37 protein-coding genes and 1 pseudogene are annotated in these 45,430 nt (G+C 74.9%); 13 read left to right on the top strand and 25 right to left on the bottom strand.

The features are described from left to right. Window positions 1-184: 184 nt before the first annotated feature. The 8 genes from AB0B76_RS47870 to AB0B76_RS47835 all read right to left on the bottom strand — a co-directional run bounded on the left by AB0B76_RS47870 (window position 185) and on the right by AB0B76_RS47835 (window position 8,391). Window positions 185-1,084 (bottom strand): ABC transporter permease, encoded by a 900-nt coding sequence (locus AB0B76_RS47870; RefSeq protein WP_360389379.1) that lies wholly within the window; start codon window positions 1,082-1,084, stop codon window positions 185-187. After that, window positions 1,068-1,883 (bottom strand): ATP-binding cassette domain-containing protein, encoded by an 816-nt coding sequence (locus AB0B76_RS47865; protein WP_360389377.1) that lies wholly within the window; start codon window positions 1,881-1,883, stop codon window positions 1,068-1,070. Before AB0B76_RS47865 ends, AB0B76_RS47870 begins: the two co-directional genes overlap by 17 nt. Then, window positions 1,876-2,853, bottom strand: a complete 978-nt coding sequence (locus AB0B76_RS47860) for an ABC transporter ATP-binding protein (protein ID WP_360389374.1) — start codon at window positions 2,851-2,853, stop codon at window positions 1,876-1,878. The genes AB0B76_RS47865 and AB0B76_RS47860 overlap by 8 nt, the downstream gene beginning before the upstream one ends. A 106-nt stretch (window positions 2,854-2,959) precedes the next feature. Beyond that, the gene (locus tag AB0B76_RS47855; protein WP_360389371.1) at window positions 2,960-4,585 is read right to left on the bottom strand and encodes an ABC transporter substrate-binding protein; all 1,626 of its coding nucleotides are present in this window, start codon (window positions 4,583-4,585) and stop codon (window positions 2,960-2,962) included. 19 nt (window positions 4,586-4,604) lie between these two features. Beyond that, a complete protein-coding gene (locus AB0B76_RS47850) occupies window positions 4,605-5,729 on the bottom strand; it encodes an aminotransferase class I/II-fold pyridoxal phosphate-dependent enzyme (protein ID WP_360389369.1) in 1,125 nt (374 codons plus the stop codon). Further along, window positions 5,726-6,496 (bottom strand): SDR family oxidoreductase, encoded by a 771-nt coding sequence (locus tag AB0B76_RS47845; RefSeq protein WP_360389367.1) that lies wholly within the window; start codon window positions 6,494-6,496, stop codon window positions 5,726-5,728. Before AB0B76_RS47845 ends, AB0B76_RS47850 begins: the two co-directional genes overlap by 4 nt. Continuing rightward, entirely contained in the window at window positions 6,493-7,392 is a 900-nt protein-coding gene (locus tag AB0B76_RS47840) for a dihydrodipicolinate synthase family protein (RefSeq protein ID WP_360389364.1), read from the bottom strand. Before AB0B76_RS47840 ends, AB0B76_RS47845 begins: the two co-directional genes overlap by 4 nt. A 9-nt stretch (window positions 7,393-7,401) precedes the next feature. Continuing rightward, window positions 7,402-8,391, bottom strand: a complete 990-nt coding sequence (locus AB0B76_RS47835) for a D-2-hydroxyacid dehydrogenase (RefSeq protein WP_360389361.1) — start codon at window positions 8,389-8,391, stop codon at window positions 7,402-7,404. A gap of 193 nt (window positions 8,392-8,584) precedes the next feature. On the opposite strand from AB0B76_RS47835, the gene AB0B76_RS47830 reads away from it, so the two are divergent. Then, a complete protein-coding gene (locus tag AB0B76_RS47830; RefSeq protein WP_360389358.1) occupies window positions 8,585-9,808 on the top strand; it encodes a cytochrome P450 in 1,224 nt (407 codons plus the stop codon). Then, complete coding sequence (locus AB0B76_RS47825) at window positions 9,808-10,038, top strand: ferredoxin (RefSeq protein ID WP_360389356.1); 231 nt, start codon at window positions 9,808-9,810, stop codon at window positions 10,036-10,038. Before AB0B76_RS47830 ends, AB0B76_RS47825 begins: the two co-directional genes overlap by 1 nt. A gap of 21 nt (window positions 10,039-10,059) precedes the next feature. Here AB0B76_RS47825 and AB0B76_RS47820 read toward each other — a convergent pair. Beyond that, window positions 10,060-10,194 (bottom strand): annotated as a pseudogene (locus AB0B76_RS47820) (chitinase); the annotation flags it as partial. 31 nt (window positions 10,195-10,225) lie between these two features. After that, the gene (locus tag AB0B76_RS47815; RefSeq protein WP_360389353.1) at window positions 10,226-11,341 is read right to left on the bottom strand and encodes a helix-turn-helix domain-containing protein; all 1,116 of its coding nucleotides are present in this window, start codon (window positions 11,339-11,341) and stop codon (window positions 10,226-10,228) included. Window positions 11,342-11,469: 128 nt separating this feature from the next. On the opposite strand from AB0B76_RS47815, the gene AB0B76_RS47810 reads away from it, so the two are divergent. Both AB0B76_RS47810 and AB0B76_RS47805 read left to right on the top strand, forming a co-directional pair. Beyond that, window positions 11,470-12,720, top strand: a complete 1,251-nt coding sequence (locus AB0B76_RS47810; protein WP_360389351.1) for a YncE family protein — start codon at window positions 11,470-11,472, stop codon at window positions 12,718-12,720. A 160-nt stretch (window positions 12,721-12,880) separates the two neighbouring features. Next, window positions 12,881-13,972 carry a glutamate--cysteine ligase gene (locus AB0B76_RS47805; RefSeq protein ID WP_360389348.1) on the top strand — a complete coding sequence of 364 codons (1,092 nt, stop codon included), beginning with the start codon at window positions 12,881-12,883 and terminating at the stop codon, window positions 13,970-13,972. Window positions 13,973-14,018: 46 nt separating this feature from the next. On the opposite strand, the gene AB0B76_RS47800 is transcribed toward AB0B76_RS47805, so the two are convergent. The 3 genes from AB0B76_RS47800 to AB0B76_RS47790 all read right to left on the bottom strand — a co-directional run bounded on the left by AB0B76_RS47800 (window position 14,019) and on the right by AB0B76_RS47790 (window position 16,715). Beyond that, window positions 14,019-14,849 (bottom strand): histidine kinase, encoded by an 831-nt coding sequence (locus tag AB0B76_RS47800; RefSeq protein ID WP_360389345.1) that lies wholly within the window; start codon window positions 14,847-14,849, stop codon window positions 14,019-14,021. 8 nt (window positions 14,850-14,857) lie between these two features. Next, on the bottom strand, window positions 14,858-15,994 hold the full coding sequence (locus AB0B76_RS47795) for a DUF418 domain-containing protein (protein ID WP_360389343.1): 1,137 nt from the start codon (window positions 15,992-15,994) through the stop codon (window positions 14,858-14,860). Between the two features lie 67 nt (window positions 15,995-16,061). Further along, entirely contained in the window at window positions 16,062-16,715 is a 654-nt protein-coding gene (locus AB0B76_RS47790) for a response regulator transcription factor (protein WP_360389339.1), read from the bottom strand. A gap of 191 nt (window positions 16,716-16,906) precedes the next feature. Here AB0B76_RS47790 and AB0B76_RS47785 point away from each other — a divergent pair, with 191 nt between their 5' ends. Continuing rightward, window positions 16,907-18,817 carry an Hsp70 family protein gene (locus tag AB0B76_RS47785; RefSeq protein WP_360389337.1) on the top strand — a complete coding sequence of 637 codons (1,911 nt, stop codon included), beginning with the start codon at window positions 16,907-16,909 and terminating at the stop codon, window positions 18,815-18,817. Beyond that, entirely contained in the window at window positions 18,814-19,383 is a 570-nt protein-coding gene (locus AB0B76_RS47780; RefSeq protein ID WP_360389335.1) for an HD domain-containing protein, read from the top strand. Before AB0B76_RS47785 ends, AB0B76_RS47780 begins: the two co-directional genes overlap by 4 nt. Here the strand turns inward: AB0B76_RS47780 and AB0B76_RS47775 are convergent. Further along, a complete protein-coding gene (locus tag AB0B76_RS47775) occupies window positions 19,380-19,934 on the bottom strand; it encodes a dienelactone hydrolase family protein (RefSeq protein ID WP_360389332.1) in 555 nt (184 codons plus the stop codon). The two genes, AB0B76_RS47780 and AB0B76_RS47775, sit on opposite strands and share 4 nt — an antisense overlap. Before the next feature lie 64 nt (window positions 19,935-19,998). On the opposite strand from AB0B76_RS47775, the gene AB0B76_RS47770 reads away from it, so the two are divergent. The 3 genes from AB0B76_RS47770 (at window position 19,999) to AB0B76_RS47760 (ending at window position 25,549) form a co-directional block, all read left to right on the top strand. Next, window positions 19,999-20,571, top strand: coding sequence for a helix-turn-helix domain-containing protein (locus tag AB0B76_RS47770; RefSeq protein WP_360389329.1), 573 nt, complete (start codon window positions 19,999-20,001; stop codon window positions 20,569-20,571). 44 nt (window positions 20,572-20,615) lie between these two features. Further along, complete coding sequence (locus AB0B76_RS47765) at window positions 20,616-24,719, top strand: hypothetical protein (RefSeq protein WP_360389327.1); 4,104 nt, start codon at window positions 20,616-20,618, stop codon at window positions 24,717-24,719. Between the two features lie 86 nt (window positions 24,720-24,805). Beyond that, window positions 24,806-25,549 (top strand): winged helix-turn-helix domain-containing protein, encoded by a 744-nt coding sequence (locus AB0B76_RS47760; RefSeq protein WP_360389324.1) that lies wholly within the window; start codon window positions 24,806-24,808, stop codon window positions 25,547-25,549. Here the strand turns inward: AB0B76_RS47760 and AB0B76_RS47755 are convergent. The 3 genes from AB0B76_RS47755 to AB0B76_RS47745 all read right to left on the bottom strand — a co-directional run bounded on the left by AB0B76_RS47755 (window position 25,546) and on the right by AB0B76_RS47745 (window position 30,422). Further along, window positions 25,546-29,175, bottom strand: a complete 3,630-nt coding sequence (locus AB0B76_RS47755) for a CARDB domain-containing protein (RefSeq protein WP_360389321.1) — start codon at window positions 29,173-29,175, stop codon at window positions 25,546-25,548. The two genes, AB0B76_RS47760 and AB0B76_RS47755, sit on opposite strands and share 4 nt — an antisense overlap. A gap of 209 nt (window positions 29,176-29,384) precedes the next feature. Beyond that, window positions 29,385-29,606, bottom strand: a complete 222-nt coding sequence (locus AB0B76_RS47750) for a BatC protein (protein WP_360389319.1) — start codon at window positions 29,604-29,606, stop codon at window positions 29,385-29,387. Window positions 29,607-29,690: 84 nt separating this feature from the next. After that, window positions 29,691-30,422, bottom strand: a complete 732-nt coding sequence (locus AB0B76_RS47745) for a dienelactone hydrolase family protein (RefSeq protein WP_360389316.1) — start codon at window positions 30,420-30,422, stop codon at window positions 29,691-29,693. A 61-nt stretch (window positions 30,423-30,483) separates the two neighbouring features. Here AB0B76_RS47745 and AB0B76_RS47740 point away from each other — a divergent pair, with 61 nt between their 5' ends. Continuing rightward, the gene (locus AB0B76_RS47740; RefSeq protein ID WP_360389313.1) at window positions 30,484-31,077 is read left to right on the top strand and encodes a hypothetical protein; all 594 of its coding nucleotides are present in this window, start codon (window positions 30,484-30,486) and stop codon (window positions 31,075-31,077) included. Here the strand turns inward: AB0B76_RS47740 and AB0B76_RS47735 are convergent. Further along, window positions 31,074-32,165: a hypothetical protein gene (locus AB0B76_RS47735; protein ID WP_360389311.1), complete on the bottom strand. Its 1,092-nt coding sequence runs from the start codon at window positions 32,163-32,165 to the stop codon at window positions 31,074-31,076. The genes AB0B76_RS47740 and AB0B76_RS47735 overlap by 4 nt on opposite strands. Window positions 32,166-32,266: 101 nt before the next feature. Here AB0B76_RS47735 and AB0B76_RS47730 point away from each other — a divergent pair, with 101 nt between their 5' ends. Further along, window positions 32,267-33,082, top strand: a complete 816-nt coding sequence (locus tag AB0B76_RS47730) for a universal stress protein (RefSeq protein ID WP_360389308.1) — start codon at window positions 32,267-32,269, stop codon at window positions 33,080-33,082. Between the two features lie 439 nt (window positions 33,083-33,521). On the opposite strand, the gene AB0B76_RS47725 is transcribed toward AB0B76_RS47730, so the two are convergent. The 4 genes from AB0B76_RS47725 to AB0B76_RS47710 form a co-directional block, all read right to left on the bottom strand. After that, window positions 33,522-34,307 carry an ABC transporter permease subunit gene (locus AB0B76_RS47725; RefSeq protein WP_360389305.1) on the bottom strand — a complete coding sequence of 262 codons (786 nt, stop codon included), beginning with the start codon at window positions 34,305-34,307 and terminating at the stop codon, window positions 33,522-33,524. Then, a complete protein-coding gene (locus tag AB0B76_RS47720; protein ID WP_360389302.1) occupies window positions 34,288-35,214 on the bottom strand; it encodes an ABC transporter ATP-binding protein in 927 nt (308 codons plus the stop codon). The genes AB0B76_RS47725 and AB0B76_RS47720 overlap by 20 nt, the downstream gene beginning before the upstream one ends. An 84-nt stretch (window positions 35,215-35,298) precedes the next feature. Beyond that, window positions 35,299-36,261, bottom strand: coding sequence for a nitroreductase (locus tag AB0B76_RS47715; protein WP_360389300.1), 963 nt, complete (start codon window positions 36,259-36,261; stop codon window positions 35,299-35,301). Continuing rightward, a complete protein-coding gene (locus AB0B76_RS47710; RefSeq protein ID WP_360389297.1) occupies window positions 36,258-38,627 on the bottom strand; it encodes a phosphoketolase family protein in 2,370 nt (789 codons plus the stop codon). The genes AB0B76_RS47715 and AB0B76_RS47710 overlap by 4 nt, the downstream gene beginning before the upstream one ends. Before the next feature lie 118 nt (window positions 38,628-38,745). On the opposite strand from AB0B76_RS47710, the gene AB0B76_RS47705 reads away from it, so the two are divergent. Continuing rightward, entirely contained in the window at window positions 38,746-39,264 is a 519-nt protein-coding gene (locus AB0B76_RS47705) for a hypothetical protein (protein WP_360389295.1), read from the top strand. After that, window positions 39,257-40,681 (top strand): alpha/beta fold hydrolase, encoded by a 1,425-nt coding sequence (locus AB0B76_RS47700; protein ID WP_360389292.1) that lies wholly within the window; start codon window positions 39,257-39,259, stop codon window positions 40,679-40,681. Before AB0B76_RS47705 ends, AB0B76_RS47700 begins: the two co-directional genes overlap by 8 nt. A 7-nt stretch (window positions 40,682-40,688) precedes the next feature. Here the strand turns inward: AB0B76_RS47700 and AB0B76_RS47695 are convergent, their stop codons facing one another. From AB0B76_RS47695 to AB0B76_RS47685, 3 genes are all read right to left on the bottom strand, one after another. After that, window positions 40,689-43,520, bottom strand: a complete 2,832-nt coding sequence (locus tag AB0B76_RS47695; protein WP_360389289.1) for a BTAD domain-containing putative transcriptional regulator — start codon at window positions 43,518-43,520, stop codon at window positions 40,689-40,691. A 111-nt stretch (window positions 43,521-43,631) separates the two neighbouring features. Next, complete coding sequence (locus AB0B76_RS47690) at window positions 43,632-44,150, bottom strand: MauE/DoxX family redox-associated membrane protein (RefSeq protein WP_360389286.1); 519 nt, start codon at window positions 44,148-44,150, stop codon at window positions 43,632-43,634. A gap of 102 nt (window positions 44,151-44,252) precedes the next feature. Beyond that, window positions 44,253-45,272, bottom strand: coding sequence for a medium chain dehydrogenase/reductase family protein (locus AB0B76_RS47685; RefSeq protein ID WP_360389283.1), 1,020 nt, complete (start codon window positions 45,270-45,272; stop codon window positions 44,253-44,255). Window positions 45,273-45,430: the final 158 nt, after the last annotated feature.

Here is a 45,430-nt window from a genome sequence, read left to right as displayed (position 1 = left end):
CTCATGCCGACACCTCCGCAAGCTCCGGCGCCGGCCTGAGCCAAAACTGTGCTAGCAAAATCGCGGCCTCTCCGCTTCGCTGCGAACCGCTCATGCCGACACCTCCGCAAGCTCCGGCGCCGGCCTGAGCCAAAACTGTGCTAGCAAAATCGCGGCCTCTCCGCTTCGCTGCGAACCGCTCATGTCAGCGACGCTCCGGGGCGGTCGGGTCGAGCAGGTCGCGCAGCCAGTCGCCGGCGAGGTTGAACGACAGGACGGTCAGCAGCAGGCAGACGCCGGGCGCGAAGAGCAGCCAGGGCGCGATCTGGAAGTACTCCTTGCCCTGCTCGATCATCTGGCCCCAGGAGGGGTCGGGCACCGGCACGCCGACACCGAGGAACGACAGCGACGCCTCGATGAGGATCGACGAGGCCACGCCGAGGGTGGCGTACACGATGATCGTCGGCACGAGGTGCGGGAAGAGGTGCTTGCGCATGATCCTCCAGTGCGACAGGCCCAGGGTCCGCGCGGCCACGACGAACTCGCGCTCCTTGAGCGACAGCACGAGGCTGCGGATGATGCGCGCGAGGGCGGTCCAGTAGATGAGCGCGATGACCACGACGACGTTGCGGGCGCTGGGGCCGGTGACCGAGATCAGCGCGATGCAGAACAGCAGGATCGGGAACGACATCACCACGTCGGTGATCCGCATGAGCACCGTCTCGACCCAGCCGCCGAGGTAGCCGGCGACCAGCCCGACGAGCACGCCGAGGACGGTGGCCAGGCCGTTGGCGAGGATGCCGATGACGAGCGAGACCCGGGCGCCGTAGAGCAGCCGGGACAGCACGTCGCGGCCGTTGGGGTCGGCGCCGAGCGGGAAGTCGCCGCCGGGGCCGACGGGTGCGCCGGTGGCCTGGAGCCCCTCCGGGTAGGTGGTCAGCGGCGGGTGCGGGGCCAGCAGCGGCGCCAGGATCGCGGCCAGGGCAAGCAGGACCAGCAGCGCGATGGAGACCAGCGCGGGCCAGTCGTGGCGCAGGCTGCGCCGCGCGCGCCGCCAGAACCCGGGCGCGGCGACATCGGTGCCGACCTCAATGGGTACCGTCACGGCGTTGCCTCCTTCCAAAGCCGGGCTCGGGGATCGCGGCGATCAGCTCGCGGGTGTACTCGTGGGACGGCTGGGCGAACACGGCCTCGCCGGCGCCGGTCTCCACGATCCGGCCGCCCTGCATGATGGCGATGTCGTCGGCCATGAACCGCAGCGTCGACATGTCGTGCGAGATGAACAGGTAGGCCAGCCCGTCGGCCTCCTGCAGGTCCTTGAGCAGGTTGAGGATCTGGGCCCGGACCGACACGTCCAGCGCCGAGACCGCCTCGTCGCAGACGAGCACCTGCGGCCCGACCGCCAGGGCCCGGGCGATCGACACCCGCTGGCGCTGGCCGCCGGAGAGCTGGTGCGGGTAGCGGCCGGAGAAGCCGGACGGCAGCCCGACCCGGTCGAACAGCTCGCGGACGCGGACGGTGTGGTCGGGGCGGGGCACGCCGGCGGCGACGAGCGCCTCGGCGACGTTCTCGCCGACGGTGAGCCGCGGGTTGAGCGAGTCGTACGGGTCCTGGAACACCATCTGCATGTGCCGGCGGAACCGGCGCAGCCCGGCGCCGCGCAGGGTCGTCACCTCCTGCCCGCCGATGCGCACCGAGCCCGACGCGGGCTCGACGACCCGCATGAGGGCCCGGGCCACGCTGCTCTTGCCGGAGCCGGACTCGCCGGCCAGGCCCAGGGTGCGCCCGGGCGCAATGGCGAAGCTGATGGCGTCGACCGCGGTCAGCTCCTCGCGGCGCCAGCCGGTGCCGCGCTTGCGATAGGCGACGGTCAGGTCGCGGACGTCGACGGCGGGTTCAGTCACGGCCGCCCTCCAGGGGGAAGTGGCACGCGGCGGCGACGCCGGGCCCGGTCGGGCGCAGGGCGGGATCGGTGGTGCGGCACAGGTCCTGCGCGCGGGGGCAGCGGCCGGCGAACGCGCACATCCCGGACGGCACGTCGCCGAACGGCGGGGCGCCCGGGATCGTGGGCAGCCGCCGGGGCAGCGGGCCGCGCAGCCGCGGGATGCTCTCCAGCAGCGCCCGGGTGTACGGGTGGGTCGGCCTTGCCACGATCTCGTCGGTCGGGCCGGACTCGACGACCTGCCCGGCGTACATGATGAGGATCCGGTCGCAGAAGCTCGACACGACGCCGAGGTCGTGGCTGATGAGGACGGTCGCCGTGCCGTGGCGGTCGGTGAGCTCGTCGAGCAGGTCGAGCACCTGGGCCTGCACGGTGACGTCCAGCGCGGTGGTCGGCTCGTCGGCGACGATGAGCCGCGGCGTGCAGGCGGCCGCGATGGCGATGCACACGCGCTGGCGCATGCCGCCGCTGAACGCGTGCGGGTACTCCTTCAGCCGCCGCTCGGCGTCGCCGATGCCGACGGTGCGCAGCAGCCGGGCCGCCTCCTCCCGCGCGGCCGCCTTGCCCAGCCCGCGGTGGTGGCGCAGCCCCTCGGCGAGCTGGGTGCCGATCCGCAGCAGCGGGTTGAGGCTCGACATCGGGTCCTGGAAGACCATGGCGATGTCGGCGCCGCGCCAGCGGGCCAGCCGCTTGGCGTCGAAGGCGAGCACGTCGGAGCCGTCGAAGCTGATCCGGCCGCCGACGCCCGCGGTCTGGGGCAGCAGCCGCATCACGGCCTGCGCCGTCACGGACTTGCCGGAGCCGGACTCGCCGACGATGCCGACCCGCTCGCCCGCGGCCACGGAGAACGAGACGCCGCGCACGGCGGCGGAGCGTTGCCCGTCGCGGTCGAAGTCGACGGTGAGGTCGTCCACCTCAAGAAGCGTTGTCACATGCGTGTCCTCAATCACAGACCTCGTCGGTGCAGACGCGGGCCGGCCGGCGATGGCTCTGTTGCGTCCCGCCGGAGCTCCTGCGAACTCCGGCGGGAGCGCCGCGTCAGCGACCGGCCGTGCCCGTCGTCTTCCAGTAGTTGGTCATGTCCCAGCCCCAGATGGGCTGCGAGTGGTAGCCGCCGACGGTCTTGCCGAACACCTCGGTCTTGGAGCCGTAGTAGAGCGGCACCACCGGGTTGTCGGCGAGCATCGCCTTGGTGGCCTGGACGTACAGGGCGGTGGCGGCGTCGTTGTCCTTGGCCGCGAGCGCCTGGTTGACCAGGTCGTCGACGTTCTTGTTGCAGTAGAACGGGTAGTTCTGCCCGCCCGGGATGGCCGCCCCGCAGGACAGCAGCGCCTGGTAGAAGTCGCTGGCGTCGGGGTAGTCGGCGACCCAGAAGGTGAGCGTCATCGGCGCCTTGTTCGGCGTGCCGGCGAGGTCGAAGAAGGCGCTCTGCTGCACCGGCTTGGCGTCGACCGTGATGCCGATCTTGCCGAGGTCCTGCTGGAGCTGGGGCAGCAGCGCGGTCCAGGGCGAGGTGTTCCAGGAGTACATCGTGGTCGAGAAGCCGTTGGGGAAGCCGGCCTCGGCCAGCAGCTGCTTGGCCTTGGCGATGTCCTGGTCGTGGACGAGCTTGTCCTTGGTGTAGCCGGTGATGCCCGGCGGCAGGTACTCGTTGGCCACGCTGCCCTGCCCGGCGACGAGCTTGAGCAGGAAGCTGCGGTCGAAGGCGTACGAGACGGCCTCGCGCACCTTCGGGTTGTCGAACGGCGCCATCTGCGTGTTCATGGTCACGTAGTACGTCGACGGCTTCACGATCGTCTTGATCTGCGGCTTGAGCGACGCGTCGCCGGAGACGGTGAGGTAGTCCGCGGCCGGGATCGGGTCGCCCATCAGGTCGATGGAGCCCTTCTGCAGCGACAGCAGCTGCACGTGCGGGTCGACGCCGAGCTTCTCCACGACCTTGTCGACGTACGGCTTGGGCGCGTCCCAGTACTTCTGGTTGCGGTTGACCACGATCTCCTGGCCGGGCGTGAAGTGGTCCATCACGAACGGCCCGGAGCCGACCGGCTTGCTCGCGGTGCCCTGCTCGATGATCGACGCGTGCGGCATCGCCAGGACGTACTTGAACGAGCTGTTCGGCGCGGTGAGCTTGATCTGCACGGTGCCGTCGTCGACGGCGGCGATGCCGGCGAGCGTGCCGGTCGGGCTCTTCGCGTAGTCGGCGGCGCCGGCGACCCCGGTCCAGAAGCTCTGCACCGGCGACTTGGTGGCCGGGTCGAGGATGCGGGTCAGGGACCAGGCGACGTCCTTGGCCGTGACCGCCTTGCCGTCGCTGAAGGTCATGCCGGAGCGGAGCTTGATGGTGTACGTCAGTCCGTCCGCACTCACCTCGGGCAGCGCGGTCGCGGCCTGCGGCTCGATGTTCATGGTGTCGCCGACGTAGTCGTAGAGCCGGTCGTACAGCATGCGCATGTTGTTCCAGCAGGTGGCGTCGTAGCACACCGCCGGGTCGAAGGTCTTGGGGTCGCTCTGGTAGGCCACGGTCATGGTGCCGCCGTAGCGGGCCTGCTCGCTGCCGCCGGCGTTGGGGGTGGAGTCCTTGGCGTCGCCGCCGCCGCAGGCCGCGGTGAGCGCGACCACGCCGGCCGTGAGCGCCGCCAGGACGATTTTCCGTTGGGAAGGCATCCGAGCCTCCTTCGTTGTCTTACTGGGGGGATGGGGGTTGGGCGATGTTCGTCAGGCCGCGGACGATGTCGTCCGGGGCCGCCGCTAGGGAGAGCCGGACATGGCCGGCTCCTTCCGCGCCGAACGCGGGGCCCGGCGCTACCGCGGTCCCGGTTCGGTGCAGCAGGTCCACTGGGGAAACCTCGGTGCGCAGCCACAGGTAGAAGGCGCCCGCCGGGCGGGTGGCGGACAGGCCCAGCTCCAGCGCCGTCCGCAGGGCGATGTCCCGCCGGTCGCGGTAGGCGTCGCGCATGACCCGCACGGGGGTCTGGTCGCCGGTGAGGGCGGCCACCGCCGCGTGCTGGGCCACGGTGTTGACGCAGGACGCGGTGGCCTCCTGCACCCGGGCCAGGCCGGCCGCGAGCTCGGGGGTGGTGACCGCGTACCCGACCCGCCAGCCGGTCATCGCGTAGCTCTTCGACAGCGAGTAGACGGTGACGGCCGGGACGCCGGGCGCGGCGGCGGCGAAGGGGACCGCCGGCCGGTCCAGCCACAGCTGGTCGTAGCACTCGTCGGAGACGACGACGAGGTTCCTCGCGGCCGCCCACTCCCCCACCGCCGCCAGCTGCCCGGCGTCCCACTGGTAGCCGACCGGGTTGGACGGGGAGTTGACGAGGATCGCCCGGGTGCGCGGGCCGCGCAGGCTCTCGAGGTGGTCGTAGTCGGGGCCGTGGTTCGCCGCGGGGTCGAGGCGGTAGCCGCGCGGGACCGCGCCGAGCATGGTCGCCAGGGTCGAGAAGTTGGTCCAGCCCGGGTCCGGCACCAGAATCTCGTCGCCGGTGCCGAGCAGCGTGCGGTAGGCCGCGAACAGCGCCCCGACCCCGCCGGCGCCGACCACGATCCGGTCCGGTGCGGTGTTGCCGAGGCCGTTGTCGCGGGCGAGCTTGGCCGCGATCGCCTCGCGCAGGGCGGGCAGCCCGGTGCTGGGGCCGTACCTGGTGTGCCCGGTCCGCGCGGCCGCGTGCGCGGCCTCGACGATGTGCGCCGGGGTGGCGAAGTCGGGCTCGCCGAACTCGAGGTGGATCGCGCCCGGGACGGCCCAGGCGGCGTTGGCGATGGCCCGGATGCCCGACGCGGCGGTGCCGGCCACCTCGGCCGCGATCACGTGAGGCTCCGCATCAGGCCGCCGTCGCAGGACAGCAGGCTCGCGGTCACGTAGGACGCCTCCGGGGAGGCGAGGAAGCCCACGGCGGCCGCGAACTCCTCCGGCCGCCCGTAGCGCCCGGCCGGGATGCCGGCCATCGCGGCCGCCCGCACCGCGGCGACCTCGGCGCCGGTGCGCGCGGCCCGGGCCGCGTCCAGCGCCGCGACCCGCTCGGTGTCGATGCGGCCGGGGACGACCCCGTTGACGGTGACGCCGTCGGCGGCCACGAGCCGCCCGACGGTCTTGAGCCAGGCCGTCAGCGCGGCGCGGCCGCCGTTGGAGTAGGACAGGTCGGGCAGCGGCTCGCGCACCCCCGAGGAGAGCACGGCGACGATCCGGCCGGACCCGCGCTCGCGCATGCCGGGCAGGAGCCGCGTGGCGAGGTCGATCGGGGTCACCGTCAGCAGCTGCAGCGCGGCCCGCCAGCCGTCGGCGTCGGTGCGGTCGGCCGGCACCGGTGGCGGACCGCCGGCGTTGAGCACGAGCACGTCCACGCGCCCGAGCCGGTCCAGGGCCGCCGTGGCGACGGCGGCCGCGCCGGCCGGGTCGGCGGCGTCGGCGCGCAGCGTGTGGACGGTGACGCCGTGGCGGGCGCGCACCTCGGCGGCGACCAGGTCGAGGCGTTCGGGGTTGCGGGCCCACAGCAGCAGGTCGTGGCCGCGGCGGCCCAGCTCGTGGGCGATGGCGGCGCCGAGGCCGGAGCTGGCCCCGCCGACGACGGCGGTCACGGGGAGACCTGCAGCGGCTCGATCGCCGGGGTCAGGCCGACGCGGGCCAGCACGTCGTCGAGCTCGGCCAGCGTGGCCGCGTCCGGCAGCGGGGTGAGCGCGCGGGTGCGGGCGGTGGCGATGACGCCGCGGCGGCGCAGCACCTCCTTGCGGATGCCGAGGCCGACGCGGACCTGGCCCTCGAAGACGAGGTACGGCAGGAAGCGGTCGTTGATCCGGGCCGCGCCCGCGGTGTCCCCGGCTTCGTAGGCGAGGCGGATGGCGCGCAGGATCTCCGGGTACGCGAAGCCGGTCATCGTGCCGGCGGCGCCGCGGCGCAGCTCGGAGTAGGCGCTGACGCCGCCGAGGCCGCCGAACACGGTGAGCCCGGGCCGCTGGGCGAGGAGCCGGCCGATCTTCGGCGGGGTCGGCGGGTCCTCCAGCTTCACCACCGTGCTGCCGGCGGCGTCCAGGGCCGCGAGGAGGGCGGAGACGGGGAGGGTCACGCCGGTCGCGGCCGGCTCGTCCTGCACGATCACCGGCAGCTCGCTCGCGATGCCCTTGTAGAACGCGCCGATCTGGTCGGTGTCCTTGAGCAGCGGCGGGGCCGAGACCATGACCGCGGCCGCGCCGGCCTCGGCGGCCCGGCGGGCGTTGGCCGCCACGATCGCGGCCGACGGCGCCGAGCACCCGACCGCGAACGGCACCTTCCCCCGCGCGGCCGCGGCCACGGTGCTCAGCACGGTCTCGCGCTCGGCCGCGGTGAGGTCGGCCGCCTCGCCCATGACGCCGAGGATGGTGATGCCGTCGACGCCCCAGCTCGCCGCGGCGGCGACGATCCGCTCCAGGCCCGCGGTGTCGACCTCGCCGCCCTCGGCGAACGGGGTGGGGCTGATGTACCAGGTTCCCCTGAGCATGACGCTCCTTCAGTAGCCGCGGTCGCGGTGGTAGAGGTTGCGCAGCGGCTCCCCGGCCAGGTGGCGGCGCAGGTTGTCGCAGAACAGGCCGGTGATCGCCGCGTTCTCGGTGGCGACGGTGGACGCCGAGTGCGGCGAGACCAGCACGGAGTCGAGGTCCCACAGCGGCGAGGCGGCGGGCAGCGGCTCGGCGGCGAACACGTCGAGCGCGGCGCCCGCGAGCCGCCCGCCGGTCAGCGCCTCCACGAGGGCCGGCTCGTCGACGACCGGGCCGCGCGAGATGTTGACCAGGATGGCCCCCTCCGGCAGCAGCTCCAGCTGCTTGGCCCCGATCAGCCCCTCGGTCTCGGGGGTGAGCGGGCAGCACAGGACGAGGACGTCGGTGGCGGGCAGCAGGTCGTCGAGGGCGGCGACGCGGTCGCGGCCGACGCCGGCGACGGTGCAGCCGAGGGCCTCGAAGGAGCGGGCGACCTGCCGGCCCATGCCGCCGAGGCCGACGACGGTGACGGTCCGGCCGGCCAGCTGGGCGGTGGTGTACCGCTCCCAGCTCCGCGCGGCCTGGCGGCGGCGCAGCTCGGGGATGCCCTTGACGAAGTACAGCGCGCCGGCGACGGCGAACTCGGCGAGCGGGACGGCGTGGATGCCGGCCGCGGTGGTGAACGTGATGTCGCTGCGCTCCAGGCCGGTGCGCTGCACGAAGCCGCCGATACCGGCGCTGGTGGCCTGCACCCAGCGCAGCCGGGGCGCCCGCTGCGCCAGTCGCGCCGGGTCCTGCCAGTCGAAGTCGAAGGAGACGTCGGCCCGGGCGAGCAGTCGTTCCCACCGTTGCCCCTGCGCGGCGCTCAGCGGGCGCGGGGTGCCGGTGTGGTCGCAGCGGTACCGCGGGACCGGCAGCAGCTCCGGCTCGTACAGGACCTCGACACCCGGGGCCGCGTCCGCGATGCGGCCGACGTGCTCGGGCTCCAGGTAGGTGGCGATCAGCACCGCTGTGTGGGCCATGCCAGAACCTTAACGGTCGACCGCCGATTGTCGACAACCGACTTTCACCTGTTACCAGCTCTTTACATGATCCACCGCGGCCGGACCCATTTGTCCGAAACGAGGGGACAAATTTGGCCGGGAGTCCTTGGCGTGTCGCCAATCCATCGACCAATATGAACGCATCGTCGCGATTGGGGTTCGAATGACTGCCGTGCGTGAGCTACCGCTCGCCGGGGAACAACGCTGCCCGTTCGGTCCGCCTCCGGAGTACGCCGAGCTGCGCGCCACGGGCGGGGTGACCCGGGTGGCCTGCCCCACCGGCCTGGACGCCTGGCTGGTGACCCGCTACGCGGACGTGCGGGAGGTGCTGGGCGACCCGCGGCGCTTCAGCAACCGGCCCGGCACCGCCGCGCACATCCTCGCCGGCTACGCCGGCGACGGGCCCGGCGAGGGCGACTTCTCGCGCATGGACGGCGCCGAGCACCTGCGCTTCCGCCGGCACATGGCGCCCGAGGTGTCGAACATGCGGCGGATCGCGCAGCTGCGCCCGCTCGTGCAGCGCATCGTCGACGCGCGCCTCGACGCGCTCGCGCAGACCGCGCCGCCGGTCGACCTCTACGCGTCCTTCGCGCGGCCGGTCACCACCGGCGTCATCGCCGAGCTGCTCAGCGTGCCCGAGCCCGACCGGCCGCTGTTCCAGCACGCGGCCGAGGCCCTGTTCGCGGGCGCGTCCAGCGCCGACGACGTGGCCGCGGCGCTGAAGCCGCTGCTGGAGTACCTCTACGGCATGGTCGTGACCCGCCGCGCCGAGCCCGGCGAGGACGTGCTCAGCCGGATGATCGTGCGCAGCGACCAGACCGACCGGCCGTTCACCGACAACGAGCTGATCGCCATGAGCGCCGGGCTGCTCATCGCCGGCTACGACACCACCGCGAGCATGATCGGCCACGGGGTGCTGGCGCTGCTGCAGCACCCGGACGAGCTGGCCCGGCTCCGCGAGCGGCCCGAGCTGGCGGCGGGGGCGGCCGAGGAGCTCGTGCGCTACCTCGGCGTCGGCGCCGGCCTGCTGCGCGAGGTCGTCGCGGACACCGAGATCGCCGGGCAGCCGGTGCGGGCGGGCGACCTCGTGGTGGTGGCGATCCAGTCCGCGAACCGCGACGAGGCGCTGTACGCCGACGGCGACCGGCTCGACGTCGGCCGCGCGCCCGGCCCGCACGTCGGCTTCGGGCACGGGCCGCACCAGTGCGTCGGGCAGCAGCTGGCCCGGCTCGAGCTGACCGCCGTCCTGGCGACGCTGCCGCGGCGGGTGCCGTCGCTGCGGCTGGCGGTGCCGTTCGACGACATCCGCTTCAAGACCCGGACCGCGGTGCTGGGGCCGGTCGCGGTGCCTGTCGCCTGGGACGAGGTGCTCCCGGCCCTCGAGGACGGGCTCTGATGCGGGTCGAGGTCCACCTGGACAAGTGCATCGGCTCGGGCGTGTGCGCGCTCGTCGCCCCGGACGTGTTCGACCAGCGCGACGACGACGGCGTGGTGATCCTGCTGGCCGAGCACCCGCCGGCGCAGCACCAGGAGGCGGCCTACGAGGCGGCGAACCGCTGCCCGGCGTCGGTCATCGAGATCCACACCAACCGCTGGCCGCGGTACCGCCGGCCCGCCTCACCGTAGGCCCGCGTGCAGCGCGGCGAGCGCGCCCGGCCCGCTGGTGTCGCAGGCGGCGCCGCAGGCGTTCGGGTACTCCCAGTCGACGTCGATCCCGTCGAAGAGCCCGGCCCAGCGCGGGTCGTCGAGCTGGGCCCGGCACGAGGCGGCGAACGCGCCCGGTCCAACGCGTGCAGCGCTCACGAGTTGCGGATCAGCGCCGGCCGGATGTCCCGCGCTGCCAGGCCTCCAGCGCCCACCAGCAGCGCAGGGTCGTGAGCACCGGGGCGCCGTCCTCGTCGACGGGCAGGCCGGTGCGCTCGTGCAGGGCCCGCAGCCGGTACCGGACCGTGTTCGGGTGCACGTGCAGGGCCGCGGCCGTGCGGTCGAGGCGGCGCCCGTGGTCGAGGTAGGCCAGGGCGGTGCCGGCCAGCTCGCGGTGGAAGGCGTCGGCCGGGTCGAGGCGGTCCAGCAGCGCCTCGGCGAGCGCCGCGCCCAGCGAGGGCTGGGCGGCCAGGGCGGTCTCGGCGGCCAGGGCCGCCACGGTGTGCACGCCCGTGCGGGCGAACCGTGCGGCCCCGGCGAGCGCGGCGACGCACAGGCGGTAGCCGTCGCCGGCGCGCTCCAGCGGCAGCGGCGGGCCGACCACGGCCGTGACGCCGGGGCCGAGGCCGGCCGGGGTGCGCGGGGCCAGCCCGGCGAGGCGGCCCTCCACGGTGCCGAAGACCCCGCCGCACGCCGACAGCCGCGGTTCGAGCGCCTCCGCGCGGGCCGGGTCGGTGACGTCGAGGACGACGCAGCGGTACCGCCCGCCGGCCCGCAGCCCCACCGCCGCCGCCTCGTCCGAGCCGCCCGCGAGCAGCAGCGCGCGCAGCACCCCGTCGCGCTGGTCGCGGCGGCCGCGGGCCCGGGCCCGCTCGGCGGCGTGGTAGCCCTCGACCACGTGGCGTTCCAGGGCGCCGACGTACCGGTCGAAGTCCAGGGCCGCGCCCAGCAGTACCTCGTCGGGGATGCCGGCGGCGCGGCCCAGCGGCACGGCAACCTCCAGCACCCGGGTCCGCGCGGCCCGGATCGCGCACAGCAGCCCCGCGCACGGCACCCCCTGCGCGGCCCGGTCGCCCCCGAGCCGGGCCGCCTCGGCGAAGTCCGGGTCGGCGCCCTCGAACGCGGCGATGCCGGCGGACAGCAGCAGCGCCACGTGCCGGCGGCTCTCGGGAGCGGGCAGCCGCGCCACGTCGGGCGAGGCGGCGCGGGCGGCGGCGACGAGCTCGTCGACCAGGCCCTCGTCGCCGGCCAGGGCGGCCAGCAGCGGCGCGAGCGGGGTGGGCACATCTGCCTCGCTTGTGGGTGCGGCACAACCGCCCGGCGCGGCGTTGTGCGCGGGAACCTATCGACCGCCACCGATCGGCGATTTGCTGGAGGTTACCGCAGAGTAACGACAAAGCCCAGGGAGGCCGCGTGACTGCCATTCCCGCCAAGCGCCGGCGCGCCGTACTCGCCGGCCTCGCACTGCTCGCCACCGCCCTCGTGCCCGTCGCCGCCGCGCCCGTGCCCGCCGCCGCGGCGCCCGCGCTGCAGGAGGTGATGTTCGTCGGCAACAACTGGGACGGCACGGTCGACGTGATCCGCTCCGGCGGCACCTACGCGAAGCTCGGCCGGATCAACGTCGTGCCCGACCGCGGCCAGCGGCTGCTGGAGATCTACCTCAACCCGGTCCGCCTCGCCTTCTACCTCGGCGTCCAGCAGGGCCCGGGCGAGGGCCACGACCAGCTCGTCGACGACATGTACACCACCCCGGACGGCAGCGCGCTCGTCGTGTCCAGGCCCAGCTTCGCCGACGTCGCCGCCATCGACCTGCGCACCGGCGCGCTGCGCTGGCGCTTCCCGGTGTCGGGCTACCGGGCCGACCACATGGCCGTCTCCCCCGACGGCACCCAGGTCGCCGTCTCCGCCTCGACCTCGAACACCGTGCACGTGCTGGACATCGCCACCGGCCGCCAGCTGGGCTCGTTCGGCGCCGGCGACAAGCCGCACGAGAACATCTACACCGGCGGCGGCCGGTACCTGTGGAACATGTCCATCGGCGAGGTCAACACGGCGCTGGACGACCCGTGGCTGGACTGGACCAAGGGCGACCGGCACATCACCGTCGCCGACACGCACACGTTCCAGGTGGTCCGCACCATCGACATGCGCCAGCGGCTCGACGCGTTCGGCCGCAGCGACCTCTCCGACGCCGTCCGCCCGGCCGTGTTCACCCCGGACGAGCGCACGCTGTACTTCCAGGTGTCCTTCTTCAACGGCTTCGTGGAGTACGACGTCGCCGCCGACCGCATCACGCGCATCAAGGAACTGCCGAAGAACCCGGCGACCAGCGCGGACCGCACCACGTGGGTCAACGACTCCCGCCACCACGGCCTGTCGATGAGCCCGGACGGCGCGAAGCTCTGCGTGGCCGGCACCATGGACGACTACGCGACAGTCGTGGACCGCGCCACGCTGCAGGAGGGCGCGCTGGTACCGGCCAGCAAGCCCTACTGGGCGACGGTCAGCGGCGACGGCCGCGACTGCGTGATCTCCGAGTCCGGCGCCGACCAGGTGACCGCGATCAGCTTCGCCACCGGGCAGAAGGTCACGAGCGTCCCGGTCGGTGACCATCCCCAGCGCGTGCGCATCGGGCACGTGGCCACGGGCTGGACGGCGCCGTGATCCCCGAACGGTAAGGCGGTTGCCGGGCGGTTGCTTCCGCCCGGCCCGCTCAGGTGCCCCGTGCCGCGGCCGAACCCTTCCCGTGGAGATGCACCGCCCGCAAGACCGCCCGCAAGACCGTCGCGCTCATGGCCTGAGCGCGCTGGGTTAGGTTGGTCCGGTGCCGCTGACCGTCGGGGTGGAAGAGGAGTTCCTGCTACTCGACCCCGAGTCGTGGCACAGCCTCCCGCTCGTCGAACGGGTGCGGGCCGCGCTGCCCGCCGAGCTGCGGCCGGCCAGCCGCCACGAGTTCCGCCTCAGCATCCTGGAGATGGTGACGCCGGTGTGCACGGACCTCGGCGAGCTGCGCGGGCACCTCGCGGCCAACCGCCGCGCCGCCGCCGAGGCCACGCGGCGGACCGGGGTGCGGCTCGTCGCGGTGGGCGCCACGCCGGTCGCCGAGCCGGATCGCACCGTGGCCCATTCGCCGCGGTACCGCGCGATCGCCCGCCACTACGGCCCGATCGCCCGCGACCCGGCCCTGTGCGGCGCCCACGTGCACGTCGGCGTGCCCGACCGCGACCTCGCCGTGCGGGTGTGCACCGCGCTGCGCCCGTGGCTGCCACTGCTGCAGGCGGTGACCGCGAACTCCCCGTTCGCCGGGGGCGAGGACACCGGCCACGACAGCTGGCGCGGGATCGCGGGCGAGCGCTGGCCCGGCATCGGCCCGACGCCGCCGCTGGACTCCTTCGCCGACTACGAGCGCACGGTGGCCGAGCTGGTCGCGTCGGGCTCGATGTTCGAGCCCGAGCTCGTCTGGTGGTACGCGCGCCCGTCGCTGCTCTACCCCACCGTCGAGGTCCGCGTCGCCGACGCGTGCCCGACGAGCGACGACACGGTGCTGCTGGCGGCGCTGGTCCGCGGCCTCGTCGCCACCCTGTCGGCCGAGGTGCGCGCGGAAAAGGCGGCGCCGGCGGTACCGGAACACCTGCTGCGGGCCGCGCACTGGAACGCCTGCCACACCGGCCTCGCCGGCACGCTCACCGATCCGCTCCGGCGCACCGCGCGGCTGGCCGGGGACATGATCGCCGAGCTGTTCACCGCGATCGCCCCCGCCCTCGCCGCCCACGGCGACCTCGAGCTGGTCCAGGCCGGCCTGCTGCGCCTGCGCGACGAGGGCAACGGCGCCACCCGCCTGCGCCGGGCCGCGCGGTCGTCCGGCGGCCTTCCCGGCGCCCTGCACGCCCGGGCGGAGGAGACGGCGGCCGCCTGACCACCATCCGGTGGGCCCCCGGTCGTGTGGCTCGACGCCGGCGACTTCAGTGATCCACCGGAACCGTGATCGTGGCCCGGGTCGGGCCGCCCGCCGGGCTGTGCACGGCCAGGGTGGCGTCGACCGCGTCCAGGCGCTCCGCGATGCCGCGCAGGCCCGTGCCCGCCCCCGGGTCGGCGCCGCCGCGGCCGTCGTCCTCGACCGTGATGCGCAGCGCCGCGGCCGTGCCACTGCTGCTGACCACGTTCGTGAACGTCACCGTCGCCGCCGTCGCGCCGCTGTGCTTGACCACGTTCGCGAGGCACTCGGAGATCGCGAAGTAGGCCGCCGTCTCGGCCGCCGGGGACAGCTCCCCCGGCTCGTCGCCGGCCACGGTGACCGGCACGGCCAGGTTCAGGGCCAGGGCGCGGGCCGCGTCGCGCAGGCCGCGGTCGGCCAGCACCGCCGGATGGATGCTGTGCATCACCGCGCGCAGGTCGTCCAGGGCCGCGACCGCCGTCGTGCGGGCCTCCTCGACGAGCTTCGCGGCGCCGTCGGGGTCGAGGCGGACCAGGTGGCCGGCCAGCCCGAGGGTCAGCGACAGCGACACGAGCCGGGCCTGGGCGCCGTCGTGCAGGTCGCGCTCGACGCGCTTGAGCTCGGCCGCCTGCCGGTCCACGGCGCCGCGGCGGGAGCGGGTCAGCGTGTCGACCCGGGCGGCCAGCGCGGCCTCCCGCCGCCGGATCAGCGCGTAGGCGCCGAGCAGCAGCGAGAGGCCCAGGATGGTCCAGGCCGGCCAGAAGTACCCGCCGCCGGTGGCCACCCAGACCGTGAGGTCGGCGACGGCCATGACGACACAACCGATGGCGGCTTTGCGTACCGTCAGCGTCGTCGTCATGGTCATGCTCATCGGTAGGCGAACTTCCGCAGGACGGTCTCGGCCGGGCCTCGGCTGCCCCGGTCCGCCAGCATCTTCGCGGCGAGCGCCGACGCCGCCCAGACGACGGCCGCGCAGACGGCCGCGGCCCACGTCCCGCCCAGGTGCAGCGCCCACGGGCTGAAGAGCGCGACCCAGCAGAGCGACTGCAGCAGGTACCCGCTGAGCGACCGCTGCCCGAGCGCCACCACGGGCTCGAGGAGCCGCGGCGTGCGGCCGCCGAGCTTCAGCGCGACGAGGCCGAAGAGGGCGACGTAGCCGGGGCCGCCGTACTCGCCGGTGACGCCGTGGACCTGGGCCATGGCCTCGACGGTACCGGAGCCGGCGTGCACGAGCCCGGCGCAGATGAGCGCGTAGGGCAGCGCGCCCAGCGTGGAGATGCCGAGCGAGACGACTGCGGTGCGGCGCAGCAGCGTGCGGTGCGCGGCCGGCTCCTCGAGCACCCGCCGGCGCGCGGCCCAGATGCCGAGCCAGACGATGACGATGAACGGCAGGACGGTCGCGGTGTGCACCGGCCACTCGGCGAGGCGGTCGAGCATCGAGCCGAGGTACGTGGGCGCCGCGAGCGACGGGTTCGGGCTGTTCACGATGCCGGCCGTCCCGCCGTGCGCGTTCGCGAGCGCGATGCCGGCGAAGATGAGCGCGTACACCGTCTGGATGCCCCAGAGCCAGAGGACCACCTTGTGGAAGCGGTCGCCGCGGCGCACCAGGAACAGGGTCGCCACGATGCCGACGATGCCGTAGGCGCCGAGGAAGTCGCCGAAGTACAGCAGGGTGGCGTGCACCGCCCCGAAGGCGACGAGCAGCCCGTTGCGGCGCAGCAGCACCCGGTCGGGGTTGCGCCGGGCCAGCTGGACGAGGCCGTAGCCGAACATGACGGCGAACACGGGGTACGCACGGCTGTCCACGAACGTGGCGAGCCCGAGGTTGACGACCCGGGCGAGGCCGTGCGGGTGGGTTTCGAGCCCGGGCTGCCCCTTGAACGCGAAGTTGGCCGCGTTGGCGAGGGCGATGAACAGCAGCATGGCCCCGCGGGCGAGGTCGGGGGCTAGGGCCCGCTCGGACCGCCGGACGGGCCCGGCGGCGACGGCCTGGTCGATTGTCATGCGTATGAGCTTCTTCGCCGGGCCGCTCGCCATCGAGGACGGTGGAACCCGTCCGGCGGTGGTACTACTACCCCAGTTCGCCTTCCAGGTAGGCCAGCACCGCGAGGACCCGGCGGTTGTCGTCCTCGGAGGCCTGCAGGCCGAGCTTGGCGAAGATGCTGTTGGTGTGCTTGGCGACGGCCTTCTCGGTGATGAACAGCGCGGCGCCGATCGCGGCGTTGGAGCGGCCCTGGGCCATGTGCGCGAGCACCTCGCGCTCCCGGGGCGTCAGGCGGTCCAGCGGCAGCGTCTGCCGGCGGCTGTCGAGCAGCGCCGCGACGACGGTCGGGTCGAGCGCGGTCCCGCCGGCCGCGACCCGCCGCACGGCCGCCACGAACTCGTCGACGTCGGAGACGCGGTCCTTGAGGAGGTAGCCGATGCCGCCCCGCCCGTCGGCGAGCAGCTCGCGGGCGTAGAGGCGCTCGACGTACTGGGAGAGCACGAGGACCGGGAGCCCGGGCACCTCGGCCCGGGCCGCGAGCGCGGCGCGCAGCCCCTCGTCGGTGAGCGTGGGCGGGAGCCGCACATCGACGACGGCCACGTCGGGCCGCCGCTCGACGAGCGCGCGGAGCAGCTCGGGCCCGGTCCCGACGGCGGCGACGACCTCGAACTGATGGGCCTCGAGCAGCCGGATCAGGCCGTCGCGGAGCAGGGCAAGGTCCTCGGCCACCACGACTCGCACGCGGGCCACCCTACCGAAGCCCGCCACGGCTCGCGGCCCACGCCTGTGCCGGCTTCATCGCCCGGGTACCGCGGCCACGGGCGCCGGCCGGTTCGCGGCCACGGCCGGGCCCACCGTCCGGGCATGAATCCGGCCGGTCGCGGGGCGGAGCGCCCGACTTGCCGTCGCCCCCGTCGCGTAGGGTCACCGGCGTGAGCAGGTTCGCGCTGGCGGTCGACTACGGGACGTCCAACACCGTGGCCATCCTGCGCTGGCCCGACGGCAAGACCCGGCCGCTGTTGTTCGACGGGTCGCCGCTGCTGCCCTCCGCGGTGCACGCCATGCCCGACGGGCACCTCGCGACCGGGCGCGACGCGATCAACAGCGCCAAGCTCGACCCCGTGCGGTTCGAGCCCAACCCGAAGCGGCACGTCGACGAGCCCGACCTGCTGCTCGGCGACGCGACGGTGCCGCTCACCGCCGCCGTCGCGGCCACGCTCGCGCGGGTCGCGGCCGAGGCGCGGCAGGTGGCCGGGCGGGGCGTCGACGACCTCGTCATGACCTACCCGGCCGAGTGGGGCTCGGCCCGCCGGGGCGTGCTGACCGAGGCGGCGCGCCGGGCCGGGTTCCCGCCGCCGCGGCTGGTGCCGGAGCCGGTCGCGGCCGGTCTCTACTTCACCGCCGTCCTCGGGCGCGGGGTGCCGCCCGGGGCGAGCGTGGTCGTGTACGACCTCGGCGCCGGCACCTTCGACGCCTCCGTCGTCCGGCGCGGTGCGGGCGGGTTCGAGACGCTGGCGTACCGCGGGCTCGACGACGTCGGCGGCGTCGACCTCGACGAGCTCGTCGTGCAGCAGATCGGGGGTGTCGCCGGCGCGAGCGACCCCGAGGCCTGGGCGCGGCTGTCGGCCCCGCGCACTGCCCCGGACCGGCGGGCCGCCCGGGCCCTGCGCGACGACGCCCGGATGCTCAAGGAGCGGCTCTCCCGCGAGTCGTCGGCCGGGCTGCTGGTGCCGATCCTCGACCGCGACCTGCACGTCACCCGGGACGAGCTGGAGCAGCGGGCCCGGCCGCTCATCGCGCAGACGGTCGCGGTGACCGCGGCCACCGTCGCCGCGTCCGGGGTGCCGCGCGAGCAGGTGGCGGGGCTGTTCCTGGTCGGCGGGTCGACCCGGATGCCGCTGGTCGCGACCGAGCTGCACCGCGCGCTCGGCATCGCCCCGACGGTCCTCGACCAGCCCGAGCTGGTGGTGGCGGAGGGCGCGCTGGTCACGGAGATCCCCGCGCACCAGGTCCCGGCCCCGCCGGCCCCGGCCCGGCACCCCGCGATGCCGGCCCAGCACCCGGTCACCCCGCCGATGCCGATGCCGATACCGGCCCAGCATCCGGTCACCCCGCCGGCGCCGATGCCGGCCCAGCGCCCGCCGTCGATGCCCGTGTCCGCGACGCCGGTTTCCCCGCAGCCCGTGTCCCCGGGGTGGGGCGCGCCGAGCCCGGTCAGCCCCGGCGCCGCGCCGATCGTGCCGCAGCGGCCGATCATCCCCCAGCAGGCCGTCCCGATGATGCCCGCGCCGCCGGCGCCGCTGCCGCCGTTCTTCCCCGCCGGGGGCCGGATGCCGGCCGAGTTCCGCACCGGCACCGGCGCGATCATCGGCAAGGCGGCGGCCCGGATCCTGTGGATCCTGCCGTTCTTCCTCGGCAGCATCCTGGCCTTCGGGGCCGTCTACGAGCCGACCGGCAACGACGACCTGGGGATCATCCCGACCCTGCTGATCTGGGTGTACATCCTGGTGTGGCTCGGCAGCTCGATCGTCCGCATGGTCCGGGCCCCGGGCGAGCCGCACCGCCTGCTCATCGACGAGCACGGGCTCACCGTCACCGTGCGCGGCCGCGCGGTGCACGTGGCCTGGGCGCAGCTGGAGCGGGTCGAGGTCCGGCGGCGCGGCTTCTTCCGCCGCCCCACGCTGCTCATCGTGCCCCGGCCCGGCACCGGCCTCGCCGCGCACCCGGACTGGCGGGGCCGGGTCATCGGCGGCGGGGAGGCGCTCAAGGTGGCCGACCTGCGCACCCTGGGTGCGCATCGCACCGCGGTGAGCTCGGCCGTGCGGCAGTACCTGCCCGCATGAGGATCCCGACCGACGCCGAGATCCGGGCGCTGCACGAGCGCCTCGCGCCCACGCCGCAGGCCTTCGCGCTGGTGTACACGCACTGCGAGATCGTCGCCCGGATCGCCGCCCCGCTCGCCGGGCCCGATCTGGACCCGGCCCTCGTACGCGCCGGTTGCCTGCTGCACGACATCGGGGTGTACCGGCTCGGCGCGGGCGAGGCGTACATCCGCCACGGCCTGCTCGGCCACGAGGTCCTCGCCGGGCTCGGGTTCGCCGAGACGCTGTGCCGGTTCTGCTCCCACCACACGGGCGTCGGCCTGACCCGCGAGGACGTGCACCGGCAGGGGCTGCCGCTGCCGGTGGACGACTACGTGGCGGAGACCGGGGAGGAGCGCCTGGTGATGTACGCGGACAAGTTCCACAGCAAGTCGACGCCGCCCCGGTTCGTCTCCGCCGCGGCGTACGCGGTGGCCGTGAACCGGTTCGGCGACGACAAGGCCGCGGTGTTCAAGGCGATGGTCGCCGACTACGGCGAGCCCGACCTGGCCCCGCTCGCCGCCGAGTACGGCCACGCGATCGTCTAGAGCGCCGCCAGCATTGTCCGTGAGCGCTCCAGCACCAGGGCGGTGGCCTCGGCGTCGTACGACGGCAGGGACGCGTCGGTGAACAGGTGGGCGTCGCCGTCGTACAGGTACAACTGAGCGGAATCGGCCAGCCCGACCAGTTCCCGGGCCGCGTCGGCGTCGCCCTCGCCGCCGAAGAAGGGGTCTGCGGACATGCCGTGGACCTGCACCGGTACGCCGTGCGGCCAGGGCCCGATCGCCCACGGGCCGGTCACCGGCAGGCAGGCCTCGTAGAGCAGCGCGCCCCGCGCCCCCGGCCGCGTCTGGGCCAGGCGCTGGGCGGTCATGACACCCCAGGAGATCCCGGCGTACACCATGCCGTCGTACTCCTCCCAGCCGCGCTCCGGCAGCGTGCCGGCCAGCGCCGAGCCCTCCTGGAGCGAGCCGGGCAGCGCGCCGTCGAACAGGTCCGGCGTGTGCACCGTGTGCCCACCGGCGCGCAGCCCGTCGGCGAACGCGCGCACGCCGTCGGTCAGCCCGCGCAGGTGGTGGAAGAGCACGACCTCGGCCATACCCGGCACCTCCATGATCGTTTGAGATTTTTCGGACGTTCGAACACCTTAGAATGACCGGACTATGCCGGTCAATGACTCCCTCCCCGACTACGAGCTCGGCGACATGCTCGTGGTGACCGCGCCGGAGCAGCTGCGCGCGCTGGCCGATCCGCTGCGCTCCACGCTGCTCGAGCTGGTGCTGGAGCGCGCCGCGACCGTCTCCGAGCTCGCCGTGGCGGTCGGGCGGCCGAAGGGCACGGTGGCGTACCACGTCAACCACCTCGTCGCCATCGGCCTGTTCAAGGTTGTGCGCACGCACAAAGTCCGCGCGATCGAGGAGCGCTACTACGGCCGGGTCGCGCGCACGCTGTACGTCGGCGTCCTGTCCAGCCCCGAGGACCGGCGCCTCGCGGCCGGCATCAACGGCCTGGCGACCGCGGCCGCCGAGTCGGCCGCCGCGCACGCCGCCGACGACCTGCGCTGCACGCTCGTGCACGCCCGCATCCCGCGCGAGGACGTGCGCGCCTTCTGGGCCGAGGTCCAGGCCCTGGCGCGGCGCTTCGCCCAGATCCCGCGCGCCGGCGACCAGGTGTACGGCTTCGCGGCCGGCCTGTACCCGACCGACGCCCCGGCCCTGCCCGACCGCAACGACTGAAACGCGGCCTTTGCGCCCTGGCACGCGGTTGCAACGATGGCGGCGTGGCTGGTGGTCGCATCCCGGGTCGGCACGGCGGTCGGTGGCGGGCCGGCGCGCTGCTGTCCGGCCTGGTCGCCCTGCTGGTCGGCCTGCTCGCGGTGGTGACCAACATCGGAACGGAGCTGGTGCCCGGCTCCTGGACCGTCTTCGACGACCGCCGGGTCGTCTGGTCGGCGCTGGCCCTGCTGGTGCTGACCACGGCCGGGCTGGCCGTGGTGCAGCAGCGCCTGCTGGCCGCCGACGCCGGCGCGCCCGCGGGGCCGGTCGGCCTCACCGCCCCGGCCCTCACCGGCATCGCCCGCGACCTGGCGGCCGAGGCGCTCCGCCGCACCCACGACAGCCCGGTCCGGATGCGGCTGCACCGGCCGATGCCGCTGCGGGTCTGGTTCCGGTCGGCCGAACGGCATCTGGCCGCCGGCCGCCGGGCCGTGACCGGCGACGACGACGGCGACTGGGAGTCCGCGCCGATCCACGATCACGTCGCGAGCATCGCGCACCGGCTGCGCAGCCTGCAGTGGCGGCAGCTGGCCGTGCTGGGCGAACCGGGCGCGGGCAAGAGCGTGCTGGCGGTGACCCTCGTGCACGAGCTGCTGTCGGACCCCGGGTTCCGGGTGGAGTCCGAGCCGGTACCCGTCCTGCTGCCCGCGTCGGCCTGGAACCCGGCCGCCGAGTCGGTCGCCCGGTTCACCGCGCGCCGCCTGCACGAGGACTACGGCCTGCCGCCGGCCGCCGCCGGCCTGCTCGCGACCGAGGTGCGTCCCGGAAGTACCGGACGGTTCGCCGGCGTCTACGTGATGCCGGTCCTCGACGGGCTGGACGAGATCGCCGCGGAGCTGCGCCCGGCGGCCGTCGCCGCGATCGAGCGGTACGCCTCGACCGACCGGCCGGTGGTTCTCACCTGCCGCACGAACGAGTTCGCGAGCGTCGTCGCCGCGACCGGCGTGCTCGCGCGGGCGGCCGTGGTGCAGCTCGTGGCGCTGCGGGTCGACGACGTCGTGGAGTACCTGAGCGAACCGGAGCACCAGGCCGGCCGGTGGCACACCGTGTTCGCGGCCCTGCGCGCCGACCCCGCGGGCACGCTGGCCACGGCCCTGTCGACCCCGCTGATGGCGGCGCTGGCCAAGGACGCGTACGCCGGGCGGGACCCGGCCGAGCTGGCCACGATGCCCACCCGCGGCGAGATCTCCGGCCGGCTGATCGACGGTTACGTGACGACGGTGTACGACCGCGCGGCCGCCCGCACCGCGCCGGCCGCCCGGTGGCTCGGCAGCCTCGCCTACCTGGCGGACCGGGACGGCTCGCGCGACCTGCGCTGGTGGCGGCTGCCCTGGAACGACCTGTGGCGGCGTCCCCGGCTCGCCCGGTGGATGCAGCTGGGCGGCCTCGGGACCGCGGCGGCCGTCGTCGCGCTCGGGACGGCGTGGGCCGCGCTCGGGCCGGGGCGCGCCGTGGCCCTGGCCGGGGCCGCCGGGCTCGTCGTGCTCCTGATCGCCGGGGGCGCCTTCACCCGGCTGTTCGGCCACCGCTTCCAGCCGGCCACCTCGGCCGTTCCGCTGGGACTGCGGCGGCTCGCCCGGCGCGCGGGCCCCGAACGGGTCGTCCGGCCCGTGTACGGCGTCCTGTTCGGCGCGCTGTGCGGCCTCCTGCCGGCCCTGCTCGTGGACCGTCCCGCCCTCGCCGTGGTCACCGGCGCCGCCTCCGGGCTGCTGAGCGCACTGCTGCCCGGCCCGCGCCGGGACGGCCGTGCGGAGCCGGGGCCCGCGGCCACCCTGCGGGCCAACCATCGGCTCGCCGCCCGGACCGGCCTGCGCTTCGGCGGCCCGGCCGCCGTGCTGTACGCGGGTGCGGGTGCGGCGGCCGGCTCGGCGTGGCCCATCTGGGCGTGCACCGGATTGCTGGCCTTCGCCGGCGCGGCCGCGCTGGCCGGCGGCGAGGGCCTGTGGCTGCGCTTCCGGTGCGCGCACCTGGCGCTGGCGCTGTGGCGGGCGGACGGCGGGCCACCGCTGCTGCCGGTGCGGCTCCTCGCCTTCATCGAGGACGGCGCGGGGCCCGAGCGCAACACCCTGCGCGTGAACGGGATCGGCTGGCAGTTCCGGCACGCCCTGATTCATGATCACCTCGCCCACCCGGTACGCGAGTCGCTGCTGCGGCGGCGGTCCCGGGCCGGGAGCATCCGCGCCACGGCACGGCTGTCCGAGCTGCTGCGCGAGCGCGGCGACGCCGGGGGCGCGGCGGCCGTCGTCCGCGCGCACGCGGCGCGCGGCCGCGGGGACGCCGCCGAAAGCCTCGCCGGGCTCCTGTACGACGTGGGCGACGCCGACGCCGCGCTGGCCGTCCTGCTCCGGGGCCTGCAGGCCGGCGGACGCGGGAAGAAGGGCCGGGCCGCCCGGTACCGGGCCGCCGAGCGCGCCGCCGGGTTCTTCCGCGAGCGCAACCACCGGCGGGCGCTGGCCGGGGTCTGGCTGTTCCGGGCCGACCGGGGCGAGCGGTACGCCGAGGCCGAGCTGGCCGAGCTGCTGCACGAGCACGGCGACGCCGGCACCCTGCGGCGGCTGACCGCCAACGGCGACACCCACGCGGCGCGGCACCTGGCGGAGCTGCTGTTCGAGCGCGGCGACGCCGAGACCCTCCGGGAGTGGGCCGGCGCCGGCAGCGGGCCCGCGGCCGAGCGGCTCGCCCGGCTCCTGCTCGACCGCGGGGACACCGCCGGCGCGGCCGCCGTGTGGCGGCGGCGGGCCGACGCGGGCGACCGGCGCGCGGCCGAGCAGCTCGCCGAGCTCCTGGAGCGGCAGGGCGACGTCGCCGGCGCGGTCGCGGCCTGGCGGCGGATCGCGCACGCCGGCGACGACATCGCCGACTGGCCGGCCGCCGAGCGCCTGGCCGAGCTGCTCGCCCGGCAGGGTCAGCTCGACGGGGCCATCGCCGTCTGGGAGCGCCTCGCGAGCACGGGCGCGGCCCGGGCCGCCGCGCGGCTGGCCGAGCTGCTCTGCGCCCGGGGCGACATCGAGACGCTGCACCGGCGGGCCGAGGGCGGCGACGTGCACGCGACGCGGCGGCTGGCGTTGTACCTGCGCGACCACGGCGACCCCGCCGGCGCGGCGGCCCGGTGGCAGTGGCTGGCGGCCCGGGGCGACAACGAGGCGCTGGGCCACCTCACCGAGCACCTGCTGCGGGCCGGCGAGCCCGCCGCCGCGATCCGGATGCTGGCCCGGTCGGCCGAGGACAACCCGGAGGCCGCGCGCCGGCTGGCCGACCTCCTGCGCGACCGCGGGGACATCGACGGGCTGCGCGCGCGGGCGGACCGCGGCGACGGGTACGCCGCCGCGCACGCGGTCGCCCTGCTCTCCGGGCGCGGGGACGTCGACGGCGTCGTCGCCGTCCTGCGCCGGCAGGTCGAGCTCGACAACGGGCACGCCGCCCTCCAGCTCGCGGACCTGCTGATCCGCCGCGGGGCCCGGGCCGAGGCCATCGCCGTCTGGGTGCGCCGCGCGGACGCCGGCGACGGGTACGCGGCCGAGCGCGCGGCCGAGCTGCTGGTCGAGTCCGGCGACCTCCGCCGGGCCCTGCACATCTGGCAGCGGCGCGCCGACGCGGGCAGCGCCTACGCGCTCGAGCGCGTGGCCGCGCTGCTGCTGCACAAGGGCGACGTCCCGGGCGCGATCGCCGTGTGGCGGCGCCGGGCCGAGGCCGGCGACGGCGACGCCGCGCAGAAGATGACCGAGCTGCTGCGCGAGCAGGGCCTCCTGCGCACGGCGATCGCGTTCTGGCGCCCCCGGGCCGACCTCGGCGACGGCGGCGCGGCCCGGCAGCTCGCCCGGCTCCTGCGCGAGGACGGGGACGCCGCCGTCCTGCGGCAGATGGCCGACACCGGCGACTCCTACGCCGCCGACCAGTTGTGCGGCCTGCTGCACGACCGCGACGACGCCGACGGCCTGCGGCACCGCGTCGACGTGGGCGACGCCCACGCGGCCGGGCACCTCGCGGAGCTGCTCCGGCGGCGAGGTGACGTCGACGGCGCGATCGCGGTCTGGCGCCGCCAGGCCGACGCGGGCGACCGGACGGCCACCGACCGGCTGACCGAGCTGCTGCGCGAACGGGCCCGCTGATCGCCCGCCGGGCGGCACCGCCCGCGGCCGCACCAGGGCCGCCGCGGGTAGAGTGCGGGCGTCCGGGTTCGGCGGAGGAGGCCCGCGTGGTACGCAAGGCGGAGGCCATCGTCGCCGAGCTGCGCCGCCGGATCGACGCGGGTGAGCTGCGCCCGGGCGAGCCGCTGCCCACCGCCAAGGAGATCATGGCCGAGTGGGGCGTCTCGATGGGGCCCGCGTACCGGGCGCTGACCATGCTGCGCCAGGACGGGCTCGCGGAGCCCGGGGCGCAGGGGCGCGGGTCCGTGGTCGCCGACCGGCCCGCGGCCGCCGGGGCCGGGATGCCGGCGCTGCCGGCCGAGGGCGCCGAGACCCGGGCCGGGCTCGTGCGCGCCGCGATCGAGATCGTCGACGCCGAGGGGCTGGGCGTGCTGTCGATGCGCCGGCTCGCGCAGCGCTTCGACGTGGCCAATGTGTGGCTGCTGACGTACCTGCGCGACAAGGCCCAGCTGCAGGTGCTCATGTCCGACGCCATCTTCGCCGAGCACCCGCCGCCGGAGCCGGCCGGGGACCGGCGGGCGCGGCTGGAGGCGCTGTGCCGGCTGCACTGGCGGATGTACCGCCGCCGCCCCTGGCTCGCCGTGACCGTCTCGTTCAAACAGCCCCGGATCAGCCCGCACATCGTGGCGCACACCGCGTGGGCGGAGGCGGCGCTCGCCGGGACCGGGAGCCCGGCGATGGCCGCCGCCACCGCCGCGAACTATGTGCGCGGGAGCGCACTGAGCCGCGGCGGTGACGACGGCGCCTTCGAGGCCGGCCTGGGCCGGCTGCTCGACGGCCTTACCGGTTAGTTCGGCGCGCCGTTGAACACGAACTGGGAGCCCGGTTCCTTCACGACGCTGCCGGTGGCGGAGTTGGTGATGGTGACGTTGGTCAGCGTCGCGCTGCCGCGGGCGCTGCCCATGGCCAGGATGCCCGCGCCGTTGTTGGACCGGTCGATGCGGACGTTGGTGATGGCGACGTTCGGGTAGGCGCCGCTGCCGGCCTTGAACTGGATGCCGTCGTACGTGGAGTCGATGACGTCCGTGTCGCGGATGGTGACGCCCGGGATGTCGCCCTGCGGCGAGAACAGCGTGATGGCACCGAACTTCTGCTGCTCGCCCCAGAACACGCCGCCGCAGCGGTAGAGCCCGTTGTTGGCGATGGTCGTGGTGCCCGAGAACGCGATCGGGGAATGGTCCGTCGCCAGCATGATGCCCGGGTAGTTCATCGTGTCGGAGACGAGGTTGTTCTCGATCGCGTTGCCGTAGCCGCCGTAGACGGCGATGCCGTTGGCCCGCCACGGCAGCTGGATGGTGTTGTTGGTGAAGTGGTTGTCGTGGCCGATGTCCACCGACTGGTCCTTGACGTACGTGCTGGACCAGACCGCGAGCGAGTCGTCGCCGGTGGTGCGGAACGAGGAGTTGAACACCTTGGAGTTGCGCGTGCCGTTGGCGAAGTTGATGCCGTCGGCGTAGGTGTCGCGGATGCGCATGCCGGAGAACTCGAGGCCGTCGCCCGGGTTCCAGTACGCCGGGGTGTCGCTGTAGTCACGGCCGACCCAGGCGCCGACGTTGGTGTGCTCGATCCACACGTTGGCGATCTTCGTGTTCTTGCCGAACCGGCCGTTGAGCCCGTGGCCGCGGTCCTTGCGGTTGGTGGTGTCGCCGAAGATGGCGATGTCGGAGAGCTGGACGTTGTCGTCGATGTCGAAGCCGACGTTGCCCTCGTGCGGGTGGTTGATGTTGCCGGTCACGTTCTGCGGCTCGGTGGTGGTGTACAGCTGCGAGTACCACATCCCGGCGCCCTTGATGACGGCGTTGCGGATGCCCTTCTGGTTGTACTGGCCGCGGGCCGGGTCCGGGGTCAGGATCTTCTGCTCCTGCCGCCACTGCCCGGCCGGGATCCACACGCAGCTGATGACGCCGTTCTGGTCGTCCATCACCGCGCGCTGGATGGCGGCCGTGTCGTCGAGCCCGTCGTTGGCCACCGCGCCGTACTGCGTGATCGACGTGCACCCCGCCGGCTGCGACAGCTGCGGGGCGACCTGCTCGAGGTCGACCAGGTCGATGTAGTAGAACGACGCGTTGTCGCCGCTGTCGCGCTGGAGCTTGAACTTCGTGCCCGCCGGGTAGCTCGCCGGGAGCAGCGCGTGCGACTCGTCGAAGAGCCGCCGCGCGTCGCCGCCGGGGCTGTTGGACAGCGACTCGGTGTCGTCACTGGTGCCGTACAACCAGCTGAAGTGCGACGAGAGGGTCACCTTCTGCACGAACACGTTGTCGGCGTAGAGGCTGATCGTGTAGTCCTGGCCGCCGCCGGACGGCGAGTCCGGCACCGAGTTGCGCACCACGATCGAGTTGGCCTGGTTGGTGGAGGTGAACTCGACGTACTGCCCCTGGTTGTTCAGGCGCACCGACGCACGGCCCGAGCTCTCGGTGCCGAAGTTTGTGTGCCCGAACGTACGAAGCGGGTCGGCGGTGACCAGGGTGCCGTTGTAGCTCGCGGCCTCGGCCTCGTACTCGGTGTACGGCACCGCGGCCCCGCGCCCGACCACGATGGAGCGCGACAGGCTGTTGTTGTCCTCGTGGGTCTCGGCGACGGCGTTCGTGGCGTCGGCCGTGGCGGTGATCGTCGCCCCGCCCGCGACCGCGGTCCAGGTGCCCGGGACGGCCACGGTGACCGTCTGCCCGGCGCCGATGGTGCCGGTGTTCGCGTTGAGGGTCGTGCCGCCCACGCTCACCCGGGTCACCGTCGTCGCGGTGACGGCGGTGGTACCGGTGTTGGCGACCGACACCGTGAAGGAGACGGCCGCGCCGGCCGCCGGGCTCGCCGGGTTCGACGCGACCGCGCTCACCTGGAGGTCCGGACCGGGCGCCTGGGTCACCACGAGCGGGCTCGCGGTGGTGAAGGCGTTGTTGTCGTTGTTCTGCTCGACGACCGTGTTGGCCGGGTCGACCGTCGCGGTCAGCGGGTAGCTGCCGATCGGGCGGGTGCCGGCGTTGAGGGTGACGGTGGCCGACGCGCCGGCGGCCAGCGCGGCGACGTTCGCGGACCCCGCGAGCGACCCGCCGAGCGCGAAGTTGACCGTGGTGGCGGGGGCGGCGGCGGTACCGTTGTTGCGCACCGTGGCCGACAACGTGATCGCGGTCGTCTCGTTGACCGTCGCCGGCGACCAGGACGCGGCGGTGACCACGAGGTCCGGGTTGGGGGCCATCGTGCCGAACGCCTGGAACTCGGCGACCTGGCCGCCGGGCGCGCCGCTGTTGGCGAAGAACTGCAGCTGGATGTCCGCGACCCGGGCGGTGACCGGGATCGTGATGCTGTTCTGGGTGCCGCCGGGCGCGAACGGGTAGTCGGCGCGCGGCACGATCACGGTGAAGCCGCTCGCGGACTGCTCGCGGCCGAGCACGGCGAGGCTCTGGGTGCGCGGGCCCCACGCCGTGTCGGGGTTGAGCTTGATGACGAGCGAGTTGAGGTCGGCGTTGGCGCCCAGGTGCACGGTGAGCGTGGCCGGGTACCCGCTGGACTCCCAGTAGGTGCCGACGTTGCCGTCGACCGCGTTGGCGGCGACGAACGAGAACACCGAGGAGCTCGCGTCGACCGGCTTGCCCTGCGACAGGTTCGTGCCGCCCGGCGGCTGGGTGCTGCCGTTGCGGGTGACGTGGTTGCTGTCGGCGCTCTCGGTGCCGGCGGTGTCGCGGGCCCGGACCCAGTACGTCACCGTCGTGCCGGCGGGCTGGGTGTCGGTGTACGTGAGTGTGCCCGCACTTACCGTGGCGCGCGCGGTGCCGTTGGCGTAGACGGTGTACCCGCCGATGCCCAGCGACGACGAGGACGCGGTCCAGGTCAGCTTGATCTGCCCGGAGCCGGGCTCGGTGAACGCCAGGTTCCCGGGCGCGGTGGGCGGGTTGGTCGTGGTGGTGGCGCCGTACACCTCGAACTCGGACAGCTGCCCGGCCGGCCAGCCGGTGTTCGCGGTGATGGTGGCGCGCACGTACCGGACCGTGGCCGCGGTGAAGCCGATGGTCACGGTGTTCGCGCTCGCCGGGTCGAACTGGCGCCCGGCGGACGCGGAGAGGGTCGTGCCGAAGTTGGTGCCGTCGGTGCTGCCGGTCAGGGCCAGGGTCTCGGTGCGGGCGCCCCAGCTGCCGGTCGGCAGCTTGAGCTTGACCTGGTCGACGCTGACCGCCGAGCCCAGGTCGACCTGGATCCACTGCGGGAAGGCGTTGTTCGCGCTCTCCCAGTAGCTGCCCTGGTTGCCGTCGGTGACGTTGCCGGCGGTGTAGGGGCCGTTGACGCTGCTGGCGGTCGCGGTCCGGCCCTGGGCGAGGTTCGGCCCGCCGGCGGCGACGGCGGGATCGGCGGCGGTGAGGCCGACGGCGCCGGCGGCGGCCAGCAGGACCGCCAGGGCGCCGGCGGTGAGTCTTCTTCTGGGCATGGTTGTCCTTTGTCCGGGCGGGGTGGGGTGTGCCCAGCGGACGGTTGGCGGTGCGTCAGCCGGAAGTTGCAGTTGTCTGCTTACTTTTTGCGGACAAGGACTTAAAGGTTGCAGACATCGACGCATTCGTCAACGTCACACTGCAATTCGTCAACGTCGCCATGCAAAAAGGCCGGTCCCCGCGGGGGCCGGCCTTTGGTCAGGCGGGTTCAGAGCTGGGCGCCGCCGTCCGCGCCGCCGTCGGTGCCGTGCGGGTCGGCCCCGCCGTCGTTCGGCCCCTCGGCCGACACGTGGCTGCGGACCTCGTGCTCGTCGTGCTCCTCGTCGTGCGGCACGCCGTTGACGTTGGAGTGGTGCTCCGAGTGCGAGTGGTGCTCGGAGTGCGAGGTGTGCGAACTGGTCGTGGTGATGTCGTCATCGCTGAGTGCCATGCCCGCTGGTGTACCCGTTCCGCGCCGTCCGGTAACCGCTCAGCTTGCCCCGATGCCCGCGGACGACCTCGTGAAGGTCCTCGCTCAGCGGCCCCGGAGGAACGACACGGCCTCGGTCAGCGCCAGGTCCGTGAGCGCCGGGTCGTAGCGGGCGCCGACGTCACGCATGAACGCGTGCTCGCCCCCGGCGTACACGTGCAGCTCGAGGTCGTCGTGGCCGGCCGCGTACAGGGCGGCGAGGATCCGCACCCGCGCGTCGGCGGGCACGTGCGGGTCGTTCGCGCCGAACACGACCATGAGCCGGCCCTCGACCGCGGCCGCGCGGGCGAGCGAGTCGGCCTCGTCGGCGCCGAGCTTCCCGTCGTGCAGGCCCGTCGGGTAGAAGCACACGGTCGAGGCGACCCGCGGGTCGAGGGCGGCCCGGAAGGCGAGGTGCCCGCCGATGCAGAAGCCGGCCGCGTGCAGCGTCGTGACGTCGGCCCGGCCCGCGAGGTGGTCCAGGACCGCGGCCCGATCGGCGTCGAACTCGGCGGTCGTGGTCGCCGCCGCGGCCGCCAGCCCCGCCGCCTTGCCCGCGTCGTCGAACTCGAGCGCGATCCCGGCCACGGCCCCGCGCGGGTAGATCTCGGGCACGCAGACGAGGAACCCCTCGGCCGCCAGCCGGCGCGCGGTGCGCAGGGTCGACTCGGTGAGCTGGAAGATATCGGTGTACAGCAGGACGCCCGGCCAGGGCCCGGCCCCCACGGGGGCCACGACCAGCGACCGGATCACGCAGCCGGTCGCGTGCACCATGACCTCGTCCTCGGACAGCTTCATGCCCGATGACCTTACCGGCGGGTACCGCACAAACTGCGCAACTCCGCTACGATCGCCGCCCATGCGCGTCGCCGTTCGCCTGGGCCAGGCCGCCCTCGTCGTCCTCCTGCTCGCCGCCGCCTTCGGGGTGTGGCGATCGGCGCAGGCCGTCCCGTCCTCGGCCGCCCCCGCCGCCTCGCTGCCGGCCGACCTGGTGCTCGGCCCGGACGGCATCGGCCGGCTGCGGCTGGGCATGTCCGAGCAGGCGGCCCTGGACACCGGCGAGTCGCGCGTCAAGCCGGGCTGGCAGAAGCAGAACGACTCGAAGTGCTTCTCGGAGACGACCGCCGGCAAGGTCAACGTCATGTTCTCCAACCACCACGGCCTCGCGGTGCTCAGCGGCCCGGAACGCACCCGCACGCCGGAGGGCATCCGGGCCGGCGCGACGGTGGCGGACATCGCCGCGGCCTACCCGACGATCATGCACCCGGACCTCGGCACCGCGGCCGCGCAGGTCGAGCTGATCGGCAACGTGAACGTCCCGGTCCCGGGCAACCCGGCCGCGATCTACGTCTTCTTCTTCCGCCTGGGCAGCGCCGACCCGGCCACGGCCCGCCTCCAGGTGATCCTGCTGAGCCTGCTGGACCAGGACCAGGAGTGCACCCGCGCCGACTAGTCGTGCAGCTGCGCCAGGTCGAGGGCGTGCCACGCGTCGCCCTGGTGCCACCACACGACGTGGTCGCGGGCCAGGGACTGGTCGGTGTCGTCGGCCAGGGTCACCAGGCGGTTGGCCCGGATGTCGTACAGGGCCAGGCGGTGCGTGGAGTCGTACGCGGTGCGCGTTCCGGTCTGCAGTACCGGCTCGAAGCGGTCCAGCAGCGCGACCGCGCCGGTGGCCGGGAAGGTGTCCACGCCCCCGACGCGGCGGCGGGCGGTGCCGTCCGGGTGCAGCACGGCGTAGCTGGTGTCGCCGCCGGTACCGGCGGACACGACCGAGCGGCACCAGACCGGGCCGCAGTCGACCGTCTCCGCCGCCGACTTCACGACCGTGAGACGTGCGCCGGTGTCCAGGTTGCGCAGCTCCTGGCGGCCGCTCGCGCGCGCGGCCGCGGCCGTCTGCAGCCAGGGCCACGCCGAGAGCTCGTACGCGCCGTCGACCTTCGTCGTCGTCACCGGGCCGCCCGCGAGCGGGACCGAGCGCACCTCGGTGTCGCGGCCGGTGGCCGCGGCCCAGTACACCCGGCCGCCGTGGACCACGAGGTCGTGCTCGCCGCCCGGGAACTCGCCGTCGCCGGTGTCGGCGGTCAGCGGTACCGCCGCCGCATCGCCGTCGAGGGAAGCCTTCCACAGGCGGTGCTGGAGCGGCTGGGTCGCCGTGGCCGTCGACTCGATCCAGTAGACGTCGCCGCCCGCGGCGGTGAAGCTCGTGAAGCGCGGGTAGCGCTCGCGCTCGGCGCGGGTCAGCTCGCGGACCCGCTCGCCGGTGCGCAGCAGGACCCGCTGGGCGGCGCCGTCCGGGGTCGCGGCCACGCCGACCGAGGTGGTCGCGTCGAGGTAGAGGCCGGGCGCGTACTGCGTGCCGTCGGCGAGCCTCCCCGGCGCGACCGCGACCGTGGCGGCGGGCCAGGCCTGGCGCAGGGTGCGCTGCGGCGGCGCGGACACGGCCGGAACGGAGGAGCCGGGCGTACCGCTGACCACGAGCCATCCGCCGACCAGCAGCGCGACGCCGAGGGCGACCGAGCGGATGAGCCGGGCGCGGACCACGTCACGCAGCGTACCCGCGCGAACTGGAGCCTTTCGGCCCTGCCCGCGGGTGGCTCCGGCGGAGCACGCTGAAATCGGGAGCCAACGTGAGGAGGAGCCCGATGGAACCGCAGGGCATCGTGGTCGGGTACGACGGGTCACGCGAGGCGCGGCGCGCGGTCGAGTGGGCCGCGGCCGAGGCCGGGCGCGGCGGCGGCCGGCTGCACATCGTCACCACCTACGAGATCACCTGGCCCGGGGCGTACTACGCCGCCGTCGCCGAGCAGGTCGACGCGGCGCGGCAGGCGGCCGAGGCCATCCTCGCCGAGATCACCGACGAGGTGCGCGACCTCTCGACCGGCGTCGACGTGTTCGGGGTGTGCGCGGCCTCGTCCGCGGCCGCGACGCTGCTCGACCTCGGCGACGCCGGGGCGCGGATGCTCGTGGTGGGCAACCGCGGCGCCGGCGGGCTGACCAACCTGCTGCTCGGCTCGGTGAGCCAGCAGGTCGCCACGCACGCCAAGGTGCCGGTCGCAGTGGTCCGCGGGCGGCCCGACCCGTCGCTGGGCCCGGTCGTCGTCGGCGTCGACGGGTCCGCGTCGGGCGACCATGCGCTCGGGCTCGCGTTCGAGGAGGCCCAGGAGCGCGGCCGGGCGCTGGTCGCGGTGCGCGCCTACCCGGACAGCGCCGACGAGGCCCGGGAGCGGGTCGCGCTGGAGGACTCCCTGGCGAACTGGGCCGGCAAGTTCCCGGACGTCCAGGTCGCCGAGCTCGTCGCCCCCGGTCGCCCCGCCGCCGTGCTGGTCGACGCCTCGCACACCGCGACGCTCGTCGTCGTCGGCAGCCGCGGCCACGGCGGCTTCGCGGGCCTGCTGCTCGGGTCGGTCGGCCAGCAGCTCATGCACCACGCCGACTGCCCGGTGCTCATCGTCCACTGAGGACGGTCACGGCCAGCCGAGGAGCCGCGCGCCGAGGACCGCGGTGTGCAGGGTGAAGCGCTGGCCAGCGCCGCATCGACCCGGTGGGCGACCGCGGGCGGGAAGGCGCCCCGGGCGACCAGGACCACGTGCGTGGCCGCGAGCCGGATGCCGTACCGCTGCGCCCGCTCGGCCAGGCCGCCGGGCTCGGCGCGGCCGGTGAGCAGGTCCGTGACGAACGCGGCGCGCTCGGTGTCGTGCCGGGCCAGCTCGGCGTGGTTGGCCCGCGCGTAGCCGTCCAGGGCCGCGCCCACCACCGCCGTCACGAAGGCCAGGTCCCCCGGGGCGGCGCGCAGCAGGCCGAGCACCAGCTCCCGCACCGGGACGCCGTCGTCCGCGGCCCGCGCGCCGAACAGCTCGGCCGCCCGCGCGGGGTCGGGCGCGGCAAACGGGTCCGCGCTCATACCCCGACGTCGCGGCGGTCGAACCACAGCACCCCGGCGGCCCCGGTACCGGCGGCCACGGCGACGAGCACCGCGAGAGCGCCCGGGTGCCAGCCAGTGTGCAGCGGGTCGGTGCCGAAGGCGTAGTGGAACGGGGACAGGTACCGCAGCCACCCCCATCCGGCGAGCACCCCGCCGAGGGCGTTGGCGATGTAGGTGGCCACAGCGACCGCCCCGGCCACGGCGAGCACCGTCCCGCGGCGGCCCGAGGCGGCGCCGGCCAGGAACGCGATGCCGGTGAAGCACCAGGCGACCGCCACCAGCCCGGCGCAGGCCGCGGACACGTCCGACAGGGCGATGTCCATCCCGGCCGCCGGTACGATCGCCAGCAGCAGCACCCAGGGCACCGCCGCGACGGCCGTGACCGCCGCGGCCACCGCACCCAGGCGCTGGGCGGCGAAGGCACGGCGGGTCAGCGGTACCGTCAGCAGCAGCTCCAGCCCGCCCTCCTCCTCCGGCGCGGCGATCGTGCGGCCGGCCAGGGTGATCGCGCACATGAGCACCAGCAGCGGCCCGAGCAGGCTGAACACCGTCGCCTGCAGGTAGCCGGCGGCCGAGGTCAGGTCGGCGATGCCGAGGAAGTCCAGCATCCCCTGCGGCAGCGCGTCCTGCTTGAGCTGCGAGACGCCCGCGAAGTCGCGGTAGAACGACGTGTAGGCCCCGGTGAAGACGGCGACGCCCACCGCCCAGCCGATCAGCGCCCGGCGGTCGTCCCGCCAGCTCTTACGCACCAACGGCGGCATCCGGCGTCCCCTCGGCGTTGTAGTAGTACGACAGGAAGGTCTCCTCGAGGTCCGGCTCGGCCGAGAGCAGGTCGACGACCTCGTGCCGGGCGGCCGCCTTGACCAGCGGGTCGAGCCGGCCGTCGACGGTGCAGCGCAGGACCGGGCCGTCGACGTGCACGCCGCCGACGCCGGGCAGCGTGGCGAACTCGACGGCGTCGACGGGGTCGGCGAAGTGGATCTCGACGGTGCGCACGGCCCGGCGGCCCAGCGACTCGACGCGCTCGACGGCGGCGAGGCGCCCGGCGCGGACGATCGCGACCCGGTCGGCGGCCTCCTGGACCTCGGCGAGCACGTGCGAGGACATGAACACGGTCTGGCCGGCGGCGCGCGCGCCGCGGACGAGGCCGAGGAACTCCTGCTGCATGAGCGGGTCGAGGCCGCTGGTCGGCTCGTCGAGCACGAGCAGGTCGGGCTGGTGCATGAAGGCCTGGACGAGGCCGACCTTCTGCTTGTTGCCCTTGCTCATGGTGCGCACCGGCCGGGACAGGTCGAGCTCGAGGCGCTCGGCGAGCTCGGTGACCCGGGCCCAGGCGACCCCGCCGCGGGCGGCGCCGAAGAAGCGCAGCAGGTCGGCGGCCCGGCCCCGGCCGCCGGGGAAGGCGAGCTCGCCGGGCAGGTAGCCGATGCGCCGGTGCAGGGCGGCCTTGTCGCGGCGGGGGTCGAGGCCGAGGACGGTGGCGTGGCCGCCGGTGGGGCGCAGGAAGTCGAGCAGCAGCCGGATCGTGGTGGTCTTGCCGGCGCCGTTGGGGCCGAGGAAGCCCATCACCTCGCCGGCGGCGACCTCGAGGTCGAGGCCCTCGATGCCGCGGTGCGCGCCGTAGAACTTGGTCAGTCCCACGGCGCGCACGGCGATGTCACTGGTCATGCCCTCATCCTGCGGCCGATCGGCTCGGCGCTCCAGGTCGGGGCCCGGACGACATCGGCGGTCCCCGTTGCTGGGGCCCGGCAACTACTCGGCGACGGTGATCACCTCGTCGGTGCCCAGCCGCGGCGTGTGCGGCGGGCCCGCGTGCTCGGGGTCGGCCACGCCGAGGCGCAGCACGAGGTAGGGCCAGCCGACCTCGCCCAGCATCCGGCGCAGCGCCGCGCGGGTGAACTCCAGCTCGACCGGGCTGCTCAGCGGCAGTACCGCCGCGCCCCGCCCGGTCGCGGTCAGCCACAGCTCGCCGAGGGCCTCGCCGGCCCGCAGCCAGTCGGGGCGCTCGTCGCCGTCGCCGTAGAGGATGGCGTAGTTCGCCGCGGCGTCGTGCCCCTCGCCGGCGGCCAGGGTACCCGCCACGCCGAAGTCGCGCTCGGCGACCGTGGTGAGCGGGCGCTGCGCCGGCAGGGCGGTGGCCGGCACGCCGGTGCCCCCGGTGCGCTCGCCGCCGGCCCAGGCCGCGGTCTCGGCCCGCATCCGCTCGTCGCGGGACTCGGCTTCGCCGGCGTGCTCGATCATCACCGCGAGCTGCAGCACCTGGTCGTGCCGCAGCACGTGCAGGCGGGCCCCGCCGCGGCGGGCGCCGGCCGCGAGGGCGTCCAGGGCCTCCTCCGACACCGGCTCCTCGGTGACCGCGCGCCGGTCGGTGCGCCGCACCCGCAGCAGCTGCAGCCGGTGCATGTCGTGCGGGTCGGCCGGCACGGGCTCGACGGCCCGCACGACGGCCAGCGGCTCGCCGGAGGGGCGGTCGACCTCGTACTTCCAGCCGGACGCGGCCAGCGCGACGAGCGCGTGGTGCAGGGCCGCGCCGCAGCTGAGCACCATGAGCCGCCCGTCGGCGTCCTGTTCGCGCAGCTGCCGCCCGGGCTCGGCGTAGAGCTCCAGCCGGTCGCCGCGCACCACCCAGCGCCAGGGCTGGGTGTTGTGCACGGAGGGGGCCAGCCGGGCGGCGTCGGCCGCCGCGGCCAGGGCCTCGGATGCGGTGGTGGTCATGACAGGCTCCAGTCCCGCACGTCGGGCATGTCCTCCAGATGCTCCACGACGTACGTCTCGTGCTCGGCCAGCTTCTGCTCGCACCACGCCTTGAGCTCGGTGGCACCGGGCGGGAGCCGCCGGGCGTTGTTGATGGCGTCCATGACGAGGTGGTACCGCGAGACGCGGTTGCGCACCGTCATGTCGAACGGGGTCGTGGTGGTGCCCTCCTCGATGAAGCCCCGGACCCGGAACCGGTCGGCGTCGGGCCGGCCGTGCACCAGCTGGTGGATGGCGCCGGGGTACCCGTGGAAGGCGAAGACCACGTCGACGGTGTCGGTGAACAGCTCGGTGAACTGCACCTGGCTCATCCCGTGCGGGTGGTCCTTCGGCCGCGGCAGGGTCATCAGGTCCACGACGTTGACGAGGCGGACCCGGAACTTCGGCAACCGCTCCCGCAGGATCTGCGCGGCCGCGACGGTCTCCATGGTGACCACGTCACCGGCGCAGGCGAGCACGATGTCGGGGTCGCTGGTGCCGTCGTCGGTGCCGGCCCAGTCCCAGATCCCGGCGCCGCGGGCGCAGTGCTCGGCGGCGGCGTCCATGTCCAGCCACTGCAGCTGCGGCTGCTTGTCGATGACGATGAGGTTGATGTAGGAGCGCGAACGCAGGCAGTGGTCGGCCACGGACAGCAGGCAGTTGGCGTCCGGCGGCAGGTAGACGCGGGCCACGTCGCCGCGCTGGGTGAGCACGACCTGGATGAGGCCCGGGCCCTGGTGGCTGAAGCCGTTGTGGTCGTTGCGCCAGGCGGTGGAGGTGAGCAGCACGTTGAGGCTGGGCACCTTGGCCCGCCACGGCAGCCGCTTGGCCTCCTGCAGCCATTTTCCGTGTTGTACCGTCTGCGACGCCGACACCATCGCGAACGCCTCGTAGGTGGCGAAGATGCCGTGGCGCCCGGTGAGCGTGTAGCCCTCCAGCCAGCCGTGGCAGTTGTGCTCCGACAGCACCTCCATGACCCGCCCGTCGCGGCCGATGGCCACGTCGGCGTCGGTGACCCGCTCCATGAAGGCCCGGTCGGACACCTCGAAGACGGCACCGAGCCGGTTGCTGTTGGTCTCGTCGGGGCAGAAGAGGCGGAAGCGGTCGGGGTTGTCGCGGTACAGGTCGCGCAGCAGCTCGCCCAGGCGCCGGGTGGACTCGGCGCGGGTCGTGCCGGGCAGCGGGACGTCGACGGCGTACTTGCGGAAGTCGGGCAGGTCGAGGCCCTGGGTGAGCACGCCGCCGTTGGCGTGCGGGCTGGCGCTCATGCGCAGCTCGCCCTCGGGCGCAAGGGCGCGTACCGCCGCGGCCGGAACCCCCCGCTCGTCGAAGAGCTCCTCGGGCTTGTAGGACCGCAGCCAGGTCTCGAGCAGCTTCAGGTGCTCGGGGTTCTCCTTCACGCCGGACAGCGGCACCTGGTGCGAGCGCCACGTGCCGGTGACCTGGACGCCGTCGACCTCCTCGGGCCCGGTCCAGCCCTTGGGCGAGCGGAGCACGATGAGCGGCCAGTGCGGCCGGGTGCCGTCCCAGTCCCCGCCGCGGGCGGCTTCCTGGATGTTCCTGATGCGCTCGTACGCGTCGGCGAGCACGGCCGCGAACCGGTGGTGCATACCGGGCAGGTCGCCGCCCTCGACCTCGAGCACGACGTAGCCGTGGCCCTCCAGCAGGGACCGTACCTCCGCGGGGCTCTTGCGCCCGAGCACCGTCGGCCCGGCGATCTTGGCCCCGTTGAGGTGCAGGATCGGCAGCACCGCGCCGTCGCGGGCCGGGTTGATGAACGAGACGCCCTTCCAGGACCCTTCGAGGGGCCCGGTCTCGGCCTCCCCGTCGCCGACGACGGCGACGGCGAGCAGTTCCGGGTTGTCCATGACGGCGCCGAACGCGTGCACGAGCACGTAACCGAGCTCGCCACCCTCGTGGATGGACCCCGGGGTGGTCACGGACACGTGGCTGGGGATGCCGCCGGGCGCCGAGAACTGCCGGAACAGCCGGAGCAGGCCCTCCTCGTCCTGGGTGACCTCGGGGTACACCTCGGTGTAGGTGCCCTCGAGGTAGCCGGCGGCGACGAGCGCCGGGCCGCCGTGCCCGGGCCCGGCGAGGTAGATGGCGCGCTGCCCGGTCTGCGTGATGAGCCGGGACAGGTGCGCGTAGACGAACGACAGGCCCGGGCTGGTGCCCCAGTGCCCGAGCAGCCGCGGCTTGATGTCCGCCGCCTCGAGCGGGCGGCGTAGCAGCGGGTTGGCTTGCAGGTAGATCTGCCCGATCGTGAGGTAGTTGTTCGCTCTCCACCACGCATCCAGCTGTGCGATCTCGGTCTCGTCGAGCTCAGCACGCAGGCGCTGTGTCATGACCTCTCCCGTTTCGTCGCGGCCTCCGCTTCCAGGGTGACCGTAACGAACCCCGGCAGTCAGGGCCGGAGGTCCCGAGATTCCCGGGACCCGCGTTCCGTCGGGCATGATTCCCGGTGTGGAGTTCGACGAGGAGGAATGGGCGGCCTTCACGGAGGCGCTCGAGGACGCGCTGGAGATGTACGGCGCGGCCGAGGGGCAGGACCCGGAGTCGGGGTACGTCGCGCTCGCGGCCGGGGATCCGGAGCCAGTGGTCCACGAGTTCGACCTGACCCGGCTGCTGGCCAGGTGCCGGGCGGCCGATCGCGGCGAGTGGCCGGACCTGTGCCTCGAGCAGGTCACCGACTGGTCGGAGAACTACTCCCTGCGGGCCTGGCTGACGGCCGTCCCGTTCGCGGAGGTCGCCGGCCGGCTGGAGGCGTGGCCGGCGGCGGCGCGGCTGCGGCACTACGAGGCCCCGCCGGAGGACGACCACCAGCCGTTCAGCGTCGAGCGTCCGGACGGGACGTGGCTGGCGTTCCTGGTCGAGGGCCCGGCGCTCGACGGCGTCGCCGGGCTGCGGTGCTTCGTGCCCTGGAGCGCGGTACGGGCCTGGGGCATGACCGGCGATGAACTGGTACAACGGGCGCATGCTTAGGGCGCGTCTGGCGGTGACCGTGGGCCTGCTGCTCGTGGCGGCCGGCGTCGCCGGCTTCGCGACCGTGGGCCGCGGGCTGCACACCACGTCGGTCCACGCCGGCGCGGTGCCGGTGGAGCTGGTCCGCCCGGACGGCGCCGCGGCGGGCGGGGCGGCCCGGCCGGTGGTGGTGGTCGTGCACGGGTACGCCGGGTCGGGCCGGCTCATGCGCCCGTTCGCCGACACCCTCGCCCGGCGGGGCTACGTGGTGGCCCTGCCCGACCTGGCCGGCCACGGAGCCGACCCCGAGCGGCTCACCGAGGCGGCGCTCGACCGGGACCTGGCCGACGTGGTGCGCTACGTGCGCGGGCTGCCGGACGTCGACCCGGCCCGGGTCGCGCTGGTCGGCCACTCGATGGGCGCGGCCGCCGTGGTGCGGGCCGGCGCCGCCGACCAGACGATCCGGGCCACCGTGGCCATCTCGGTCGGCGACGACGCGACGGCGGCGATCCGGCCGGGGCCGCGGCACCTGCTGGCGCTCTACGGCGCGTTCGAACCGTCGGGGATCGGCGCGACCACCCGGGCCACCGGGGCCGAGCGGGTGGTGCGGGTGCGGCTGGTCGAGCACATCGGCGTCCTCTTCGCCGACCGCACCCACCACGAGACGGCCCGCTGGCTCGACCAGACCCTGGACCACCGCCCGGACCGGCCCGTCATCGCGGCCAAGGGCCGGCTGATCGCGGGCGCCCTGGGCCTGGCCGGCGGGCTGCTGATCCTGACCGGCGGGCTGCTGGCGTGGCGTACCCGCGACCCGGCCCCGCCGCCGGAGCGCGGGCGCCTCGGCCTGCGCATCGCGGCGGTACTGGTGGCGCCGGTCCCGGGCGAGGTGGCCGGGGTCGTGCTGTACCGCGTGCTGCCCAACCCCGTGACCGGCTACCTCGTGGGCTACTTCGCCGGGTGCGGCGCCGCCCTCCTCCTGGCCGCGCTGCTGATCCGCGGCCCGGCCCGGCCGGCCCGCCCGCCGCTCGCACCCCTCGCCTTCGCCGCCGGGTTCGCGGTCGCCGCCCTCGCCGCCGTCGCCCTGCCGGTCCACTTCGGACTGACCGACATCGCGCCGCACGGGCCGGACTGGTGGCTCGTCGCCCTGCTCGCCGGCGCCACCGCGGCCCTGCTCGCCGGGGCGCACGCGGTGCTCGGGCCGCCGTGGAGCTACGCCGCCGTGCTGGCCGTCTGCCTGCCGATGCCCGTCGCGTCCGCCGTCGGGGCCGCCCCGGGCTTCCTGGCCCTCATCTCGCCGCTGGTCATGGCGCTTGTCGCGCTGCACCTGGGGCTGTGCGCCGCGGCCCGGGCCTCGGGCATCCCGTGGGGGCGGACGGTGGTGGCGGGCGCGCTGACGATCGCCTGGCCGGTCGCCGTGGTCCTGCCGGTCATCGGCTAGCCGGCCGCTACCCGACCTCGGCCAGGGCCAGGGCGGCGTGCTCGCACCAGTGGGCGTGGCCGAGCTCGGCGAAGCGGTCGTGGGCGGTGCGCAGCAGGGCCCGGGCCTCCTCCACGCGGCCCTCGGCGAGGCGCAGCCGGCCCAGCTCCAGGCGCGCCCGGGCGGCGCCGGTCTCGTCGCCGTGGCGGGCGAACATCGCCAGGGCCTCGGTGCAGCGCTCGGCGGCGGCCGGGGCGCGGCCGTCGGCGGCGTCGAGGCGGGCGAGGTCGAGGCTCAGGTACGCCACCCCCGGCTCGTCGCGCAGCAGCTGGGCGTCGCGCAGGCTGCGCCGGAAACAGGCCAGGGCCTCGCGGCGGCGGCCGTGGGCCTCGTACCACATGCCGAGGCGCCGCTCCATCATCGCCGCCTGCCGGACCGCGCCGATGCCGCGCAGCCGGTCGCGGCAGTCGCGGTAGGCGTCGGCGACCGCGGGGGCGTCGGGGTCGTCCTCGTGCTCCCAGCGCACCAGCTTGGCCTCGGCGTTGACGGCCATGTACTCGTCCCCGCCCTCCCGCGCCGCGGCGATCGCGCGGCGGAAGTGCCGGCGCACGTCGTCGCCGTCGTGGCGCCACTCGGCGATCTCGGCCATCGCGAACAGCGCGACCGAACGGCCGACGGCGTGCCCGGCCGCGTCGAAGATCTCGTAGGCGGCGACGGCGTCGCGGTCGTCGACGCAGCCGCCCTCCGACGCGACCCGCTGGGCCAGCGAGACGAGCATGCACGCCTCCCCGACCCGGTCGCCGGTGCGCCGGGCCGCGGCCAGGCCGGCCCGGGTGGTCTCGTCCCACAGCTGCCAGTGGCCGCGGATCTCGAGGTGGCTGCGCAGCACCCAGGCCAGGCGCCAGCACAGCTCGTCGAGGCCGTGGGCGTGCGCCTGGTGCACCGCGGCCGCGACCGAGCCGACCTCGGCGTCCAGCCACGCGAGGGGGTCGGTGAGCACGGACCAGTCGGTGCTGTCGGTGCGCTCGGGCACGCCCCAGGCGAGGGCCGGGCGGTCGCCGCTGTAGGACTCGACGGCGGCCAGGGCCGCGCCGAGCCAGCCGGAGAAGATCCGCGCGGCGGCGTCCCGCACGTCGTCCGGGCCGTCCTCCTCGGCGCAGCGCTCGGCGGCGAAGAGCCGCACCAGGTCGTGCAGGTGGTAGCGGGAGGTGCCGACGCTCTGCACCAGCTGCGCGTCGGCGAGCTCGTCGACGACCAGGTCGGCGTCGACCTCCTCCTCGCCGACGGCGGCGGCGACCGTCCACGCCGGGAACGGGCGGGTGGCGAGGGCTCCCAGGCGGCGCAGGGCGGTGCGGGCCGGGGCGCCGAGGCCGCGGTACGACACGAGCAGGCTGGCCGCCACCCCACCGTCCGATGTGGAGAGCGCGGCGAGGCGGCGGCGCTCGTCGGCGAGGCGCTGGGAGTAGGCGGCCACGGGCAGCTCGGCCCGGCCCGCGAGGCGGGCGCCGGCCACGCAAAGAGCGAGGGGCAGGCCGCCGCAGTACCGGATGACGTCCCCGGTCGCCGCCGGCTCGGCCCCGGTGCGGCTCGCCCCGGCGATCTGGTCGAGCAGCGCGCGGCTCGGGCCCGGGCCGAGCAGCCCCAGCTCCAGGTGCTCGGCCTCGGTGAGGCCGAGCAGCCGCGGGCGGCTGGTCACGAGCACGACGCCGCCGGTGCCGGGGCTCAGCGCGCGTACCGTCGCCGCGTCCGGCGCGTCGTCCAGCACCAGCAGCACCCGCCGCCCGGCCAGGCGGGCCCGGTACAGCGCCTCCCGCTCCCCCGCCCCGGCGGGCACGGCCGAGGGCGGGACGCCGAGCGCGATGAGCACCGAGGCGTGCGCCTCCCAGGCCCCGCCGGGCGCGCCGAGGCGCACGTGCAGCTGACCGCCGGGAAATCGCGACCGTACCCGATGGGCGACCGCGACCACGAGCGCGCTCTTGCCGATCCCGGCCGCGCCGCACACGGCCAGGATCCGGGTCTCGTCGCCGTCGCCGTCGAGCCGGCGCAGCAGCCAGTCGACGGCGTCCTCGCGGCCGACGAGCAGCCGCGGGGGCGGCGGCAGCAGGCACGGCGCGTCGCGCTCGGGCCGCGGCTCGGGGTCGGCCTCGGCGTCCAGGAGGATGTTCTGCTGCAGGTCGCGCAGCTGCGGGCCGGGCTCGATGCCGAGCTCCTCGACGAGGCGGCGGTGGCCGTCGCGGTACACGGCCAGGGCCTCGGCGCGCCGGCCGCTGTGGTGCAGGGCGGTCATGAGCTGGGCCCGGAGCCGCTCGGCGTACGGGTGCTCGGCGACGAGCGCGGTGAGCTCGGGCAGCGGGTCGCCGCCGACGGCGAGCTCGGCGTCGAAGCGCTCGGCGAGCACGGCCAGGCGCAGCTCGGCCAGGCGGGCGCCTTCGACGGCGAGCGGCGCGGTGTCGAGGTCGGCCAGGGCCGGTCCGCGCCACAGGCCGGCGGCGCGGCGGTACAGCGCGACGGCCTCCTCCGGGCGCCCGTCGGCGGCGGCCCGGCGGGCGTCGGCGGCGAGGCCGGTGAACACGCCGAGGTCGATGTCGGACGGGTCGGCGGCCAGGAGGTACCCGGACGAGACGGTCCGCACGGTCTCGTCCCCCAGCACGGTCCGCAGCCGGTGCACGGTGCTGTGCACCTGCTGGCGGGCGGTGGCGGGGGCGGTGTCCCAGGTCGCGTCGATGAGCTCGCTCAGCCCGACGGGCCGGGCCGGGCGCAGGAGCAGGACCGAGAGCATGGCGCGCTCGCGCCGGCCCCGGGGCCGCCACATCGTGTCGCCCTCGCCGATCTCCAGCGGGCCCAGCATGCGGTACCGCACGGCACCTCCCCGTGTGCACATCGTAGGCCTTTCGTAGCCGTACGATAGCCTTCGATGCCATTGTGCGGGGGCGGGCGGCCTCCCCCTTTGGGTCGCCCGCCCCCTTGCGCGCTACTGGAACAGCGCGGCGATGTCGTCGTAGGCGGTGACCAGAATCCCGGACACGAGCCCGGCGCCGCCCGCGACGACCGCGCCCGGCACGGCGACGGCGCTCCCGCCGGCCGCGGAGGCCAGCCCGGCGAGCGCGATCACCACGAGCACGGTGTTGCGCACGATGTGCCGCCGCCCGAGTGGCGTGGCCGAGACGCCGAAGCACCGGCACGGGGCCCGGTTCCCGCCGCGCAGGCTGATCGCGATCGCGACCGCGAAGACGGTGAGCAGCCCGGCGGCGACCACGAACCCGCCGGCGGCGGCCCAGCGCAGCGGCACGAGCAGCAGCGCGACGACGGCCACCTCGGCCGCGACCGACGCGGCGGCGGCCGGACGGGCGGCCCGCACGGGCACGACGCGCATCTGCAGCAGCGAGTCCACGAACGCGCGGTAGGCCCGGCCGGAGCCGACCTTCCCGGCGAGCGCGACCGCGAACACCGTCGCGACGAGCAGCCGCGCCGCGACTTCCACGTACCCCATCGCCCCACCTCCCCCGTGATCGACGACAGCCTATCCTCCGAACCCGCTGGCGCGGCCCTTGCGGACGCCCGGTCTTCGATCTCGCCGAGTGCCGGTCCCGCGTTACGGGACCAGGACGACCTTGCCGGCGACGGTGCCGGACTCGGCCAGCCGCACGGCCTCGGCCGCGTCGGTCAGCGGGATGCGGGCGGCGACCTGGGCGGTCAGCGACCCGGCCGCGAGCAGGGCGAAGACGTTCGTGAGGTCGGCGCGCAGCTTCGCCTGGAACGCGGACCGGCGGCGCCGGCCGGCCCAGAGGTTGTAGAAGCCGGCCCGGCGCCCGTTCGGCAGGACGTTCCACCACAGCAGGCGGCCGAACAGGGCCAGGACGGGCAGCCGCGAGTTCCCGGCGTCGTCGCGGGTGGCGGCGGTACCGTATGAGACCAGCGCCCCGCCCCGCCGCACGAGCCGCCAGGACTCGAGGATTCCCGGCCCGCCGACGTGGTCGAAGACACCGTCGTAACCCTCCGGCGCCAGGGCGCGGGCCTTGGCGTACAACTGCGGGTCCCGGTAGTCGATCGGCTCGGCCCCGAGCGCCCGCACGGCCTCGTGGTGGCGCGGCGACGCGGTGCCCACGACCCGGATCCCTTCGTGCCGGGCGAGCTGGACGAGCGTGGAGCCGACGCCGCCGTTGGCCCCGAGAACCAGGACGGTGCCGCCGCGGGGCACTCTTGCCAGCCGGTGCAGCATCTGCCAGGCGGTGACCCCGTTGACCACGACGGTCTCGGCGTCGGCGGGGTCGACACCGTCGGGGACCGGCACCAGGTCACCCGCGTCGACGAGCGCCGCGGTGGCCCAGCCGCCGGTCTTCGTCACCGCGGCGACGCGGGTGCCCGCCAGCGACCCGTCGACGCCGGGCCCGACCCGCTCGACCCGGCCGACCAGGTCGTACCCGGGGACGAAGGGGAACGGGGGCTGGTCGTAGTACTTGCCGCGGCGCATCTGCTGCTCGGCGAAGGACACACCGCTGGCCTCGACGCGCACCAGGGCCTGGCCACGGCCGGGCTCGCTTAGTTCACGGCCGCGGACCTGCAGGCCGCCCGGCTCGACAACGCCGGGCAGAACGATCTCGGTGGCGTGCATTTGGTACCTCCCTGATATTAAGTATGTGTGCACTCACTTACAAACGCGGCCAACAAAAAAGGCCACTCGGCTCCGGCCCCACTCGGCTCCGGCCCCACTCGGCTCCGGCCCCACTCGGCTCCGGCCCCACTCGGCTCCGGCCCCACTCGGCTCCGGCC

It is taken from the genome of Dactylosporangium sp. NPDC049140 (assembly GCF_040648435.1).
This window is presented reverse-complemented; position numbering and strand designations above follow the sequence as displayed.

Excerpts from the sequence above, each read along its gene's own strand:
- AB0B76_RS47855 (WP_360389371.1), bottom strand. The coding sequence starts at position 4,585 with ATGCCTTCCCAACGGAAAATCGTCCTGGCGGCGCTCACGGCCGGCGTG.
- AB0B76_RS47840 (WP_360389364.1), bottom strand. The coding sequence starts at position 7,392 with ATGCTCAGGGGAACCTGGTACATCAGCCCCACCCCGTTCGCCGAGGGC.
- AB0B76_RS47835 (WP_360389361.1), bottom strand. The coding sequence starts at position 8,391 with ATGGCCCACACAGCGGTGCTGATCGCCACCTACCTGGAGCCCGAGCAC.
- AB0B76_RS47825 (WP_360389356.1), top strand. The coding sequence starts at position 9,808 with ATGCGGGTCGAGGTCCACCTGGACAAGTGCATCGGCTCGGGCGTGTGC.
- AB0B76_RS47800 (WP_360389345.1), bottom strand. The coding sequence starts at position 14,849 with ATGACGACGACGCTGACGGTACGCAAAGCCGCCATCGGTTGTGTCGTC.
- AB0B76_RS47795 (WP_360389343.1), bottom strand. The coding sequence starts at position 15,994 with ATGACAATCGACCAGGCCGTCGCCGCCGGGCCCGTCCGGCGGTCCGAG.
- AB0B76_RS47780 (WP_360389335.1), top strand. The coding sequence starts at position 18,814 with ATGAGGATCCCGACCGACGCCGAGATCCGGGCGCTGCACGAGCGCCTC.
- AB0B76_RS47775 (WP_360389332.1), bottom strand. The coding sequence starts at position 19,934 with ATGGCCGAGGTCGTGCTCTTCCACCACCTGCGCGGGCTGACCGACGGC.
- AB0B76_RS47770 (WP_360389329.1), top strand. The coding sequence starts at position 19,999 with ATGCCGGTCAATGACTCCCTCCCCGACTACGAGCTCGGCGACATGCTC.
- AB0B76_RS47755 (WP_360389321.1), bottom strand. The coding sequence starts at position 29,175 with ATGCCCAGAAGAAGACTCACCGCCGGCGCCCTGGCGGTCCTGCTGGCC.
- AB0B76_RS47750 (WP_360389319.1), bottom strand. The coding sequence starts at position 29,606 with ATGGCACTCAGCGATGACGACATCACCACGACCAGTTCGCACACCTCG.
- AB0B76_RS47745 (WP_360389316.1), bottom strand. The coding sequence starts at position 30,422 with ATGAAGCTGTCCGAGGACGAGGTCATGGTGCACGCGACCGGCTGCGTG.
- AB0B76_RS47740 (WP_360389313.1), top strand. The coding sequence starts at position 30,484 with ATGCGCGTCGCCGTTCGCCTGGGCCAGGCCGCCCTCGTCGTCCTCCTG.
- AB0B76_RS47730 (WP_360389308.1), top strand. The coding sequence starts at position 32,267 with ATGGAACCGCAGGGCATCGTGGTCGGGTACGACGGGTCACGCGAGGCG.
- AB0B76_RS47725 (WP_360389305.1), bottom strand. The coding sequence starts at position 34,307 with ATGCCGCCGTTGGTGCGTAAGAGCTGGCGGGACGACCGCCGGGCGCTG.
- AB0B76_RS47720 (WP_360389302.1), bottom strand. The coding sequence starts at position 35,214 with ATGACCAGTGACATCGCCGTGCGCGCCGTGGGACTGACCAAGTTCTAC.
- AB0B76_RS47715 (WP_360389300.1), bottom strand. The coding sequence starts at position 36,261 with ATGACCACCACCGCATCCGAGGCCCTGGCCGCGGCGGCCGACGCCGCC.
- AB0B76_RS47710 (WP_360389297.1), bottom strand. The coding sequence starts at position 38,627 with ATGACACAGCGCCTGCGTGCTGAGCTCGACGAGACCGAGATCGCACAG.
- AB0B76_RS47700 (WP_360389292.1), top strand. The coding sequence starts at position 39,257 with ATGCTTAGGGCGCGTCTGGCGGTGACCGTGGGCCTGCTGCTCGTGGCG.
- AB0B76_RS47690 (WP_360389286.1), bottom strand. The coding sequence starts at position 44,150 with ATGGGGTACGTGGAAGTCGCGGCGCGGCTGCTCGTCGCGACGGTGTTC.
- AB0B76_RS47685 (WP_360389283.1), bottom strand. The coding sequence starts at position 45,272 with ATGCACGCCACCGAGATCGTTCTGCCCGGCGTTGTCGAGCCGGGCGGC.